This window comes from Pedobacter rhodius, from assembly GCF_027213645.1.
In the GTDB taxonomy this organism is placed as follows: domain Bacteria; phylum Bacteroidota; class Bacteroidia; order Sphingobacteriales; family Sphingobacteriaceae; genus Pedobacter; species Pedobacter rhodius.
In genome coordinates this window covers 807401-865071 of record NZ_JAPWGL010000003.1, presented here as the reverse complement: position 1 = coordinate 865071, position 57671 = coordinate 807401, and the positions used below count along the sequence as shown (strand labels likewise).

Sequence of the window (57671 nt, the reverse complement as noted above, 5' to 3'; positions counted from 1 at the left end):
AATAATGAAGAAATGAAAGCAATTACTAAAAAGGAATTGTTGTAAACCTGCTGTTTTTTATCTTCATGCTTATTCAGGTATCGAAAAAAAGTTGTCTCCATACCGAATGCTAAAACAGCATTAATTAATGAAGCATAGCTATACATTTTGGTAAAAATGCCATAAGCAGCTGCAGCATAGGTTCTGGTAAAGATTGGCGTTAAAATAAAGTTCAGCAAACGGGAAACTATGGTACTGATGCCATAAACCATTGTTTGCCCGAGAAACTTTTTATATACAGACATTTAGTATCGAGATAAAAGTATCAGGTATCAAGATGAGCACAGTGCTAGCTGTCTTGCTACTTTTTAAAGACTTCAAAATTACGATAGTTTTTCACTTCGCCCTCGCTTACTGAAACATTTTCCACACGGGAGCGGTCTGGCCCTTCATGGCACCAGTTTATAAATTCTTCCAGAAAAATGTCTTCACCTTCGGCTTCAATATAAACAGATCCATCTTTTTCATTTCTAACAAAGCCCTGAACCATCATCTGGTTAGCCACAATTTTAGTCGTTTCTCTAAAGCCAACGCCCTGAACTTTTCCGGTAATCTTAATATCGAGGTGCTTCATTCATGTTAAAATTTGAAATGTTGCAAAGTTAGTAAACCAAATGTTTATACAGATATTCAATGCTGCAATTCGTCATGTAAATCCTTGAATCTTTTTAAACCTGCGCTATATTCTGCCCAAATTTCTTCTAAAATCTGTTTAGCTGGTTTTGTTTCTTGTAGCATAGCTGATATTTGCCCGATTTCGAGTTCACCATTTTCCATGTCGCCCTCAAACATTCCGAGTTTTGCTCTTGCCCTGCCTAACAATTCCATGAGCTCATTCCGGCTAGCGCCCTCCGCCTCAGCTTGTGCAACCGCATCAGCAAATTTATTTTTCAGCAACCTTACTGGAACCAGTTTTTTCATGGCGAGTTTCGTATCGCCCTCGGCTGATGAAATAACTTTATTCTTAAATGCCGGGTGTGCAGATGATTCTTCCGCAACAGCAAAAGCAGAACCGATTTGAACGGCATCGGCTCCAAGTGCAAAAGCCGCCAGCATCGATTTTCCACTGCCTATTCCACCGGCAGCGATTACAGGGATTTTAACCGTTGCTTTAATCATTGGGATTAAACACATGGTTGTGGTTTCCTCGCGACCGTTATGTCCACCGGCCTCGAAACCCTCGGCAACAACGGCATCAACACCAGCCTCTTGTGCTTTTAATGCGAACTTGGTATTTGCAATAACGTGGACAACCGTAATCCCTTTTTCTTTTAAAATGCTTGTCCATGTTGCCGGATTACCAGCCGATGAAAAAACGATTTTTACATCTTCGTTAATTACGACATCGATAATATCTTGGATATTTGGATACAATAAAGGAATATTAACACCAAAGGGCTTATCAGTAGCAAGTTTACATTTTTGGATATGCTCACGTAATACGTCTGGGTACATCGAGCCGGCACCAATAATGCCTAACCCACCCGCGTTAGAAACCGCTGATGCCAGTTTCCAGCCACTGCACCAAACCATTCCGGCCTGTATAATCGGGTATTTTATGTTGAAGAGTTTGCAGATTGGGTTCATAAGCGATTGCTTACTAAATATAATGCCCCCGTAGTGAATGGACAGGTATGATACTATCTCGAACCTCGTAAACTAGACGATGTTCCTGATTAATTCTTCTAGACCAATTTCCTGATTGTTCGTACTTAAGTGCCTCAGGTTTGCCAATTCCGGTAAATGGAGTTGCCTGAATACTCTCTAAAAGACTTCTAATCTTTTTTAAAACAGATTGATTTCCTGATTTTTTAAAATAGTTTAAATCTTCTAATGCAACAAGCGTAAACTCTATTTCCATATATCGTCCAAGCTAACTTTGATGGTATTCCCTTCTTTAGCCTGTTGTTTACTCACTTTCATTTTTTCAACAAATTCAGCATTATATGGCTGTTTATTTTCTTCGAAAGAAATATTAAAAGCTTTCATAAATGCTTTAAGTGCCGATAACTGCGCTTTGTTTTCAGGATGTACTATTAATGTTTCCATATTCAAAATTACGTAAAACTTATCATTGAACAAATTAGATTGGTTCTTTGGCTTAACATATCAATTTAATCACTTTATCACTTTCAATTACAAAATCTTCTGATAACTGAATAAGATTCAAACCTGGTTTTTTACCAGGTTCGATACTTCCAAATCGGTTATTTACGCCCAAAAATTCAGCACCATTAAGCGTTCCCCAAAGCAAAAGCTTTTCAAAAGCCACATTTTTATGCTGCTGCAAGGTCTTCATTTCAGATAAGATATTCAATTGGTGATTGCTTGCCAAACTATCGGTTCCTAAAGTGAGTTTAACATTTTCTTCGATGAGTAAATCAACATCGGGCAAAGTATTTTCGATGTATAAATTGGCCTGTGGGCAAAGACACCAATATAAATCTGGATGGCTTTGCTTTGCAAATTCGATATCTGCTTTACTTGAAACCGTATTATGAACCAAAAGTGTTCTCTGTTTTTTAATATATGGCAACCAGCTTTGTAATGATGTTTTCCCCGTTGGTTTGAAAAACCGGATATCTAAACCAAGAAATTTATAGAGTTCTAAAAAACCTCCGGTTTTACTTTCAAAGAATGTATTTTCATTGGTAGTTTCCTGATTGTGAATGCTCATTACAGTATCATCGGTTTCTGCTTTATCATTTATTAACTTTAAAAGCTCCGGAGAAATAGAATATGGTGCATGTGGAACTACTGATGCAGGCAGCGGGGAAAATTCATTCTTTATTCCTGTCGCATTATCCATAATCACATTTGCCCTTTCTGGATTAAAGCCCATGGCCTCTACAAAAGTGTGGTAATAAATTTTACTTTGCTGCTTGATTTCTTTTGATATCATCTGATTTGAAATATCAGCGACCGCTACAATACCATTATCGAACATTTCTGCATCCGCGTTTTGCATAGCGGCAGTAATTTTTTCGGTATCTGCCCCTCGGCTTTTAATAATGCTTTGCACAAATTCTACCAGGCCCGTATGCATTGGAATTTGACCAGACATGTGCGATAATTCTAAATGGCAATGTGTATTGATGAAACCCGGAACGATTGCGCCTTTGTGTTTCTCAATTTGCAAATTGAGATTTTTGGCAACATCGTCGATTAGGACATCCTTGATTTCGCCATCGCTACTAACTCCAATTACGCCATTTTTTATCGGTGGAGTGTTTACCGGAAAAATCCAATCGGCTGAAAAGTATTTTAGCATGAAACAAAATTACGATTTTGGATTTACGAATTACGATTTCTAATGAAGCGGAGAAGTAAAATGCTTTGGAGAGATTTTAGATATTGAGCATAATCTAAAATCGTCAATCTACAATCGTAATTTAAAAAAGAGCCTCCTATCGGAATCGAACCAATGACCTACTGATTACAAGTCAGTTGCTCTACCAGCTGAGCTAAGGAGGCTTTTATTCGGGCTGCAAGTATAGAAAAAAATATTCTTCTGATAAAATATTTTTCGACTTATTGATTTCGGGAGGGGGGGGCTAAGAAATCTAGTTAGTAACCAAATTGGTTAATTGTACTATAGTTTAAATATTATTTTTTTAGGAACAAACTCAATCGATTTAAAAATGCGCTAAACATTAAAACCAGCGCGAAATATGCAGTCATTAACCCCAATGTGTGGAGCTTCTCTACACCTAGTTTTTTCTGGCACACAAACAAACAACTGTAAATAAGTCACTTAACTATTTATCGTGCTTTGGCATCATTATGAAACCTTAGCAAGTATTGTTACACATATTAAATTTAAAAATCATACTATGAAAAAGTTCATTTTATCAGCTACATTCTTAGCGTTCGCAGGGTTCTCAGCAGTACAAGCAAGTGAAGTAAATACATTAAAAAATACTGCAATTGTTGCAGTTCAAGATAGCGCAGTTAAAACGCCGGTTAAATTAGAAGAATTACCTGAGCCAGTTACAACTGCATTAAAATCTGATGCATATAAAGGCTGGACAGCAACAGAAGCCTGGTCGGTTAAGGAAGGTGCAAAAGAATATTATTTAATTAACGTTAAAAAAGAAGCTGAAACAGGTTCAGTGAAAATTGATAAAGACGGTAAACCAGTTCAATAATACCGGCCCGAAATAAGGCATAATCACATAGGCGCAGCTTTAGGGCTGCGCACAATTAAATTATAACCAAGAAACTGTTCATCAGTTTCATCACATTAAAATATTTGAAAAATGAAAAAGTTAATTTTATCAGCTGCGTTCCTGGCATTTGCAGGATTCTCAGCAGTACAGGCAAGTGAAGTAAATACATTGAAAAACGCTGCAATTGTAGCAGTTCAGGATAGCGCAGTTAAAACGCCGGTTAAATTAGAAGAACTACCTGAGCCGGTTACAACTGCATTAAAATCTGATGCTTATAAAGGCTGGACAGCTACGGAAGCCTGGTCGGTTAAAGAAGGAACAAAAGAATATTACCTAATCAATGTTAAAAAAGAAGCAGAAACAGGTTCTGTAAAAATCGACAAAAACGGTAAACCAGTTCAATAATCCTAAATATTACATCTACCTATTACAAGAAAGCCAGTTTTTTAACTGGCTTTTCTTATTTTTGTTGTATGGCGAGAATTCTGATTCTGGAAGATGATACAACATTTGCTCAATTACTTGAAGGTTTTTTAACAAAAAATAACCATGAGGTTACGCTGGTTACACATATTAAGCAATCTTTTAAATTAATCGAAAATCAGGAATTCGATTTGTTTTTAATCGATTATCGTTTGCCGGATGGAATTGGTTTTGAAGTCATCACACATTCCAGAAATCTTGGAATTTCTACGCCAATTGTTATCATGACCAGCTTTAATGATGTCAGAACAGCTGTAAAATCCATGCAAATGGGTGCTTTCGATTACATCACGAAACCTGTTAACCCGGATGAGCTTTTAATGGTGATTAAGAATTCTTTAACAAAAAAAGATTCGAAAGAAGCAAAAATTGAAGCAACTGATTCTGATTTTATAAAAGGTAAAAGTGCCATTGCTGATAGATTGTATGAACACATCGCGCTGGTAGCACCAACGGATATGTCGGTCATCATTCAGGGTGAAAGCGGAACAGGAAAGGAATTTGCAGCCAGAACTTTACATCAGCAAAGTAAACGTGCTGATAAACCTTTTGTGGCGATTGATTGTGGTGCCTTGTCAAAAGATTTAGCGGCGAGCGAATTGTTCGGGCATATTAAAGGTGCTTTCACAGGTGCGTTAAACGATAAAAAAGGTCAGTTTGAGGCGGCCAACGGCGGAACGTTATTTTTAGATGAAGTAGGAAACTTAAGTTATGAAGTTCAGGTAAAATTACTTCGTGCTTTGCAGGAGCGGACCATTCAACCGCTAGGCAGTACTAAACAAATTGCGGTTGATGTTCGGATTGTTACCGCCACAAATGATGATTTACTAAACAGCATTTCAAGTGGTGCATTCCGGGAAGATTTGTACCATCGTTTAAATGAATTTAAAATTCAATTGCCCGCTTTAAGAGATAGAGGTGGCGATTTAGAATTGTTCATTAATCATTTTATTGGTTTATCAAACCGTGATTTGGACAGGAATGTAAAAGGTATTTCTGCAGAAGCTAAATCATTACTGTTAAATTACGATTGGCCCGGAAATTTACGTGAATTAAGTAACGTAATTAAACGTATGGTTTTATTAACCCCCGGCGATGTTGCTCAGGCTACGGCCTTACCTGATGAAATGATGATTTCAGTTAACCAGCAAACCCTGCCTGGAAGTTCATCAGATTTAAAGGCCGTAAATGAACACAATGAAAAAACCTTAATTGCCGAAACTTTAATTAAAGCAAAATATAATAAATCTAAAGCAGCAAAGATGTTGAATATCGACCGGAAAACACTTTATGCAAAGATGGAGAAGTACGGGATTGAGTAACTTTCTTTATTTAACCGCAGAGGACATAAAGATCAGCCGTAAAATATGGCCAAGCGAATTGTGTTATAATCGTTTAGCATTGCAGTTAAATTTAAATTACGCTGAATAATCCATCTCTTCCATAACAGCAATCAATGCATCTAATTTCTTCAATTGATTTATAACCGATTTTTTGATACTGGTCTGCAATCCTTTTTCAGCGATTTCAATTTCTAAAATCCGGAAAGATTGTGCCAAAGTTCTGGAACCCATTTGTGCTGTTCTGCCTGCCAAACGATGAACAATTAACCTGCTTTTATCCTGGTTATTTTCCCCGAGATGCATTTTCAATTCTGCGGCATCATTAATGCAGTCTTGCTTAAACCGATTCAGGATTTTCTCCAGCATCTGCTGGTCGCCGAAAGTCATTTTTTCAACTGAAGAAAAATCAAATTCCGGTTTTTCCAATAAAATTTCAGTTTTATCAAAAATAGAAAGCAAATCAACAGTACGGAAAGGCTTCATAATTAAACCATCAAAACCTTCACTTAAAACCATTTCCCGTTCTTCGGGTAACACTTGTGCCGTAATGGCATAAAACTTAACGTCGGCAGGCAGTTTTTTCTTTAACAAATGACAAAGTTCCAAACCCGTCATTTCAGGCAAACGCATATCAACCAGAACGTATTTCAGGTCTGTATCCGGCTCTTGCTGCAAAATATCCGCAACCTGATTAAAACGCTTATGTGGTATTTTGTTTTTCTCGAAAATCAGTCCGCAGAGGTCGAGAATAAGCTTGTCGTCATCAATTATCCAAACCATACCCGGATTAACGATTGCATAATGTTCTAAATCTAAAGCATCGTTTATCTTTTCACAAGTTTGCTGATAAGTCAGGTATATATTGAATGTAGTACCGATGCCAACTTTACTCTTCACATGAATTCGTCCGCCCTGCGCTTCGATAAGTGATTTAACAATAGGCAGGCCCAAACCTGTACCGGTTTGATTCAGCACATATCTTTCCGGGGATTCAATTTGTTCAAATTCATTAAATATCCTCGACATGTCTTTCTCTTCGAAACCAATACCGGTATCCTTAATGGTGAAATGAAAATGCAGGTTATCAAGCTGTTTCTTACAGGAAATGCGAAGACTAATTTCCCCTTTTAGCGTAAACTTAACCGCATTCCCAAGCAGGTTGAAAAGGATTTGCTTCAATCGGAAAGCATCGCCTTTAACAAATTCAACATCGCCCAAATCTAAATCTGTAACTAAATGTAATGACTTTTGTTCCGCCAGCGGGCGAACAACTGAGGTAACCTCATCTAAAATTTTTCTGACATCAAAAACCTGATTGTTAAAACTGAATTCGCCTGAAATGATCCTGTTATAATCAAGTACCTCATTCACAATTTGAAGTAAGTGGATAGACGATTGGTAAATCGCATCAATAGCCTTTTTCTTCGGATTATCCTGTTGCGTAATCAATTCGGCATAACCCAGGATGGATTGCAGCGGAGTCCTGATTTCATGACTCATGTTTGAAAGAAACCGTTGTTTAGCTTTGCCATGGTACTCGGCTTCATCTTTGGCTTGCTCCAGTTCCCGGCGGTAGCGGTTACTTTTTGTGATGTCTGTTAAAATCAGATACAGCAAAATAACCGTCAGTAAAAAAAAAGCTATAATGATTGCTGTAATTTGGGTAATCCCATCATTCACCACCTTTTTTGCCTGAATGCCGTTAAGGTCGACCTGGGCAACTGCCTGCCCCTCAACTTCGCGTAGAATTTGTAAAATCTGGTTGGTTAAAGCATTACTGGCATTGGATAAATCAGCCTCACGTTTTAAAAATTTCTGACTTTTCTTTCGTTGTTCTACTTCAATATTTTTCAGCGAACCAGTCATGCTTTTCATAATGCTGTCTTCTGCCTTTGCATTTAAAGTATCGCGTTTAACTTTAAATTCTTCGTTGATGATTTTGTAAACATCGGCTTTCTTTTTTCCAAAAAGCTTACTTAAAAATCCTCTTGATTTTTCTTCTTCATCAGGTGCAACCGTAGTGGTAGACGTAGTGGTTTCGGTGGTTAAAATGGCACTGTCGGTTTGCAAGGCACGAGAGGCCACCAACTCATTCAGCTTTTGAACCTCGTTAGAAAAAGATTTTGTATTAACCAGCGTTTCGCGAACCTGGAGGTACGAAATAAACTGTTTATCGCGTTGGTTAAGTAAATTTTTGATGGATTTAATCCTGGCGAGTTGTAAAGAATCGCCCGCGTAAAGCTTACGAAGCGTATCTAAACTCATCCTTAACGTCCTCGATTCTTTTAAAAAACCCGAATTGCCTTGCTTTTTAAATGCTTCATCACGTTGCAGCTGGTCAAGTCTGGCGATTTTGTGTGATAAGTCGTTTACAATTCTTAACTTATCGTTTGGTGCTGAAATTTCTTCAACGGTATCCAGCATTCGCGTAAAAGCAAACTTGCTGATGCCCCAAGCCAAAAGCAAAGCAAAACAGGCAAACAAAAACCCGATGATTACCTTACTTTTTACTGCCCTGAAAAAACGTTTCTGAATTTCAACTGCCATTAATTGTAGATTTTGCCTTTTACATAAAACGAATTTTTTCGTAAAAACACATGTTTAACTAATTAATACAAATAACATGGCGCAGAAGTTTTAAATTATCTCGTCATCTGATAGCGGTCAGATGCGGGGCATAAGTCTGCCGACCGACGGCAGTCAATCTTGTTACCTTCTATTTACACTGTTTTATTTAGAGGTTACTCTATGCCAATGCTATCCGGAATTCATGGAAATTATTCTCTGTAAATCTATGTTTCCGTGGCAATTTTATTTATTTTTAACCAAGCCAACACCTATGAACCGTATCGATCGCCTTTTTGGAATTTTAACTTTACTTCAATCAAAGAAATACGTTTCTGCTGATAAAATTTCGGATCGGTTTAACATCAGCGTTCGTACGGTTTATCGTGATGTTAAGGCTTTGCAAGAACAGGGAATTCCGGTTGGATTTGAGCAGCCAAAAGGTTATTTTTTAGTCCAAGGCTATTTTTTACCACCTGTTTCATTCAATATGGATGAAGCAAACGCGTTGCTCTTAGTAGAAAGTTTGGTTAATGGTTTTGCTGATAATTCCATCCGATTGCACTATTCGGCTGCACTTACCAAAGTAAAAGCTGTTTTAAAAACCAGTCAGAAAGAAAAGCTGGAAACGATGAACCAGCATATTAAATTGCAGATACCCGAGCGTTTAACGTTTAATTACGAATACCTTTCGGTTATTCAGCAAGCGATTTCTGATAGGAAAATGATTGAGCTGGACTATAAGAACGCGAAAGAAGAATCGAGTATACGCGAAGTAGAACCTATCGGCTTAATCTTTTATGCGTTCAGCTGGCACTTAATTGCCTGGTGCCATTTCAGAAACCAATACCGGGATTTTAATTTAACCAGAATTATCTGCCTGAAAACTTTGGATAAGCCATTCTTAATAATAGACCACATTCCCTTAAGCGATTATATGAACATGTTACCGGTTAATTTTTAATTAAATGAGAACCACTATATAGCCGTCTATTTTAGAAGGGACAGGTGGTGGTAAATTATTAGAAATAAAAATCAATTTTATTTTTCACGCTGCCATAGGGTTGTCACTCACCCCTATTTCCTTTGTATAACAAACCCGAAAAACCATGAGCATAGCAGACTTATTATTGATGGAACTAAATACAATTGAAAAAATAAAACAAAAAAATATGGATATTATTAAAGCATTGTTGAAAGAATTCGAATCAGAATTTAACACGACTAAAAAATTTATGGAATTGGTACCTGTTGATAAATTTGACTGGGCACCGCATGAAAAAAGCATGAAAATGAAATCGCTGGCCAGCCACATTGCTGAGTTACCGGGTTGGGTGGCATTAGCATTCACAACTGATGAATTGGATTTTGCGACGGCGCCTTATGAGGAAAAAAAAGTCGAAAGCAATGAAGACCTGCTAAAACTGTTAACGGAAAGCTATGAAAGCGGCAAAGCTGAATTAGAAAAAGCAAGGGAAGAAGATTTTGACAAGCAGTGGATATTGCGTAATGGCGAACAAATTTTAGGTGATTTAACAAAATATGAAATGATGCGCATCGCTTTCAGTCAAACCACCCACCATCGGGCACAACTGGGCGTGTATTTAAGATTATTAAACATTCCAATCCCGGGAAGTTACGGTCCAAGCGCTGACGACCATAATTTTTAATTGTTTAACCACGGAGCACACAAAGAAAAAGCACAAAGGAACACAAAGTTAGATGAATAATATGCGCTGTCTCTCTGTTAAAACTTTGTGTGCGCTGTGGTTGATTTCCATGTACCTAATAGTGGCTGATTAACAATTTATTTCCGTAAAATTGCAGCATGAATAACACGTCTGCCACCCGGTTAAATAAATTTATCAGCGAAAGCGGATTGTGTTCTCGCCGCGAGGCAGACAGGTTTATCGAAAAAGGTACTGTTTTCATTAATGGTAAACGGGCTAAAATCGGCGATCAGGTTGTTGCCGGCGACCGGGTAATGGTAAATGGCCATAACATCGAGCCGAAAGAAGAATCTAATTTTATTCTATTGGCTTTCAATAAACCTGTCGGGATTACAAGCACAACAGAGTCAAATGTTAAGGATAACATTGTCGATTACGTTAATCACAGCGAACGTATTTTCCCAATCGGTCGTTTAGATAAAGACTCGTCAGGTTTAATTTTTCTTACCAATAATGGCGATATCGTTAACAAAATTCTGAGGGCCGGAAACAAGCATGAAAAAGAGTATGTGGTTACTGTAAACAAACCAATTACCGAAGATTTCATTTTTGAGATGAGTAACGGTGTTCCTATTTTAGGTGTAAATACCCGTAAATGCAAGGTCCGCCAAATTAGTCCATTTGTATTCAATATTATTTTAATTCAGGGCTTAAACAGGCAAATCCGTAGAATGTGCGAACATTTTGGCTATGAAGTAACCAAATTGGAACGAACCAGGATAATGAATATCAACCTGAAGGGCATTCCAACGGGAGAGTTCAGGGAGCTTACTGAAGAGGAGATGAATAGCCTAATGAAGAGTGTCGAAAAATCATCTTCAGAGGCCGCGTCAAAACCGAAAAATACCAGGAAAAAAACCAATTCCTGGGAAGAAATTCCGGAGTTGAAACCTGAACAAGCAAAAAAATCTTTTAAACCATCAAAGCCTTCACAAAAATCTACCGGCAAAAAACCAGCTGCACATTCATCGGCTAAATCTTCGAATAAAAGTGGTTCATCTGCCAGGAATGCACGACCCGCAAAAGGCAAACCGGCAGGGAAATCAAATACCAGACAAAGAGGGCGATAAGCCAACAAATTGTAAAATTCTGAAATCCAAAGCTTTGCTTTTTGTTTTGGTCTTTCTGTCTAAAAGCTTTTTGTTATCTTTGCATTAATTGTTTGCCACGAAATAAAGATTAAGCTATGGAAACGTTAATTATGCATCCCGAAACCAAAGAGCAGTTAGCAGCGTTAAAGGCGATAGCGAAGGTTTTGAAGGTTAATATTGAAACTAAAAAAAGTCCTTATAACACTGAGTTTGTAAAAATGATAAAAACTGCAGAGAAAAGAGGAAATTTTAAAATTATTGATCCAAATGACGTATGGGGAAGTTTAGGCTTGAAATATAAGAACTAGCACAAACTCATCTCAAAAAACATTACAAATCAGGCAATGGTGCAGTATCAAGAAAATAGAAAAAATTCTTGCTGAACTTACTGAAACACCTTATCACGGCGTAGGCAAACCTGAATTATTAAAACATGAGCTAACAGGCTTTTGGGCAAGAAAAATTAATCAGAAAGATAGAATGATTTATAAAGTAGATGAAAACATTGTTACCGTTTTCATTATAGCTGCTATGGGTCATTACGGCGATAAATAAAATGTTAGAAAAAACAGCAAAAAAACTCGATATCCGCTCATTGGATTTGCCTCAGTTGCAGCAGCACTTGACGGCTATGCTACAACCTGCATTCAGGGCCAAGCAAATTTACCAGTGGTTATGGGAAAAATCGGCAACTAGTTTTGATGACATGAGCAATCTTTCTAAAGATTTGCGTAAGGCATTAGATGAAAGTTTCGCCATTAACGCTGTTCAGGTTAACAACTCTCAATTCAGTAACGACCATACCATTAAAAATACTTTTCGTTTAGCCGACGGCAATATTGTGGAGGGTGTTTTAATTCCTTTGGAAGACCGGATGACGGCCTGTGTGAGCTCGCAGGTTGGCTGTAGCTTAACCTGTAAATTTTGCGCAACCGGTTACATGGATCGTAAACGTAACCTGAATGCCGATGAAATTTACGACCAGGTGGTGCTAATTGACAAGCAAGCAAAACAAAACTACAATAATCCATTAACCAATATCGTGTATATGGGCATGGGTGAGCCGCTTTTAAATTATGCCAACGTACTCAAATCTATCGAGCGCATTACCGCGCCCGACGGTTTAAACATGAGCTATAAACGCATCACAGTCTCAACTGCGGGCATTGCGAAAATGATTAAAAAGCTTGGTGATGACGGCGCAAAATTTAATCTCGCACTTTCGCTTCATGCGGCTGATGATAAAAAACGTAATGAAATTATGCCAATCAACGAGGCAAATTCTTTGAAAGCCTTAGCCGATGCCCTGAAGTATTATTTCGCTAAAACCAAAAACCCGGTTACTTACGAATACATTGTTTTTAATCATTTTAATGATGAGATTTCGGATGCCATGGATTTGGCAAAGTTCTGTAAGCACATTCCATGTAAAGTTAACCTTATCGAATATAACCCGATTTCATTTGCCGATTTCACCAATGCAGAGGGCGATAAAATTGATGCATTTTCCAACTATTTAAAAAGCCAGGGCATTAACACCAATATTCGCCGCAGCCGTGGTAAAGATATTGATGCCGCGTGCGGACAGTTAGCTGTAAAAGAAGAAGCTAAAGCCTAGTTTTTAATCTGCCTGGTAAATCGAAACCTTCATCCTCAAAACCTTTAATTTTGAAAATCCTGATAAAGACATTATATTTATTTAGCTAATTTTTAGCTGAATATTTACAGTCTTTATTATGGAAATCCATAAATCAAGTAAATCACGATTCAGACGATGGGGTTCTGATTTAGTCGGATTGTTATTTCCTAATCTTTGTAATGCCTGTGGGATAACTTTGTTTCAAAGCGAGTATTTAATTTGTACCAAATGCCTGTATGATTTACCATTTACAGATTACCATATTCATGCAGAAAACCGGATAGCTAAGCAGCTCTGGGGAAGATTACCATTAAACGCGGCAATGGCCATGTTATATTTCAGAAAAGGGGCTAAAGTTCAAAACCTGATTCACAATTTAAAGTACAATAACAAAACCGATGTTGGTGTAATGCTGGGCAATTTATTAGGAGAAAGATTAAAGGCCAGTCCGCTCTATGAAAATGTAGATTTAATTGTTCCTGTTCCCCTGCATCAGAAAAAGCTACGCTCAAGGGGCTATAATCAAAGTACCTTTATTGCGGCAGGCGCCTCTGAGAAAATGGACATTAATTTCAGTGAAGCAATTTTAATCCGGAATATCGCTACAGAAACCCAAACGAAAAAAAGCCGCTATAATCGTTATGAAAACATGAAGGCCGTTTTTAAAATACAAAACCCTGGTAAAATTAAAGATAAGCACATTTTACTTATTGATGATGTGGTCACTACGGGCGCTACACTGGAAGCCTGTGCCAGTGCCTTGCTAGATAGTGGCGCATCCAAAGTTAGTCTCGCAGCTTTGGCATTCGCAGAATAATTTTCTCATATTTGATTTATGCGTTACCTGTTATTTAGTTTCTTCGTTTTGACTACATTCCTATCGGCTTGCCGTAAAGATGAACGCATTACAACGGATGCCAATGCAAAACTTACGCTATCAAAAGACAGCATTTTATTTGATACCATCTTCACTTCTATTGGTTCTGCCGCGAGAAAAATTAAGCTTTTAAATAAGAACAGCAATGCATTAAACATTTCAGAAATTAAGCTTTCCGGCGGTAATACTTCATCTTTCAGTATAAATATAAATGGTCAGAACTCTTCAACCGTAAATAACCTTATTTTATATGGACAGGACTCTTTAAATATATTTGTTAAAGTAACTATTAATCCAAACGCAAACAATAGTACATTCTTAGTACAGGATTCTATAATAATTACTTCAAATGGAAACCGCAAAGCAATTCAGCTATTAGCCTATGGACAAAATGCGGTTTTCTTAAATAATGCGATGATTAGTGCAAATACAACCTGGACTAAAAGTCTACCTTATATTATAAATGGATCGGTTAATATCAAAAATAGCTCAACTTTATCTATTGAACCAGGTGCAAAAATTTATTTTCACAGAGATGCTGTTATGAATGTAGACGGCATTTTAAAAGCGGATGGATCAGTTAATGAGCCTATAGAATTTTGCAGTGATAGATTGGAAAATATATACAATGATGAACCCGGCCAGTGGAGAGGGATTTATATCAAACAAACCGGAAGCGGGATTCTTAAAAATGTGATTATTAAAAATGCATCAGTTGCAATAACTTCCGATTCATTATCGCCAGGTGCCGGCCCTAAACTCATTCTCAGTAATAGTATTATTAAAAACATGCAGGTTGCAGCATATATTGGTTATCATTCTGAATTACTGGCATTTAATAATTTGTTTTATAATTGCGGGAATTACTTGATCTATGCCATTGGGGGAGGAAATTATAATTTGAAGCAAAATACCTTTGCCGGGTATAATTCGAATTTTCCCCGTAAAACAGCTTCCTTAACTTTCTCTGATTATTTATCTGCAAAAGCTTATAATAAATTACAGCTTGATTTAACAAACAATATAATCTGGGGAAGTTTAGCAAATGAATTGGATATACAAAAGAAATCAGCGGTTTCTTCGCAGGTTAGCTTAAATGGTAATTTGATTAAAACAACCAGCACGAGTTACAATATCGGAAATATAATTAACGCAGACCCATTATTCGCTTCAGTAAGTTTTGAAAACTTTATGCCTGGCACCAGGAGTCCTGCAATAAAAAAAGGCTTGGATTTAAGCAGCGACATCTATTTCAACACCTACCTTAATAAAGATTTAAAAAATAAAAACAGAATTTTCCCCTCATCTTTAGGCTGTTATGAGAATTAATATTTTTTTTATCTTTTTATAAAACATTTTATAACCGACAGCGTTTATATATTCGAGAGCGTTAATTTAGATGGTAAGGGTCGATATTTCTTCAAAAGAATATCGGCCCTTTACTTTTAAACCAGGATTTTCTGGATTAAAGGATTTCAGGTTGATCAGATTTGACAAATTCTTTGTGTAATACTATTAAAAGTTATCAAGGCTACAGACGAAAAAGAGCCTTACAAATTCATGTAAAGCTCTTCTTAACCATACGGTTTAGTAATTATTTGTAAAGCGGAAAGGCACTTACCAATTTTATAACTTCAGCTTTGACTGCGCTTAAGTTTGCTTCATCTTCCGGGTTGGTTAACACCTGATCAATTAAATCTACAATTTTCTCCATTTCAGCTTCTTTCAAACCACGGGTTGTAATTGCTGCAGTTCCCACACGGATACCTGAAGTAACAAACGGCGATTTATCATCGAAAGGAACCATATTCTTATTCACGGTAATTTCTGCTTTCTCTAAAGCATTTTCAGCAACTTTACCGGTAATGTTTTTATTGCGAAGGTCGATTAACATTAAATGATTATCTGTTCCGCCGGAAATGATGCCATAGCCTTTAGCAACGAAAGCCTTTGCCATCGCCTGTGCATTCGCAGCAACTTGTTTAATGTAAGTACCATATTCATCGCTTAATGCTTCGCCGAAGGCAATTGCTTTAGCAGCGATAATATGTTCTAACGGCCCCCCTTGAGTACCAGGGAAAACAGCCATATCAAGCAGGTTACTCATCATACGAGGCTCGCCTTTTGGTGTTTTTAAACCCCATGGATTTTCAAAATCCTGTCCCATCATAATCATACCACCACGAGGGCCACGCAAAGTTTTGTGTGTAGTTGTGGTTACAATATGGCAATGCGGAAGAGGGTTTGCCAATAATCCTTTAGCAATTAAACCTGCCGGATGAGAAATATCAGCTAAAACTAAAGCACCAATTTTATCCGCTACAGAACGGATGAAAGCATAATCCCACTCACGTGAATAAGCCGAAGCACCGCAAATAATTAATTTAGGTTTTTCAGCTAATGCTACTTCTTCTAATTTTTTATAATCAATTAAACCGGTTTCTTTCTCTACACCGTAAAAATATGGCTGGTATAATTTACCTGAAAAGTTTACCGGAGAACCATGTGTTAGGTGTCCACCGTGTGACAAATCGAAACCTAAAATTTTATCGCCTGGCTGAATAACCGCAAGCATTACTGCCGCATTGGCCTGTGCACCAGAATGTGGCTGAACGTTAACCCATGCTGCGCCAAATAATTCCTTAGCCCTATCGATAGCGATTTGCTCTACCACATCTACAACCTGGCAGCCACCATAATAGCGTTTTCCAGGTAAGCCTTCTGCATATTTATTGGTTAGTACTGAGCCAGCGGCTTCCATAACCTGCTTGCTTACAAAGTTCTCTGATGCTATAAGCTCTAAACCGTGTTCCTGGCGGTTCAATTCCTTATTAATAAGTTCAAAAATTTGGCTGTCGCGTTTCATCCTATATCGGGTTTGTTATTTTTTTGGCAAAAGTAAGAAATTAGAAGTTAATTACGGCTGTATTAAGCAGTTGCTTTTACATTAAAGTTATTAAAGCCGCTGCCAATAGTTATCTCAACGATTTGTTGTTGCAACATTTCCAGGATAGCCAGAAAATTATAAACAAAATGAACTTTATTTTCTGAGTTTTTGAGTACCAGAGCAAAATCCAGCTGCTTATTTATATCCAAAAGATTAGCTATAAAATGTTTTTGTTGTTCTATTGTATAAGGATATTGAACAACGGTGTGTTTCACCTCCTGGCTGCGCAATTCATATTTCTGCATAGATTTGTGATAAACCATTAATAGCTTATATAAATCCAGCGAAAGCAGTTCATCCTGATGTGCGGAAGATTCAGCAGCTAAAGTTAAATCATAATCGATATTACCTCGCCGCTCTTGCTGCATCCTACCCGCTTCAAAAACTTTGAGTTCTTCAGCAACAGATTTGAATTGTTTGTAAGCAATAAGCCTGGCGATTAAATCCTGTTCGGGATTAATCTCATTGCCGGCTTCATCTAATTCAATTCTTGGTAACAGCATTTTAGACTTAATGCGCATCAGCGTTGCAGCAACGAGAATAAATTCACTGGCAACTTCTACGTTCAGCGCCAGAAGCTGATGAATATAAGAGAGGAAATCATTGGTAATCTTCGCAATTTCAATGTCCTGGATATTGAGTTCATCCCGTTCGATGAAAAACAATAACAAATCGAAAGGACCTTCGAAAACGGGAAGCTTGATTTCAAAATTTTCTTCTTGCATTGCTAAAGCAAACATAATAAAAAATGAATACCCGTTTTTGTAAACCTAATTAAAAATATAAAAGTTAAATATAATATGTCATTCAATTACCATTATTATTGACTTTTTTAATGCGAATTGGCGGTTGTTGTTATTGCATGTTTTTTTCTTAAATATTAGAACAAAAATACCTTTCTTTGTATCTTGTTTCTTTTCCAAAATACCGAATGCAAGTAAAAGCTGGTCCATTATTATCTAAAATTAACTATCCTGCTGATTTAAAGCAATATAGCGAAGCTGACTTAGAACAAATAAGCCAGGAATTACGTCAGTACATTATCGACGTGGTGAGCGTGAATGGCGGCCACTTTGGCGCCAGTTTAGGTGTTGTTGAATTAACAGTAGCATTACATTATGCATTAAATACGCCCTATGATAAGTTAGTCTGGGATGTTGGTCATCAGGCTTATGGTCATAAAATATTAACCGGCCGCCGCGAACTTTTCCATACAAACCGTATTTATAAAGGCATTAGCGGTTTCCCAAAAATCAGCGAAAGTGAATACGATACTTTTGGTGTTGGCCACTCTTCTACCTCTATTTCAGCAGCCTTGGGGATGGCCGTGGCTTCTCAGATTAAGGGCGAAACCGACAGACAGCATGTTGCCGTTATTGGTGATGGCGCTATGACTGCAGGCTTAGCATTCGAAGGTTTAAACCATGCCGGTATTGAAAATAGTAATGTTCTGGTTATCCTGAACGACAACTGTATGTCTATCGATCCGAACGTTGGGGCTTTAAAAGAATATTTAACAAATATTACTACTTCTAAATCGTACAATCGCTTCCGCGATGATATTTCGAATGTGTTAACCGGACTTTCTAAATTAGGGCCGAATGCACATAAATACGTTAAGAAGATTGAAAAAAGTATAAAAGGCACTTTACTTAAGCAAAGTAATTTATTTGAATCGCTAAACTTCAGGTATTTTGGCCCGGTTGACGGCCATGATGTTAAGCGTTTAGCAGCAATTATAAAAGATTTGGCCGCTATTCCTGGTCCGAAGTTATTGCATTGTGTTACCGTTAAGGGTAAAGGGTTTGCATTGGCCGAGAAAGACCAAACGAAATGGCATGCACCGGGTTTGTTTGATAAAATAACAGGAGAAATTAAGAAAAGCGTTCCTGACAAACCGCAGCCACCGAAATATCAGGATGTTTTTGGGCACACCATGGTTGAACTTGCGGAGGCCAATGATAAAATTGTAGGCATTACACCTGCTATGCCTTCAGGCTCATCATTAAACATTATGATGAAAGCCATGCCAACACGCGCATTTGATGTTGGTATTGCCGAGCAACATGCCGTAACTTTTTCTGCCGGATTAGCCGCGCAGGGATTAGTTCCTTTTTGTAACATCTACTCCAGCTTTATGCAGCGGGCATACGATCAGGTTATTCACGATGTTGCCATACAAAAGCTTAATGTTGTTTTTTGTTTAGACCGGGCAGGCTTAGCGGGTGCCGATGGGGCAACACACCACGGTGCTTACGATATCGCTTTCATGCGCTGCATTCCTAACTTGGTCGTTTCATCGCCAATGAATGAGGAAGAGTTAAGAAACTTAATGTTTACTGCACAACAGGAAAATGCCGGTCCGTTTGTAATCCGTTACCCACGGGGAAATGGCGTCATGCCCGATTGGAAAAGACCATTCAAGACTTTAGAAATTGGAAAAGGCCGCAAAATTTGTGATGGTGAAGAAGTTGCTTTATTAACGATCGGCCACGTAGGAAATTTTGCTGTAGAAGCACGTGCTGAATTGAACAGCGAAGGCATCTATCCCGCACATTACGATTTACGTTTTGTTAAACCTTTGGACGAGGAAATGCTTCATGAGGTTTTCGCTAAGTATAAACACATCATTACGGTGGAAGATGGAACCCTGCAAGGTGGCGTCGGTTCGGCAATATTAGAATTTATGGCTGATAATGGCTACCATGCAAATGTAATTCGTTTAGGCATTCCTGATCAATTTATCGATCATGGTGAGCAGCCCGAACTTTGGGCAGAGTGCGGTTATGATAAGGCCTCGATTATTGAAACCGTAAGAAAAGTTGGCGTAAAACGTACGACGAACACAATGGTGGGGTAATGCATTGTCTTTAATAGCATGATGCCCATCTGAGTCTATCGGATGAAATCTTCAAATCAAAGATATCTATCATCAATAGATTAGATAATGAAAGTTTAATTATTTTCCTTTTCCCGCAACCATAACTTTTACCGTATCAAAAATCACTGAAACATCAGTCCTAAGTTTTAATTTACCTAAATAAACTAAATCATGTGACATACGCTCAACCATTTGATCAACGTTTTCAGCATAACCATACTTAACCTGTCCAATTGAAGTTATCCCTGGTTTGATAGCAAGTAAATTAGTGTATTGAGGTGCACGCTCTATTATTTGTTCGATAAAATGTTGCCTTTCAGGTCTAGGCCCGACTACCGACATGTCACCTTTAAATACATTATAGAATTGGGGTAACTCGTCCAATCTTGTCTTACGCATAATTCTGCCCCATTTGGTAATTCGAGGGTCATTATCTTTAGAAAGCTGTGGACCCATTTTTTCGGCATCAATATACATGCTTCGGAATTTGTAGATGTAAAAAGGCTTCCCGTTTCTACCTATCCTTTGTTGTTTATAAAAAATCGGTCCTCTTGATGTGCATTTAGTAATTGCGATTATTAATACAAAGACTGGCATACCGCAAAACATTACCGAACTGGCAAATCCTAAATCGAAGCCCCTTTTTAATAATCTTATCTTTAAACTCTGTACTGCATGTGGTAAAAGTCTGAATACCGGCAGTTCGTTATAATCCAGGTACTCCGCTTTTTGAACGTCAAATTGCATATCAGAAACCACCTTGATAATCGTTTTATTTCGCAGAAAAAAATCCATTATACCATTTGTATCTGATGACAAATCTAAATTACAGATATAAAGCTCATCCACCCGTCTGTTTATTACCGCCGTATTTAATTGTTCTGCTGTAAAATTCTTTAAACTTTCGTCAGATATATAGCCAACAATGTCATACCCATATTCCGGATGGCGCTTAAATGACTGTTTTAACCGGATTGCGATATTTTTCTTGCCAATAATCAAAACACGGCGATGGTTGTATCCTTTTTTTCTGATATAGTCCAGAAAAAAGAACATTAATGAACGCTGTGTTAAAATGAGAACAAAGAATATAGCCAAATGAGATAAAAGGACAAATTTAGAAATATCAAAAATTTCAGATATGTATAAACCGCAAAATATAAATGCAATATGATAAACAAGTGTTATAGAGAAATTATTGATGTTATTTGATAAAACTAAAGGCCTGTGAACTATAAAGTTCTTACGAAAAAAAGATAGAAATGCCCAACTTATATTTGAAACTAATAAGAGTAAAATTGATTCTTTATTTGCTATAAATGATACACCCAGATGATAAAAACTCATCAATATAACTGAAAAATTTAGTATAATTAAATCATTCAGATAAACAACTAAAGGAAGATGTTTAGAGTAACGGTGTGACATAGGCATGTATTTTTCCTTCAATCACCATATGTTATAAATTTATTAATGATTAAGGGGATTCTAATTAAATTATAATAATATTACAATTCATGCAAAGTTATTACAAATTATCCGAATATACTAAGCAAATTTTGTGCCTATTTATTTGCAAATATTCTTTATACCTAAAAAAGATAAATTTAGTTATCTATAATTAATCTAACATTTTACAACTCATTTTTTCATTAATAAAGCTTAAAAAATTTTCTTTAAATTTAACCTTACTAAAGCTTTCGGCATGTTCCCGAATCTTACTTGGAGAAAAGGATTTAGTTTCAAATAAATTTACTGCATCGATAAGAGAACTCACAGTTTGCTCACGGAATAAAATGCCTGTTATCCCATCCCTAACGGTTTCCAAACTCCCCCCTTTTCCCAAAGCAATTACAGGCGTTCCACAAGCTTGAGCTTCTACGGGTAACATTCCAAAATCTTCTATTGCAGCAAATACAAATGCCCTTGCCTCTTGCAAGTATAAAATAAGTTGATGCATTGGCAAATAACCTTTAAATTCAATATTCTGTGTTGCTAAAAGCCTAATTTTATTAAAATCCGGTCCATCTCCAATCACAATTAATTTTTTATCGGGCATTTTTGAAAATGCTTCTACAATTAAGTCAATTTTCTTATACGGCACCATTCTCGATGATGTAACATAAAAATCTTTCTTTTGTGTTTGTAAAACAAATTGATCTATTTCAATGGGTGGGTAAATTGTTGTAGAATTCTGTTGATAAACTTTTTGAATTCGCTTTCCTATGAAATTTGAGTTACTAATAAAAAAATCAGGTCTCTTAGATGAAAGATAATCCCAAATCCTAATTCTATGTAAAAAGTACCTCGCCAACAGACCTTTGAAACCAAAACCCAGACCTTCTTCATTTAAATATTGATGATGTAAATCCCATGCATACCGGATAGGACTATGGCAATATGTAATATGGAGTTGGTCACCATTTGTTAATACGCCTTTAGAAACAGCATGGTTTGATGAAATAATTAAATTGTATTCACTCAGATCAAATTGCTCTATTGCAAAGGGAAATAATGGCAAATAGCTTTTATATCTCTTTAAACCAAACGGAAGCTTCTGAATAATTGAAGTAGTAAGTTTTCTATCTTGCAATGCAAGGTCTTTAACTAATTTAGGATCCGCAACTAAAGCAAAGATATCTGCTTGAGGAAATAATTCTGCGATTGACTGAACTACTTTTTCCGAGCCACCCATAGTGGTTAGCCATTCTTGTATTATTGCTACTTTCAAAATATATTTAATTAATTGTGTCGAAAATTTTTAAATGTTTCTCATATGAATTCTTCCAAGTGAAATTTTTGACGCATATCTTACCTCTTTCAACGAATTGCTGTTTTAGGTCCTCATCCATAATAAATGATTCAATCTTTTGCTTGATATCTTCAATATTGGACGGGTCAAAATACATCGCTGCATTACCACAAACTTCCTTAAGACTGGGTATTGATGAAGTCGTTACAGGACATTCATTTAACATAGCTTCCAAAGGGGGTAAACCAAAGCCCTCATAAAGGGATGGAAAAACAAATATGTTTGCATTGCTATAAATTGCATCCATATCCACATCCTCAATAAAACCCGTAAAGACAACATTTTCTTTTAAGCTAGGGTTTTCTCTTATATAACTGATTAACTTTGGATCCCCCGTTATAAATCCATCAACTTTACCAACTATAACAACTTTATTAGCTTCTTTTACTGTTGAATTTAATTGTTCGTAGGCTTCAAGCAGACGCTTTAAGTTCTTATGAGGCTTTACGCTACCCAAATAAAGAATATATTTACTAGGAAGATTATATTTCTTTTGAATAGCATCAAAACTTTTTAAATTCCTTATTTGTTTTACTCCATTTTCAATGACGTTTATTTTATTTTTATCAAATTTTAAATACTTAATGATTTCAGACTTTGAAAATTCTGAAACTGTAATAACTTTTTTACTAAGTTTTACTGCTGCGGCGAGTACAATTTTTGAATAAATTTTTTGTTTTAAAGTGAGTTCACTACGGTATGCCAAATGGTAGACATCATGAATTGTGACAATTCGGACTTTTGCTTTAATAGGCAAAAGAGGTATGTTATAATGAGGTGACCAAAATATATCTACTCTAGGAATTTTCCACGAAAACTCAAATTGTTCTCGAACAGAATAAACACCCGCCTTAAAAGGAATTAATTTTATATTTAAGGGTAGTATTTCGTTCTGCCCTTCTGCAACTAAAGCATATATTAACCAATCATCATTCCCCTTAAAATAAGCTAATATACTAGTTACGTAAGTTCCTATACCAGTTGTAAGTATCCTGCAATCTATGCATATCGTTTTTATATTGCTCATTTTAGTCAAAGATTAATTTCAGCCAGGAGTAGATATACACAAAAGCTGTTTGAGGTCAAAAAATAAATCGGCTAGTTCTTATCATAAAATATCGACCATAATAATCAGGCAATCACTATTTCCTCTTAGTTAATTTAAATTTATCTTTTACTTAGAATTTTCAGGCTTATAGATAAAATAGAAGCTAGAAGAAGCACAATAATAAAAACGTATAGAGAAAAGAAACCTGCAGTAATTGTAAGGTTAAAAATAAAAAAAGTTGAAACAATAGAGCTAAATCCTAATAGCTTGTTTAAGCTATTTGATGATACCTTTATATTAAAATCGATATAGCGTGTGCCATAACCCAAAATTACACCCAAAATTATCACTCCTAAATAGCCGAAATTAAAAAAAACTTCTCCAAATATACCTGGCCTTAGACCAGGATGTATTAATGGATCAAAGCCTACTGTTGTTGCAGTAAACTTACCTATGCTCCATTCGGTACGGAAATCAGAAAGAAAACTTGGAATAAAAGACATAAAACCAGCTAAATAAGTTTTTCCTAACAAAAGTGCGTGGTCCCAATAAGCAAAAACCCAAGCAAAATCACGGAGATCTGAATATGAATTTCCAAATAAAATCTGGTCGCCTAAACCAGCCAAAATTAAGGAAGTATCAAGTTCGCCCGCCCTAACTGAACTCATACCAATTCCAAGTACCAAAACAATACAGCCGGTAATTCCAACCTTTATTAAATTAATTTTTCCTTTAAGATTATAATAAACATGAAATCCAAAAAGATAGATTATTGGTTGAGCAAGAAATGCACGTGCACCAATAAATAATGTCAGAAGAAAAAAAATACCTAATAAGATTTTATCTATTAAACTGTTGAATTGAAAAATCCGTGCAATTAAAACTAACGAAACTACCGAACTCAGTATCAAAACGAAATTATAAAGCGCTCTAATTTCAGGATTCGCCTGAAAAACAGCTCGAATGTCATTTCCTCCAAATTGACGGCCAAAAGCTAAAATACCAAGTAAGCCTATAAAATAAAACAAAAATAAAATTCTTGAAGTAAAGTCATTCTTTACCGAGACTTCAAATAATTTGGTCAACGTTTTCTCAAACGGCCTAATCAAAACATAATTTATCGGCGTATTAAATTTGTATTTATTAAAAATGTACCTTCCTAGATATATGGAAAGATAGCCTGCAAGGAAAACTATATAACACTCATTAATAACTTCTTGAATACGAATTACATTTCCGCCAACCGATATTGCATTGTATAATGATGATGAAAATGGATAAATAATTAAAAATGGCAAAAAATAAATTAGGCTCATAGAAACGGTCCAATAATCTAGTGTCCAACCTGTTCTTTTATACATCCGATACCAGTCATAGATAAAATGTATAATTAGAGCAATGTCTATTATAATAAGATACTTATCAAATCTTAATAATCCACCAAAAAGTTCTATAGTATTCAATTTACCTTCAATATTAGATTTAATAATTATTGTGTGAGAAACATATTTTAATGAACTATTTCTTTACATTTTCATTTAAAAATTTCAACGTATTATACTCTTTTATCAAGAAAGTCTGATTTTCAGGCCTGAAATAACGCTGGCAAAACTTCAATAACAAAACATATCTGTCAAAGCCTAAAACCCATTTCAAACATTTCATAATAATGTTTAATTTACTAATTTTAGAATCCAGATCTTGAAAATTCCTTTCGTTCAACTTATCTACATTTGCGACAGAATTTGATAACAGTTTATTTTGTTTTAAAATGGTATAAAAATCATTATTTTCAATACCAAAAGGGCGTTCAAAATGATAACCTTCATTTACCAATCTTCTAAATAGACGGCGCTGGAATAAATTAATCGATACTCCGCCATCAAAACTTCCATAAGTATATTTTTTATGAAAATACATGTCAAAGTTATTTTCATTTAGAAATTCTGCATATTCGACAAAATAAGGAATGAAATCTGCATATTGCCTTAAATCCAGTATCGGACATTGTTTGTTATCATATATATTTTTTGGGTTAAATCCTGAAAAATGAATAAATATTAATGGAAATTCTTCCCGACCAGTCAGCCTGTTAGATATAATTATTTTGTTGTTTTTTTCGGAAATACTACGTTCATGTATATTCCAATATGCGATATTATAACCAAGTTCTCTTAATATCAATACTTTATCTCCGAATAAAGCCGGAACAAAATCCATCCATTTTTGGTCTACATGGAGGGCATCAAATTTATCAACAAAACAATATTTATGCAGCCGAGCTTCCCACCATTTTATCATTGCTGTACCAATTTCAGTTCTTTTAACAGCAATAAATCCTAAATTATAGATTCCGGCAAAAAGCGTTAATGTTTCTGGCGCATTTGCCGTACTGACCAATTCAGGAGAAACAAAATGGGGCGTAAGAATTATATCATGTTCAGCTAATTTATCATAAATGGAATCCAAATTATCATATATGTAGATGTCTGGATCAAAATAAATCACTTTTTCATATTCTTTTTCAAACAGATAAGAAAAGAAAAATGGTTTTATGGCTGTTGAAAATTCAGTTACATTATACTTAAAAGCTAATTCACTATACGAACCAATTCCAATATTTTTTGCTTCAAGAATCTCAAAATCCTGACTTTTGAAATCCTCAGGATTATCAATTTCATCTGAAAGCAAAACAAAGAAATCTATTTCTGGATTATGCTTCTTTACAGATACATAGAGGGCTTTCGCGAAACCAAAATAATTTTTAGCTACAATTGTAAAAACAGCTTTTTTCATTAATTTATTATACTTTTTATAAGTTTGGCAGGAACGCCTGCAACTATAGAATTCTCAGGAAATGATTTGGTAACAACACTATTCGCTCCTATAATACAATTATCCCCGATTTTTACATCAGGCATAATTGAAACATTTTCTCCTATCCAAACATTGTTTCCAATTATGACTGGCCCCTTACTGTGCAATTTCCTTTTGTTTGGTTCTAATTGCAAGTCTGTTAAAGAGTTATTTCCATGAAAATGATCAGTGATAAATACTCTACTTGCTATTAGCACACCATTACCTATAACAACTTTGTTTATCGCCGTTATATGACAATCGTAATTTAAAGCCACGTTATCGCCTATGATAATTTCTGGCATGAATGAGAATCCATTATGTTCTGTATAAGCTTCCAGTCTCAATCTTTTGAATGAGACAAAATTTTCGCCTATGGTAATGTTTCCAACACCTGCAAGATAACAGGGATATTGAACATAGAAATTGAGTCCACAATGTCCAAATGATCTATTCAGTGTGCCTGAATATATATAATTAAATAGTTTAGAACAACTGTGACAAAATTTTGCAATATATAATATGCTTAATATCTGTCCAATTAGGATTGCAAGTTTTTTCATTCAATTTAGTTATTTTTTAAACTGAATTTATTTACAATTATTTGTTTTATCCCTATTAATTGATCAAGTTTTTTGAAACAAAAGATCGTAAATAATAAAACTACACCAAAACTAAATAAATATGTGAGCCATCCGTTAAATAGTAAACATAGTGATAGAATTGAAATAACTGCTGTGCCGAAAATGATGATAAATTTAATATTAATTAAGGAAAACTTAAATCCACTAATTTTTTTCAAGCTAAAATATACAAATATAACGTTGACAACTCCAGCAAGTAAAAATCCGATTCCTAAACTATTAAAACCAAAATATTTCCAAGCAAAATACACAAAGGATATATAAAATAATTGGCGTAAAGATTCACTAATCACACAATACCATCCTTCATTTTTGGATAAATATAACACCCCTAATGGCCAACTTAATAGCGTAAAAAAAGAGCCCGCCATTTGCCACCTCAGAATTGGAACCGCTACATCAAAAGACGCAGAATATAATATATTTAAACCAATTGGCGCCATAACAATCATTCCAATTAACATAGGAGTACCAATTAAGAGAGTAACCTCCAATTGTTGATTAATGAGTTTATTAGATGCTTGGTTATCATTTTGTAACATAGTCAAACGAGGAAAATAATCAGCAAGCATTGCATGAAGCAATACATTAATGTAAACAGTTGAAATAGTCCAAACAGCTTGAAAAAATCCAACAGATGTTAAGCTTAGGTGTGAAATTATTATTTTTCTGATTATGTACATTGACAGAGTTGCAACGAAGCCATTTACAACAATAAAAAAGCCTAATTTTGCCATCCCCAAACCGTCTTTAAAAGACTGTGAAATCGTTAGATCGACATGTTGTATCTTAATTTTTCTGGAAAATATCCAAGAAACACACATAGCGCAAATAGATGTTAAAACCATTCCTGGTACTATGCCTTTATTTCCAAACCACCAATACAGGGGCAAACTCACAACTGTACCAGCAATTGTACCAAATAAGTTAGCCTTTGCCATTTCCGATATTTTCCTTAAACCTTGCAATAGGGCTATCTGACTTGCTGAAATTGTTGAGGTGAAAACGATTATGGAAAGGAAAATAATACTCCTAGTATAATCAGAGTTGCCGAAAGAGAAGATACTAAAATATTGACTAAAGCCAATAATTATGAATGTTCCAAATAAACCAGTTCCCAAGGCCCATCGACGAAGCACCTTAATATTTCGCGAAATCTTTTTAGGATCTCGACTTTCACTTACCTCTGCAATCTTCTTTACACCACTAAAATTAATTCCAAATCCAGTTGCATCCTTAACCAAATCCACAATAGTCTGAAAAATACCTGCAATACCAACTCCAGAAGGCCCAAGTAGAATTGCCAGAACCTTCATTCTTACTATTCCAATTAAAATATTCAATATTTGAGTTCCCCCAACTACGCCGGTCGATTTTGCAATCTGCTTATAAGAATCTTCTTTATCCATCATACTGATTTACTACCCAAAAACATCTTGATAAGTACTTTCTTTATGCTTCTTACATATGCTAAAAATAATAATAAATAATAATCTTTTAAGGAATAATGTATAAGAATAGACTCTCTAATATTTGACAGGATAAATGTATATGAATTTTTTAAAATCTTGGTTTCACTATACCATCTAATAAGGAAAGTAAAGAACATGTCACGTTTGATTTTGTTAAATGTTTTATCTACTATAATTGAATTTATCCTCAATTCGTTTGCCATATTTAAAAATTCAACAGCAAATACCCTAAACAAATTATAACCTCCTTTATTCCCAACTTCTTGATTAAAGAAGAGAAGATTGTTATTAATGCTGTAAGAATTTTTGTAGGAATTGGCGTACAAAATAGATGTATGAGGAAACATCGGATTTATGGAGCAATCTTTAACTAAATCAAAATCTTCTTTCCAAACTCCAAATAAAGTACTCCAGGTGCTATAATATGACAATATATATAAAAAATCATTAAATGTACTTGCAGTCAGCTTATTAGGCATTTTTTCAAGTGTATTATTAGAAAAAACAAGTAATGGTTTTTCAATTGCTGCCTTTCCAACTTCCTCAATCATTATATTCAAGGAATTAGGTAAAAAACTTGAATAATCATTATGCAATTTTAGATATTCGCCTTCGCCCAATTTTAAGGCTTCAATAAGGTTCAGATATCCATAGTTTACCCCATGAACAAATCGTAGATTTGCCATGCCAAAACTACCATAGAAGCTATTCAAATCCAAATTGCTATCTGAGCTATCATAGACCACAACTTCATAAAGTTGTGTAGATATGCCTGAACTAAAAATACTTAATAAAGTCGTCCTTAATATTTCCCTTCTACCCCTTGTAGGAATGCAAATAGACAAGCGTTTTTTGTCAACTTGACTACTCATAAAAACAATTTTATAAAAACAATTAGACGCCCTATTGATGTAATATATAATTTGTCTAAAAATCTAACCTTTTTTGTATTCTCATGAAAATGATCAGTAAACCTATTTGCGTTTGTTAGTATCTCCCCTATTGTGACTTTTCTGGAGATCACTCCATAATGCTGGCACACTTCATTATCCTTGAGTATTGATCTATATTCTATTGTTGCTGCCATAAGTCTTCTTAAGTAGTTTACTTTGATAAGCTTAGTTGATAGTTTTTTGGACAAATGCAATTCAAAAATATATTTCGAATAAATATCAAATTCAAAAATTCGTTGTCGTGGGGCAAAAAAAACATCATTCTCATCGTAAGTAAAAGAAGGCGTTTTAGCACATTCTGTTTTCGACTCCGTAAAAACTAGTGGGGATTTGAATAGCATTGATTTACCTCTAGTTGCCATTTCACCATTGAGTATATCTGGATAAAAACCAAACTTTAATCTCTCATCAAAAATCTTTGGTAAGATGGTTAAGTTTTTCAAAATACTTGTTCTGTAAAACATTCCTGAAGGATGTTGAGAACGATAAGCCATGTTTTTTATAGACATGTAACCTTTATCATAAAGTTTATCTACTGAACTTCTTACCAGATTAAGTTCACAATGGCCAAATACGATTTCTTTATCTGATAAAAGCTTTTCCAAAAATTGTTTTAAACTTTTAAAATTGATAAAATCTTTATCTAAGCATAGCAAGGAAAACAATCCATTACCTAGTGTAAGAACTTTAAGGTGATTTAATGGCCCTCCTATATTTTCGCTGTTTTTCACATAATGGAACCGCAAGTCATTTATTGTTGATAATCGCTGCTCTGTATCGTCATTAGAAATATTATCTAATACAACGATCTGTATCTCATTTCCTTCAAATTTCAATAAATCTAAAACTAACTCATAAACTTTATTAGCTCTATTATATGTTGGGATACATATTGTTAGAATAGGATTTTCTACTAAAGCCATATTACAAGTTAAATATTATAGTGTCTTTGGGGTCATATAAAAGATTCGAATACGCTAATAATAAAAATTCCTTATCTGAAGGATTTTCAAATTGATGGGCTACCAATGGGGGAACCACAATAGTTATCGGTTCTTCTATGCTCAATTTCAATGTTAACTCTTCTAAAGTAAGAATGTCTTTGAGCTTCAATGTTGCTTCCCCCCCAATGATTGTAAACCATTCTGTGGCCTCTTTATGATAGTGACCACCTCTAATTTGATTTGGCAAACCGCAAACTGTGTATATCTCTCCTGTATAATTGGGCAAACCTTTTTCTGTACCCGTAAGAGTTTTGAAAAGCCAACCTCTTTCATCTTTTAAAAATTTTCGAGGTATAATCTCTATTTTATCTTTTAAAATCATATTTTTTAAAAACATCTGCAATTTGTGTACGGGGTTGATAATCGATCGACTTTTGCAACTTATTGCCATCTAACTTCAGCATTTTCATTCCGACATCCTTACGGGCAAGCTTACCAAATGTATCTTGGGGGAGATCCACAGAGTTAAGTTCAAATAATTTTGAGACTAATTCTCTAACCGTCAATTCCTCTACGCCCTCGATATTATATATCCCACTAATTATATCACTTCTTAATGCACTAAAAATCACTTCCACAACATCTTCAATATATATATACTGACGTACCTGATCCCCCGAGGTGAATCCTAAATCATCATTATAGGCGATTGCCTTGAGCGTGTAAGGAATAAGCCTATTTGCTGATTCATTTTCACCATAAATTGTTGGTAAAATGAAGTGATAAAATTTAAATGGACTAATTGTGGAACTAAAAAACCTTGTTAATAGTCTTTTTGAAACTGTGTAGTCATTCGGAGCGACCAACTGAGATGTTAATAGGTCACCTTCAGAGAACCTTTTATCGTCCAAATTTTCACCGATTTCAAAGTAGGAGCCGAAACTTATAAATATGCCCTCGAATCCATTCAGTTTTAAAGCATTATATATTTTTATAGGAACATTGACATTTAATTCAAATATAACATCTGCACCCTGGTTTAGATTTGCTTGAATGCCTGCCCCTGCGGAATAAATAATTACATCAGATTTAACTAAAGCAGTGTAATCAATTACTTCATCTAACAGATTTATCTTAATATGTCTATTAAACGAATGGTGAATAGGAGCCGATCGACCATAAACATTTAGATCATGACCATTACTATTACAATAAAGGCCAATACTACTAGATAGTAATCCATTTGTGCCAATTAGCGAAACCTTCATATTAACATTAAAATTTTAATTTCTTAGAAAACAGATTATGATAAATACTTCTGCAACACATTTAAAATATAATCATAATGGCTGTCGTTTAGTCCCGGCCAAACACCCAACCAAAATGATTGATTCATAATTATGTCAGTATTTCTTAAATCCCCAACGACACGGTGATTTATGTTTGCATACGCAGGTTGTCTCAGCAAATTACCCCCAAACAAAAGTCGAGTGCCAATTTTTTTTTCTTCAAGATGCTGAACCAGCATGTGCCTATCATTGGAATCACCCTCCCTCAAGGTTAGTAGAAAACCGAACCAAGATGGATCAGAATTTGGTGTTGGCTCTGGAAGGATGAATATATCTTCTAATGTTTTCATCCTTTGATACAATTCAGCATAATTTTCCCTTCTACGTTGAACAAAATAATCTAACTTTTTCAATTGAGACACACCAAAAGCGGCCTGCATATCAGTTACCTTTAAATTAAAACCAATATGTGAATAAGTATATTTATGGTCATAACCATAGGGAAGTGAGCCAAGTTGCTGTCCAAAACGACACCCGCATGTGTCATCCTTGCCTGGCAAACAATAGCAATCACGACCCCAATCCCTAAAACTTTCTGCTAGTTTTGACAACTCAGGATTATTAATTAAAACCGCTCCGCCTTCCCCCATTGTAATGTGGTGAGCAGGATAAAATGAAAACGTAGAAATATCACCAAAAGTCCCTGTTTTTTTGCCTTTGTAAGTTGCGCCTAATGAATCACAATCATCTTCTACAACCCAAAGATTGTATTTTTTTGCCACACGCATCACCTCGTCCAAGTCAAACGGATTACCTAATGAGTGTGCTATCATAATGGCTTTAGTTTTGGATGATACAGCTTTTTCAATGTCTTCTGCTAGAACATTATGCGTAGCAATATCAACATCAACAAATACCGGAATGGCTCCAAATTGGATGATTGGGTTAACAGTAGTTGGAAAACCTGCAGCAACAGTAATTACTTCATCACCAGGTTTTATAGCCCGCTCTCCTAATTTTGGAGATGTTAATGCATAGAAAGCGACCAAATTTGCAGAAGATCCAGAATTTACTAGCAATGACTTAGTCGACCCAAAATATTGAGCAAAATCGTGCTCAAACTGACTTGCAAATCGTCCAGCTGTCAACCACCCATCCATCGTTGCATCGACGCTCAGAAGAATATCTTCTTCATCCAAAACTTTTCCAGTTACTGGTATATAGTTCGTACCTGCTATTATAGTTTGTTTAGTTTTACTTCTCGCTGAAGATCTTATATATTCTTCAAAAGCAGGATCAGTAATATTTTTTAACATATGAATGAATTTTTGTAATATTTGTTTGCAACAATAGTTCCTTACTATTGTTGATTTATCTCTAATTCAGTTAGATGGAAGTATTCGTTTATTTGACGTTCAGTAAACCCCTTTATTTCAGCAGGGTGAGCAGAGAAATGCTGATACCACTCAATTGTCTTCTTTACTGTTGAATCAGCATTCCATTTTGGCAACCATTTCAAATCGGCGGTAGCCTTACTAATATCCAACTTCAACAATCCCGCTTCATGTAGTTGATTGGCGTCTCTCTCAACTCTAAACGTACCTGATCCCCAACATTTAATAGCCAGTTTCAACATTTCCTCTACCGAAAGTGCATCGCTAGAATTAGGACCAAAGTTATATGCATCTCCAAATTTCACAGGTTCAACAGAAAGAGCTGCTCCTAACAACAGGTATCCTCCAATAGGCTCCAATACGTGTTGCCAAGGACGAACGGAACCAGGATTTCTCAAAATAATCTGATTATCCTCTAATAAAGCTTTTGCTATGTCCGGAATCAATCTATTTTTTGACCAATCTCCTCCACCAATAACATTACCTGCACGACCTACTGCTATCCCTTTTTGATGAACGTTATATTTAGAGATATTAAAAAAAGAGTTTCGATATGAATCGATTACCAATTCTGCACAGGCTTTACTTGCACTATAGGGATCATATCCTCCTAAACGATCATTCTCTCTATACGGATAATCCCATTCATTATTGTAATAAACCTTATCTGTAGTAATTAATACAACTGAGCATTTGTTTTCTAATATTCTAACTGCATCTAACAAGTTGGCAGTTCCAATCGCATTGACCTCAAATGTTTCTGAAGGAATTTCATATGATAGCCTTACTAATGGCTGAGCAGCCAAATGAAAGATAAAATCAGGTTGAAAATCAAATACTTCTTTCTTTAATTTCTCACGATTACGCAGATCACCTATTACAGAATGACAAATATCATTCCCATCAATAAGATGATATAGGTCGGATTTAGTTTCAGGCTCTAATGCGTAACCTTTAATTTCTGCACCCAACATATTAAGTGTTTTTAATAGCCAAGCGCCTTTAAATCCAGTATGACCTGTAATTAAAACTTTTTTCCCTTGATAGGTACTTCTTAATTTTTCCATCATATTACCAGATTTTCCATTTTGCTTCTCCACTACTCCATAGCTTTTCAAGCTCAATCCTATCTCTAAGTGCGTCCATTGGTTTCCAAAAGCCAGAATGTCTAAAAGCACTTAATTGACCATCTTGTGCAATTTCCTTTAGTGGTTTATTCTCCCATTGTATATCATCAACTTCCTCTTTTAAATAATCGAATATTCCCGGTTCTAACACGAAGAATCCTCCGTTAATCCACATCCCATCACCTTGAGGTTTTTCAACAAAGTGTTGAACATTGCCATTAGTATCCATTTCGATGTTTCCGAATCTGCCTGGGGTTTGAATAGTCGTTAGGGTAGCTAGTTTTCCATGTTGTTTGTGGAAATTTACTAATTCTTTAATATTTATATCAGCAACACCGTCACCATAGGTTAACATGAAGGTTTCTCCCTCTACATATTTCTGAATTTTCTTGATTCTTCCTGCCGTGTTTGTGGTTAATCCAGTGTCAACTAAGGTTACTTTAAATGATTCAGAATTTGAAAAATGGACATCAACTTTATTTTTTTCAATATCAATAGAAACGTCAGAATTATAAAGGTAATAATTCAGGAAATATTCTTTAATACTTTGGGCTTTATAGCCAAGACACAATACAAAATCATTATAGCCATAAGCCTCATATATTTTCATAATGTGCCATAAAATAGGCTTTCCTCCGATTTCAACCATTGGTTTTGGCCTTGCTTCGGTCTCCTCCATTAACCTCGTTCCGAGCCCGCCTGCTAATATTACTACTTTCATTTTTATAATTCTATGTAAACGTTTTCTGTTAGTGGATGTGAACAACAGAGTAGAAATTCTCCATCGCTTAAGTCACTTCGTTCTTTACTTAAACCAATCATTTTTACTTCGCCAGTCAACACCCTTGCTTTGCAAGTACTACAATTACCCGTTTGGCAAGAGTAAGGTAATTCTATATCGCTGTCGAGTGCTGCCTCCAAAATACTCTTACCTTTAACAACCTCCAAGCCAAAATGGGTGCCATTAAAATCAACAACGACATTTTGTGTTTTTATATCCTTGAAATCCTCAGGATTTTTAACTAATTCGAAATCTTCTGTGTAAATATTTTCAATATCTACCCCCTTACTAGCTAAGGCATCTTTTACAGACTCCTTTAATCCGGGTGGCCCACAAATATAATGTGCTGATAAACTTAAACTTTCATTTTCTTCCAATATTTGTATTGCTCGTTCAAAATCAATTCTTCCCTGGATAATGTGGGGATTATTTTCTTCAATAATAAACTTAGTATGAAAGTGCCTTACAATTAAACGATCCGGATACTTAGATTTCAGTTCTTCTATCTGATTTCTAAAGATAGTGGTATCATGGTTTCTATTACCATAATTCAAATGTACTTTTACATTTTCAATTGAAGATAGAATATATTTTATAATCGAAATTAGAGGAGTAATCCCACTACCTACGCCCCAAAAATAGACATCACGATAAGTAACATCTTCTTCAAATATAAAGTCACCCATAGGAGACATCACCTCTATTGTATCACCCACCTTAACTTCATCATTAATATGATTTGATACAATCCCATTCAAAACGCGTTTTACAGTAACTTCAAGATACTCGTCAACTATGGGACATGAAGAAAATGAATAGGGCCTAATGTAGCGCCTGCCGTTGATCCTGAATATCAATGTCAGATATTGACCGGCAAGATATTTAATCTTTTTTAGTCCGGGTTGTTTAAAACACAAGGTAACTGTATCATTAGTTTCTTGACGCTTATCTATAACCTTGAGCGAGTAATTCATAGCTAAGTTTAAACTTTAAATCTTCCTATAATTTTTTGAAACGTAGTCAAAGGCTTTTCTTCTCCATAAGTACCATAACCGTAGCCATAACCATATTCTTTATTTGAGATATCATTCACAACAATACCAATATTTTTCATTTTACCCGTTTTGTACAAATCATCAACTATTGATAACTGGTCTTTTTTGGTTACTTTTTGTCTAACCAAATAGAGTATTGCATTAGAATATGGAACCAATAACTGGGCATCAGTAATTACTCCAATAGGTGGAGCATCCATTATTATATAATCAAATTGTTTCTTCAATTCTGTAATTAAAGCATCTACTTTATCCGATAGTAATGTTTCAGCGGGGTTTGGTGGTAAAGGCCCTGAAGAAATGATAAACATATTAGTACTGATAGAGATTGGTTTAATAATATCGGAAATTTTGATTTCAGGATTTATTGTGTAATTACTGAATCCAATTCGATTGTCCAAACCCAATTTAGAGGATAAACCTGGCTTCCTCAAATCTAATTCCATTAAAAGTACTTTTTTACCTGATAAAGCAAAGATATTAGCAAGATTTATAGCCGTAAATGATTTACCTTCTCCAGACATACTAGATGTTAGCAAGATAACTTTTTCATCTTTACTCTTCAGATAAAAAGATAAATTCGTTCTAAGTGCTCTAAATTGTTCAGAAATTGCAGATCGACCCTGATTTGCGACTATCAAATTATCAGAAGATTCATTATGATTAATTTCCCCTATAACAGGCACGGAAGTAAGCGCTTCAATATCTACTTTAGTATTTATCGACGTGTTAAATAAATTAGCCAAAAGAATAATAACAATAGGGATTACGAATCCCATAATTAGACTAATGAAATATATAACGTTTTTTTTAGGAGAAATTGGTTCAACTTGTGATTTAGGTGGATCGATTGTCTTAGCAACAGAAATATTGGATGTCTTTGAGATGGCCGTCTCTTCTGCCTTTTGCATAAGAAAAATATAAAGCTCTTGTTTAATGTCTTTATTTCGAGCCAATTTCAAATAATTTTTTTCAACTTCCGGAACAGCTCGGATTTGTCCTTCTGCTTCACTCAATTGAGACCTTAGTTTATTTCGGGTTAAAAGATATGTATTTCTAGTACTTTGAATATTTGAAAGCACCCCCCTTCTGAGCCCACTAATTTGCAAGTCAAGGTTTTTAATGAAGGGGCTGTCTTCAGTATCGCTGATAAGTAATCTGTCTCTTTCAATTAAAAGACTATTATATTGGTTCATCAGGTTAGAGAATACCATGTCTTGAGGCAATAAAGAGGATGGAAAAACTCGCTTATTTTTTGACTCGTCTTTTAAATAAGATTCGAGATCATTCATAATCGAAATTTGGGTTTCGGCTCTTGCCAACTCATTTGTAAACTCACCGGTATTTTGAACCAATAATTTACCTTGTTCACTCATATCAGAAAGTTGATTTCTCTGCTTGTAGTCTTTGACCTGATTTTCTTGATCGCCTAATTCTGAAGCAATAACAGTCAACCGCTCTTTTATAAATTTACCAGTACTATCTGCAATTGCATTTTTATCATCTATATTTGCAGCAGTATACTGAGCAATCAATTCATTCAAAATATCTTCCCCCTTTTTCGGAATTGGATAACTTAAACCCAAATCAATTATTGTTGCCTGTTTACCTGCTTTGACAGATAGCTGCTGCATTAATGTAGCCACCCTTTCGTCAAGAGAGCTTACTTTAACTACATAATGGTGGTTATTGGAAAAATTTTGCCCGGGTTCTTTTGTAAGCATAATAGAGCCAACTCCTGCAACATTAAATACTTGATTCCAAAAAACCTGCTTTTCGAATTTTTTTGTTTTAACAAGAACTTTATTTGCATCTATTTTAGTAATGTTAAAAGCAGTAAAATTTATAGTATCTACACTTTTAATTATATTTAGCTTAAATGGTTTGCTATATAATTCTTCATTAATGAAATTCGATCTTTGATAATAAATAATATTAAGTTGCATCTTCCGCACAACTTTTTCCATCAAAAATCGTGTTTTCAAAATTTCAGTTTCATTATCTACTGAATTACTGGCACCAATTAGCCCTCCTAAGTCCATCAAACTTCCTTTTTTACTTGCTGCGCTTCCATTGTCATTGTCATTAACGAGCAGCTTTGAATTGATTTGATATTGAGGTACAGTGAATCGCAGATAGAAGAACGAAAAAACAAGAAAAAATATTACACTTACTAAAAACCATGACCACTTTTCAAAGAGTTTGTGAAGGATATTTTTAAAATCAATATCATCCTTTTGAATGTCAGCAGTTTGAGAGTCTACTTGAGTATGCATTTATAAAAATTAAAATTATCTAAATGTTGAAATGGCCAATACTAGGACTGACAATATTGATGTTACAATACCAATTGTTTGAATTTGAGCTGCATTATTAGCTGAAACCCTAGCTTTATTTGGCTCTACGTAAATAACATCATTTTGCTTTAAGTAATAAAAAGGGCTATTAAAAATATCTGAAGAATTTAAATTTAACCGGGCGAACTCCTTTTTGCCATTATTATCCCTCACAACCAAAACATTATCTCTTTTACCATAAATTGTCAAATCTCCCGCTAAGCTCAAGGCATCAAGAATTGATACTTTTTCATTGGGTAAGGTATAAGTACTAGGTGCATTAACTTCACCTAAAACACTAACTTTGAAATTAACAAATCTAAGTTGTACATTAGGTTCTTTATAAAAAGCACTTACTTTTTCTCGTACCAATTCACGTGCTTGGTAGGTAGTTAAACCCGAAACCTTTACTTTACCAATTAATGAAAGTTCTACGTCTCCATTTTTATCTACTAAGAAACCATTAACTTGCTGTGCGGCTACAGCAGAACTCGCGCCTCCTCCCAAAACGGTATTTGATGCTGCTTGATTTATAACCGCACCACTTTGTGGATTGAGCGTAAAGATATTTATGCTTAATATGTCATCAGACTGTATGATCGGTTCAACAAATGCAGCTGCATTCTCCAGTTTGGCTTGATTAACTGTCTGTATGTCCTGAAAATACGTGATTTTTTTATTGCTAACACAAGAAGATGTAAAAGCTATTATTAATATAAAAAGAACCCCACTAAGGCGGTAAAAAGAAAAAATGGATTTATTCATAGTTGTAAATGATATTAAAAAAGCATACCTAATTCTTATGATTTTGTATTTATTGCCAAATAAGTAGATAGAAATGCATAGTTTAATACTCCAGCAAACTTAATCATTAAATTGCAATTAATAAAAATGAAAATTATGACATATAGGTTTTAATGTGAAATAGATGCATTTTTATTACTTAAAATTATAGAGTATACCAACCTTAAGATGTAAATTATTAACATCTTGCTTATCCCAATTCCAATAGTCACCCGGAGGGGTGCTATCCTGCCATTGATATTGATAATTAAGTGATCGAATATAGGTTAGCTGGGTATTTAATGAAAACTGCTTGTAAGTCCATGAAAAATTTCCGCCAAATGCTAAATCTACCCAGTGCCTGTTAATGTATTGTCGTCGGTCTGCAGAAGCGTAGGCAAAACTATAAAATAAGTCATTATTGTTTACGGTGCGTTCAAATTGAAAACCTATCCTTTTTAAGCCTTTTACCCAGCTCACATTTAAAGATTGCATATTGCTTCCCGGCCCGATGCCAGCACCCAATACCTGGCCTTTATTGGTGTAGCCATCTAATGCAAATCCGTGTATATACCATGGAGGGGTGTCTCTGGTTTGACTAGTATTACTTTTTTCTAATTGTGTTAATTCAACCCCAATTTGTATAAATTCATCAGGTTTTCTTAAAGGTACTAACTTTCTAAAGCCTACAATATATGCTCTAGTATGCTCTGGTTCGACTAAAGCATCCCTTAAATCGTATGCATGATCATTTCTTCCGTATTCAAAATAAATTTCTGCTTTACTTTCTGGTAAAACATACCTAGTAAAAAATGAAATATACTGATCTCGCTCTGCAGCATCTTCACTATATATTCCCTCAGGGGTAACAAAGCCTACTTTTTCTACCTTTGAGAAAATAGGAAAATAATCACCGAAACTTCTACCCATCTTCGAACGGTTTACTATAAAAGTCCTGTCAAAACCTAAATACAAACCAGGTACCCATTTTGGCTGGTAGGTCAACACAATACCAGAAATATAACGCCACTCATAAGGCTTCTGAACAAGTTCATTTCTTATGGCTAAGGGTACTGTCAAATCATTCTTTAAATTTACGCCCGATTGCTCTAAACGTCCACCAATAATTTGCGTTTCGAACGAACCAATATAGGTTTTAATTGGTCGTATCGTATTTAAGGTTAAATGGCGAAAACCAGAAGCATTGTTACTCATCAATAAGGAATTTCGAACACCAGGACCCCACCATAAATTTTCATTGGAAAATCCGGCAGATAATGGGCCAAAATTTAATCGAACGCTACTTTGACCTAAACTTAATTTAGAATAAGAACCATCATTAAATCTATCTGGCAAATCAACTTGGTTATAATATGTGGTATATGGCGTATTCCAATAAACCCCATTTGGAGCATCTGCCAAGCGTTGAAAACCTTTATTTTCTGCATAAACATATTCTGGTCTGAATTGAATACTTAATGGGCCTATTTTCGCATAAATACCTGCCGAAATTTGTGTTTGATAGCCTTTCGCCTGCACCATCGAACCGTCATTCATGCCGTAAGGATGGTGGGAATTAAACTGTTGTTGCCAAACCACTGGTAAAGCATACACTTCTGTTTTAAGCTTAGGATTCGAATATAACAATTTTATAAAATTGTTCACCGAAAAAGCTGAATCCAACTGTAGGTTGTTCTTATTCGACATAAACATTGGTCGAATCATGTAAGAACTATTAGAACTATCTTTACCCAGCAGCTGTTGCCTTCTATAAGCATCTTCTACGTTTTCCAGCAAACCTACAGGCAGGGTTTGCGCAAAAGAACTTTTACTGAAAACCAAAAGGATTAAAAAAATATAAAGATTCCTCATAGAATAGATTAATGTTTGATAATTAACGTTAAAATGTGTGCAAAGGTATATAAAGTTTTTAAACGTGATGAAGCTTTTCCTCATTGCAGAAAACACATTTATAACGAATATACGTTAATCCATAGAAATCAAGGTTTTATAAGCGGGTTATTCAAACAAATTTTGTCTAATACACTAAGAAAAAAAAATCAAAAAACAATGCTATTATTTTTCCTTGAGAAAAAAACATCGAATTTTAAGGTTTTAAGCGATATATTACGTTTATTTGAGTTTGAATAGATAAGGTTAGATTGATTCCGAAGAAATTGAATATTCCGATTGTAATGTTACATCATGTAGCTGATCAGCCTCACCCGAGTTTGAAAAAATGGTGTATTAGCCGGAATAAATTTCTTGAATTTTTAGATTGCATCGAACAAAATGGCTTAACAACCACAACTTTTCAGGAGATTAGTGAATCAGATTTTAACGAAAAACACTTAAAAAACAAGGTTATTATCACTTTCGATGATTGCGCTGCAGCTTTGTTTGACTTCGCCATTCCCGAATTACTGCGGAGAAAAATGAAAGCCGTATTTTATATGCCTTCAGAGCATATTGACGGTTTAAACATTTGGGACATTGAGGAACATTCGATGATTAGCGTAAAACTGATGAATGCAATTCAGTTACAGCAATTGGTTTCAATGGGTATGGAGGTAGGAAGTCATGGTGAGAAACACATTAAGCTGAATTTAGTGAGCAAAGACCTGGCCTATAACGACATGCTAAATTCAAAGATAACTTTGGAAGGCTTGCTTAACAATAAAGTATATTCTTTCGCCTATCCGTATGGTAAAATTCCTGCACAGCACCAACAACTGTTAATAAAGGCAGGCTATAAATTTGGTTTATCCATTTATAGCCCTTATGAAACAAATTATACCTTACGCCGGTTTGCCATTAATGAACAGGACGATAAACAAACTATAAACATGAAGCTGAACAGTAGGTATAGGTTAATGCGTTTATTTTATGATCCAATCATTTTATTTAAGAATAAGCTTTTTAAGGCTTAAATATACATATTCTCCATTTCTGGCCATTTTCATTCGTCACTTCTTCCCAATCTAAAAAGTTATATTTTTCAGCAAATCTTTTCCAGAGTTGTGCATGTTCAGCATAATAAAACATGGAGATGATAACGTATCCACCCGGGTTTAAAGTTTTATCAAGATAGGACTGCAAATGTTCAACAGGCTTTTTAAAATAGTAAACACATTCATTGAAAATAACAAAATCAAATCTTTCACTCGGCGTAGACTTATTGAAATCCATCTGATCAAAACGATAAGGGGGGAAGGCTTTTCTTGCTTGTTCAACAGCATTTTCTGAAATATCAAAGCCCAGGTAATCGTCAGGGTTTTTAATATCCGATTTAAGGTAATGAAACAAAACACCTTGTCCACAACCCGCATCGAGCACACTGCCTCCACCGTATTGTTTATAAAATTTAACAATTGATTTGTAGTGAAGCGCTTCTGTATCTGAATAAAGATAATCCCAGGCCCCATTTTTAAACTGCTCTTCCCATACATTCTTACCAACCGGGCTTCCAATTCCAAAACGATATAAAAACTTCCTGATGAACTTTTGTCTGAAATAGTAATAAACTTTCTCTGCGGTAACCATATGTTTATAAATTAAACTGTAATAGGAATTTATATATCTAAAAATCCTGATATAGATTTCTGAAAGTACTACGGATACCAATGGTAACCAACGCTGTATTTTGGATGGCAGCAGCAGAAGATTCTCTTCTGTAAACACCACCCAACTCTGCTCGAAGATTATATTTGGGATTAATTAAATAAGAAACTTTTGCTTCGGTAAAAAATAAGTTTGTCTTTATGCCTTGACCAATAAAGTTCCCATAATCCTGAACCCTGGTTTCATAACTAAGAAAAATATTCTTACCATAATTTAATCCTGCGGGATCCTGTCCGTAATTTGCATAAATCATTTGTCCCTGTAAATCGAAGCGCTTGTAACTGTAATTTAGCAAGCCCACAAATTCTCTAAAATTAGCACCAAAAGGATGGGCCAGTGGTTGGTTCATCGCTCCATAATTGGAAACCCTATCGAAATGGGCATATGTATACGGTTTTGCCGTATTGAATTCGGCCAGGTAATTAAGGTTTTGAACCTTAAATAAATCCGAACCCCTGAATCCGATTTGCATGGCAAATTTATTTGCCCAGTAACCCCTGTTTGAAAAAACTTCCCTTGCCGTAAATTCATCAAACATGAACTCTCCATATAGCGTGGTTTTATCTAAAACTTCATATTTTAAGTTGACACCCAAACGCATTTTATCTGGAGAAGTGGTGTTTGCACCTTCAACAGATCGTAGAAAAATAAAAGGGTGCGCATAATTGAAATCAAAGCCTCTTTTTCCTTCAACCTCGGCATCAGCCCAGGTAACCGCCTGGAAAAAACCTGCTGAAAAACGTTTTGTAATGTTCCAGTCTAAATAGTGCGCAGCCATCCATTTACCCCTATCACCTAAACGCCTGTCGGTGGTCAACTTTTCGGCCCCCGGATCGAGCATATAAGCAAAAATGGTTTGATATTGTACATTCCCTAAAGTGGCCCGAAGTCGCAAAAAAGAATAATTGGCTGCTACATCTGATAGCAGCATCGACCGATAACCATCACCAATAAAGTTCTTATCATATCCCAATGCAAGGTTTAAATGCTTATTAGGCGTAAATGATAATAATGCAGTTGCGTAAGACCAATCCTTTGTAACATTACCAAGTTTACCAGTCATTTCACTGGGTACAACCTGGTTCGTATTGATAAAATTGGTTACATAATTTGCAAAAACACCCTGGTTCTCATAAGCATTTGCGTAAAAAGAAAACTTTTCGCCAACGTTGCCTCCTATCTGGAAACCTCTTGTGTTTTTCCAGGTTGTTTTATTTTCATCAAACTCGCGACCGATTTGAAAATCAGGTAAGAAATCTGCGTAAACAACGAAGTCGTCGCCGGTAAAGTTGATTAAATGCTCATCGGTAAGCTTCCTTCTAACCCAGCTCTTTTTATTCAAAGTATCAACACCTAATTGCATCAGGCTTTTAAATTGATTATTCAAGAGACTATCATCGCCATAATAGCCTTTTATAGAACTATGGAAACGCGAGTTTACATCATAAACGGAATTATTTAATTTTTGATAAAACTGAAAAGAATAAGGGATATTTTGATTTGGTGTTTGTGCCTGTGCAAACTGAAGGCGAAAAACAAGCAAAATGGCCAGGGAAAAAACAAATCTAAGCATGGTTTTAGTTTGTTTCATCGGCATGGTCGAGTTCTTCATAAATAGAATTGTTGCTTTTATATTCCTGTACCAGTTCTTTCATCATGACGACCACTTGTCGGTTTTCATTTAATTTGGCACAGTCAATTAATCTGTAAATTTGTTTTTCAACATCATTAAATACATATTCCCTTACCTTACCGATCATAATTTTGTGATGGTGGGTAGGCATGGTATTTTCATTATCATTGAGAAGTTCTTCAAATAATTTTTCTCCTGGTCTTAACCCTGTGTATTGAATTTTGATATCCTGATTTGGAATCAAACCGGCCAATCTGATCATTTTTTTGGCTAATTCTACAATCTTAACCGATTTACCCATGTCAAAGATAAATATCTCACCTCCTGAGCCCATGTTTCCCGCTTCCAGTACTAACCGGCAGGCTTCGGGAATGGTCATGAAGTATCGGGTTATTTCAGGATGCGTAACCGTTACAGGCCCTCCCTTTTCGATTTGTTGCTTAAACCTTGGAATAACCGAACCACTTGATCCCAAAACATTTCCAAAACGTGTCGTGATAAACTTAGTAATTGGTTTCACTTCAATTTCATTGATATAACTTAAACCATTGCTAAAAATATGGTTGTGATCACTAAGGGTATTATTTAAGGATTGCACATAAATTTCTGCAATACGCTTAGACGCCCCCATAACATTTGTTGGGTTTACGGCTTTATCTGTCGAAATCATTACAAATTTACGCACACCATATTTGATTGATAAATCGGCAACAATCTTGGTTCCAGACACGTTTGTTTTTATGGCCTCACTTGGATTGTCTTCCATTAAAGGCACGTGCTTATAAGCGGCGGCATGATAAACATATTGGGGCTTGTAGGTTTTAAAAAGGTGCTCCATTCTTTTATTATCTCTCACATCACCTACAAATGCGTGAAAATTATAGCTATGGTTATTTTCTTCAAGCTCCAGGTAAAGCTCATGTAAGGCTGTTTCAGACTGGTCGTTTAATATGATCAAGCTGGGTTCGAACTTCAGCAATTGCCGAACAATCTCGCTTCCGATAGAACCCGCAGCTCCGGTAATCAGAACCCTTTTATTTCTTAATTGGTTTCTTATTCCTTCAACATCAATTTCAATACTCTTACGATTTAACAGGTCTTCAATATTAATATTTTGTATTTGTGAAGTCTGCAATTTACCATCTATCCAAACATTAGAGGGCGGAATATTCAGAACGGTTACATCATGCTCTAAACAGGCATCGACAATTTCGTTTTTTCTATCAACGGGAATACTATAAGCTGCAAAAATAACTTCATCAACTTCATGTTCCGCAATAAGTTTTTCTAAATTCTTTGCTTCCAGAATCCGGATACCATCAATTGTTTTACCAACTTTACGTTCATCATCATCAACAAATGCAATAATATTTTTGTTAACACGATTATCATGGTCGAAAGTACGTTTCGTAGCCACCCCAGCCTCACCTGCGCCATAAATAATTACCCGGAGTTTGTCGAGGTGAAGATTTTTTATGTAAATGAAGAAATATTTGGCCAATATTCTATAGGTTATGAGCATTACAAAGCTGACAAGGCCATTCACAACAATGATAATGTTGGAAATGAGTGGCTCAGTTAAAAAAGTACCCATCACCAAATTAGCTCCAAAAAGAATAAAATTGCTGATTAAAACAGCAAATAAAATGCGAAAGGTATCCTGAGCACTGGTGTAACGTATAATACCAGAATAGGATTTCACATTTAGAAATACACCAATATTAATAATAGTTGTAATTAAAATATTCCGTCCGAAAGAAGAGAATACTACACCGGTAAGATCGAAATTATATTTAATGAAGTAAGCTATCCCTAAAGAAACAAGGCAGATTACCAAATCAATGATAAATATAAGCCAGCGGGGTACGATATTGATTTTGCTAAACAAAGTATTTCTTAATTGTTAGTCTATACCAGCATTCTTTGTTAATCGCCGATAACCTTCGAAAACAAAGCGCAATATAACAATAAACATGCCTAATATCGATAAAATGATAAGAAGATAAGCTAAAGAGCTGAATGGAAACCGAATTAAACAAAAGTTAATGCCCAATTGTACCATACTGTATAAGATGGCGACTGCCAAATGAGGCATTTTTTTCTCATTTACTAAAAATTGATAAAAATGTTTACGATGCGCTTCAAAAATATTTTCTTTCCGAATCAACCTAAACATTATGGTACTAACCACATCCAAACCATAGACTAAAAGCAGCATGATGTAGGTGATGTTCTGAGTGCTTATTATTAACTGCAACAGAAAAAAAACCAATATAAAGGCAAGGCTTATGCTACCCACATCGCCGGCAAAACATTTAGCTTTTTTACGGAAATTGAAAAAATTGAAGACAAGAACCGCCATAATTGCACAAAGAATTAAGTTCGAATCGGTAAATTCCACTGTCTGGTTAATATATAAAAGCGAAATGAGCGTTATCAAACCATATCCTCCTGTTATTCCATTGATGCCGTCCATAAAATTGACCGCGTTTATTGTACCAATCACAAAGAAGAAAGCCAGGAAGATAAAATACCATTGCAATTCAAAAACCTGTAATTGATAAAAGAGCAATGCAACGGCAGCTAAGTGAAAAAACAAACGGATTCGATTAGCAACCGGCTTGACATCATCGATAAAACTAATGAGGCTGATTAGAACCAGGCCTGCTACAAACCAAAAATTTTGAAAGCCAAAAATCGGAAATTGTGTTAAAATCGCTATTGGAAAGATGATGCCACCACCCCTTACGATATGATCGGTATGAGAACTTCTTCTGTTAGGTTTATCAATTATCTTAAATTTCTCTGCTGTTTTAATATAAAGCAGCATTAGAAAAAAGAGCACCACTAGAAGAATTAAAGAGATGGTAAAATTCATATTTTAAATCGTTCAAGTACAGGCTCAGGCTTCCATCCTAACGCTGTTCTCGCTTTATCATCTGCAAAGGTAAGATCTTTAGTAATTTTACCGAGTTTTTTGCTGTTAATTGGGGCTTTATTACCAATTAAATCACCTCCGAATGCCATCAGTTTCGCAAACCAAAGCGGGATGTTAAAGGGATTGGGCTTATTTAATTGCTTTGAAATAACTTCAGAAAGTTCCGCGAAAGAAGGGTGATGACCATCAGTAAGATTATAAATACCCCCTTTTTGTGAAGCCTTTAAAATTATTGAAACAACATCCTCCCGCATGACCATGCTTTTTTTTGCTTTTCCTCCAGCGATATTAACATAATAGCCCTTCTGAATTCCCTTTATCATTGCACGGAGATTTCCCGGAGGATTTGAGCCGGCCAGAAGCGGTAAACGCAAAATTGTACAGTTAATTTTATTTAACTCACACCAGTCGATGATAAGCTTTTCGGCTCCAATTTTACTTTTACCATAAGCATCGTTGGCAGACAATGGAAAACTTTCATCTATAAGAATACCTTCCTCAGCACCATAAACAGCAATTGAGCTGATAAAAACAAATGACTCTGGTAACGTGGCAGAACGTTCCAGGGTCTTGAGCAAATTCTCAGTACCTTTAACATTAACATCAAAAAACTCTTTTTCCTGTGCTTTGGTTTTAGGTACGGAATGTGCTTTCCCGGCCGCATGAATGACTAAATCGGCCTCAGGCAAAACAGGGATGACTTTTTCGAGATGTGCAATTACCTCACAATTACTCCTGCCAACAGTGACTACTTCATGACCTTCAAAATGACGTTGAATAGCTAATCCCAAAAATCCTGTAGCGCCGGTTAAAAGAATCCTCATTTTATAAATTGAATTAATCGTTTAAGTATCCTTTTAGGCATAAGCAAAAATGGCGCTTTCAAATGATTATTTTTCCAGGCCTTCAGAATTTCTTTATTACCATCGATAATATTTTTCACGCTGCCATTAGTCGCACCGCCTAATCGCATTTTTACAAATAACTTGTCAATATATTTACTCTTGAAATTATGTAATTTAAACAGGCGGAGCATAAATTCATAATCTGCCGCCAACCTCATCTTTTGATTAAAAGTGCCTACCCTGGCATACACTTCTTTCCTTATAAATAAAGATGGGTGTGGCGGGACGTGACCATCCTCAAAAAAATTGGGGTAGTAACTTTTGGATTGCCACTTCCGAACCACCTGGTTTAAATCGTTACTTTTCACATAAACCAGGTTTCCGTAAACCACATCAATTGTTGGCTCGTTGAACTCCTGCATGATGTTGCTCAATACGTTATTATCTGCATACACATCATCAGAATTTAATATACCGATTACATCTCCGGTTGCTAAAGCTATGCCTTTATTCATCGCATCGTATATTCCCCCATCAGGCTCTGATACAATTCTACTGATAGATGAGGCATATTTATTAATGATTTCGAGGGTATTATCAGTCGATTTTCCATCAATAATAATATATTCTACGTCCTTATAAGTTTGATTTAATACGGATTCAATTGCCGTCGAAATTGTCGACTCGTTATTAAAAACAACGGTTATAATGGATATCTTCATAACCCTAAACTTTGATAAACAGCTTTTGTTTCTGCATAACTTTTTTCCCACGAAAACTTCTGAGCCTGTAAAAATCCTTTATCAACAATTTGCTGTCGCTGGGCGTCAACAATATTAATGGCCTGAGCAAACTGTTGAAGATCTAAATCGTTAACCAGTATTCCGGCATCACCAGCTACTTCAGGGATTGATGAGCTATTCAACGCAATAAAAGGCACACCGGCTTTCATAGCTTCCAACAATGGAATGCCAAACCCCTCGTAGGCAGAGGGATAAATTACAGAAAAAGCATTGTTGTACAATTCATTAAGCAATTGATTATCAATACCCGAAAAGAGTTTCCACTTTCCTTTCAACTTATTGTTTAATTCATCCGTCTCTTTTTTATTCAGCGCGGAACCAACAATAAATAAATCAAAATCGCTATGCTGCTTAACCACATCAATTGTAAAGCTGAAGTTTTTATAATAAGCTCTTGAACCGATAAATAGTAAATAAGGTTTCTTAGCTATAGATTTATCTTTTAACGGATAAAAATCTTCTGAAACACCATTATAAATAACCGCTATGTTTTGTGAAGATAAATGTGGATGATACTCAAGTAAATCGCGTTTCGTGTTTTCTGAAACGGTTATAATTTTAGCTGCAGCATTTATAGATTTATTTTTCTGATGTAAGTGCAGGTAGCGCCTTATTCCTCCATAAAATTTTTCATGCACAAAATCATGAATGGTCACCACCTGCCTTGCTTTTGGGTTATTCGTTACCCTATTGTAGCTGGAATGAAAGATAAACTCAGTTTTAAATGGCAATGAGATGCGTTGAAAACGGCTGATAAGTGTTTGTTTATGCTTATTCTGGAAAATGCAATGTGGAGGAATAGACAAAGTTTTTCTTGCCACATTATGATTAAAGGATTCAGTAAAGGAAATATCTTCCTTGTCTTGCAACAACCTCGAAGTTAATTCCGACCAATAAGTGGAAATGCCACCTGCACGTTGCAGGCTGTATATCAGATTATCGTAATGTATCTTCATTTTTTCGAAGATTTATAAATGGCATCAATAACCTTTTTGCGGTAAAGAAACAATGTATAAATATAAACCAGGTTCTTTCCAAGGCCAATTTTAAATATCCCAAATTTAAAAAGCGTTTTTAGCAAGTTAAAGAAGCCTGATTGGTATGAAGACAAGAAACCGGATATTAATCGTTTATTTTCCGGAGATAACTTATCAGAATAATGCTCATAAAATGACTTAACGAGCGCATAATTTTGAGTTAGTGGTTTTATCATTACTGAAGTATTTCTAAAATAGCGATCGAAACGGCTGGAAAACCCCATGTTTTCTACGTTTCCGCTAACGTTATTTTGATGTTGTCGGTATAACACCAAATCTTTGTTTATTAAAGAAATACGACCAAAAGCACTAACAACCAAAGCAATATAATAATCGTGATTTACAGATTCTGGTGGAATGTGCTTTATCAAGTCAACAGCTGCCCGATTTAAAATCATGGTGCAGCCCCATGCATAGTTTTCGTTAAGTAAAACCCTCAAAGTCAATTCAGCTGGTAATTTTAATATCCTATCAATCGGATTATCCTCCTCATCAATAAATTCAAAACTACTGTATTTTGCCAACGGTGTAGTAAAACCATAAACTTTTTCATCTTCCTTAATCTCCTTTAAAGAAAGTTCAATCTTATCCGGCAACCATATATCATCCTGGTCGGCAAAGAGTATATATTGTTTGTTTTCCTGACAGGCCCAATCAAATAATTGCGAAAAATTACGACATGCTGTTCCGTGTAAATCACCAAATTTCAATTGCCGTAATCGTTTATCCTTACTTAAATATTCGGTAATAATTTTTTGAGTAGTATCTGTAGAATTATCATCTCTTATCACCAACTCCCAATTTTGGTAGGTTTGAGCCAATATACTTTCTAGTTGAGCAATCAGATATTTACCGCCATTATATGTCGCCATTAAAATTGTTAACAATGGTAGCTCACTCATGTTATTTTATTGCTATTCGATTTACGATAAAGAAAAAAGCCACAAAGAACATATGAAAGAAATTGGTGAAGGCGCACATGAAAATACAAAAGATAAATAACGACCATTCTACAATATAATATTCGCCATTTTTTGCCAGATAATTTTTAAAAGAGTTCATTGAGAATAAACCGTAAAGAAAGTTTAATCCAATAACACCAAACCATCTGAAATCTAAATACGGATCAATCATATAAGTTCCTATTTTTGTATAAGAACTATAAAGAAGAGGATAAAGTGCATTTTTATCTGCAGGTAAAAGTGTTATCACAGGCCTGGCAGTATAGGCGCCGTAGCTCACATAACCATCACGAATGGCATCATGAACGATAGCATCACCTGCCGAAAAGTTAACACCACCATATAGGGAAAGATAAGTTTCGAGAATATTAGTAGGCTTGGTGATGTCTCCGTAATCTCTAAGGAAATCGTTTACTGAAATTGAATTGGCATTTTCATCAGAACTACTTCTTAATTGCCCTAAAACGATAAATAAAACGACACAAACCGCACCTATTGAAAACAATTTTAAAAATGGAATTCGTTTATAATAGCTGTATGCCATTAATAATGAAAAGAAGAACAGAACAATGATTTGTCTACTGAAAAAATTCAGAATTATAAATCCACAAACACAGGTGAGCAACAAAAACTGCCAGAAACGTATCGTGCCCTTTTTATACGTTATGAAAAACATGGCTGGCAAAACAGAATTCAAAACTATAAAATTATGTAATGGAGTTACTTCATTTTCGTTAAGTTCTTCATAAACAGCGGCATTGGCAAGATTGAAAACCGGCAAATAACCTAACTGACCAACTTCCAACGCAAATACGCCAATTCCGGCAATGAATAGGAAAAGTAAAAAAAACAGGCTGATTCTTTGGCTCAGTGGCGGGATAATATTTTGAAAATTAAATGCAAAAGTTTTCATGGCTACCAGCCCACCTATGATAAATGAAGCAATGCTAAACGTAATTATTAAAATAAAATTTAAATCATAGCCTACTTGTCTGTCAGAGATGATGAGAAATGAAAACCCGGCTATATAAATGAAAAAACTATATATCGTAAATGGGTTAATAAACTGTTTGAATCTCACAACAGAAAAAACAGATACAGACTCAGCAAGGATTAAAAAAATACCATAAGGAATCAATTCCTCCGCTGTACAACCCCACGATGCATACCTGCTTATCAATAATGCGTCAACTATCAAAAGAGCGCAGATTATAAGTATTAATACATAAGGTTTACTTTCCATTAAGATATTGCACTTTTATAAATCCTAACACCTAATTTAAATAGTGCTCTTGTAAGTAAATTGAACTCACCAACGGGATTTTTAGCAAAACTACTTAAAATATATCTCATGCCGTTAGCGATATTAAGAGAACGGACCTCATGTAAGGCAAGTAGTTCTGAATTCAACTTCCTCAATTGTTCTAATTCCTTATCTGCTTCGGAGCCACTCAATGCAGACTCAATCTCCCTCCGAACAATAACCTCACCTTGAAACATTTTCGAGTGATTGTTCATCGCACTTGCATGATGAACCCTGATGCTGGTGTATGACTTAATATTGTCGTCGTAAACAAACTTTCTACAGATTACACCAACCTTAAACCAAAGCAACCAATCTTCATTATTTTTCAGTTCAGTATCAAATAGACCGGCTTCAAGAAGAATGTCCTTTTTTACCAGCGGACTGCCTATGGTAACAATATTATTTTTAACCATTCGCTTTAGAAGAGCAGAACCATGAAGCGTTTCTTCAGCTAAAAAACCGTTTGGGTACCTATCTATTAATTTCCTTCTTGAATTATCATCCGTAAAAAACACTGATTTTGAAAAGACTACACCGGCGATACCCGATTCAAGAAGTGAAACCTGAACCGCTAATTTATCTACGCTTATCAAATCATCGGCATCCAAAAATTGAACATACTTTCCAGCAGCAATGTTAACTCCTGTATTCTTGGCAACAGATGTGCCTTCATTAACTTTTTTGATGTAGGTAAATGAATATGTTGAATGGCAGTTAATAAAATCCTTAACTATGTCTTCCGTATTATCCGTCGAACCATCATCAACAATTATACACTCCCAGGCATCGTAACTTTGACCTAAAACACTTTCAAGGGTTTCTGTTATAAGCTTAGCATAGTTGTAGGTAGGAATAATGATGCTGACTAAAGGTTTGTTCATAAAACCTCCTCAATTTTCGCCTTCATAATTGTCCATCTGTTTTGCCATTGATGTTTAGCCAAAACTTCTTTATAATTTCTTTCAATTAAAGGCAGGTAGCTTTCGTAGTTGTCCAGAATCTCAATGATTTGAGATGACGCATTTTCCATATCGATTTCCACAACCGGATTGTATCCAAATATCTCTTCCATATCTGATGGTAAAGAACCCACTACTAGACATCTAGAGGCCATGGCTTGCAAATACCTTAGCGTCATTGAAGAAATAAATTCAGATCGTTCTGGATTGGTAATATTTGAGGGCACACAAATTACTATTTTAGAAGATGCTAAGGCGTCAGTAAATGCTGCTTTATCAGCAAAAAGAAAATACTTATCAGGCGTTCTGTACACATGATTCTTTTTATTCAAAGCCAATGTGCCCTTTATCAACTCATGGTATTCATCGTACATTCGGCCAAACTCAAGCACATCGATAGTACGTTCAATATAACTTTTATAACTATAATCGCCTGCAATCAATGCTTCCGGAACCCAGCTCGCTTTACATTTAATATGTCCGTATTTTTCATTAAAAATTTCCCAAACCTGTTTCGAAGAGAAAAAAACATATTTAACGCTAAAAAAATCAAGTAAAGGAAATATCCAGGAATGAAACCTTGGCCAAACATCATACATGTAAATAAAATTGTTTGATGATGAAAAAGAAGAAGGAATTAACAACCTAAAATCTCCACTAATCATGGATGCAAAGTTTACGACCTGCCGGTCATAAATCTTTGGCTGCAACTTAAAAAGTTTTGGAAAAAGAATCAGTTTGCGGACCAGAAATGTTTTAAAACGGGAAAATCTAACCAGAATGCGTTGAGGGCTAAACCCTGCTGAATCTTGTTCGATGGTGCGATACAATTCATCGATACAATCAAGAAAGTATTCATCATCGTTAGATTGCAGCAATCGCATTTTTATTCCCATAGATTACAAATGTGCAAATTTTTATAAAATTTAGTTAATCTTAATATTATAGCCGAATTTATTTATATGCGAAACCCAAAATTCAAGATTGTATTTCCACCATGCATGACATCCGAATGGTAGCTCATTCTGATTCATTTCAAACAGAATATCCGGATTGACCTCAAAACTGAATTTCATGGCTTCCGCCGGACCTGGGACTTTAAAATCCGGAAAATTATCGGGAATTACCTCAGCCCAGAACAAGTCTTCGTTAATAATTGGCTGAAAAGGGTAACCTGAATAAATATAGATTAGCTGATGTTTTATATACCGGTAAAAGTTAATGTAAAACGGACGATTATCATCTTCAAACGTTCGGGTAAACTTTAATTTCCTGAACTGTGTTACAATTTTATAGCAATTACGGATATTTCGCAAACAGAAGCCTCCGTTTCCTTGCCCAATTAAAGAACTATCAGGTTTTGCAGAGATAAGGCCTTCAAATAGCGGAGCGCCGATGGTATCGTTTCCCTGGCTACACCAATAATGAAGTTCATCTTTAAATACAAAAGCATCGAGTTGATAAATCAGCATGAATTCATATTCCAAAAAAGACTTATACAGCCCCGGGTATTTCAATAACCGGTTATAAGCCATAATATCATCAAAAAAAGCATCGTCGAAGGCTTTGTACCTGGCTTTCCCTTCTTTAATATATTCAATACTTTGAACAGATGCTTCAAGACGTTTCGGAATCACAAAATAGATTGGATGTTTGCCTAATATCCGGAAACATTGTTGAATCGATATCTGCTCATACTCGCTGATATCTAATCGATACATTGGTATTATAATACATGCTTTCCTGTCCATCATATCTTTTGCAAAAATTTTAACGGGCCGAAACCAGACAATATATCCAATACATTTCTGTTTTTCCAAATAAATAACTGTGCAACAAGATAAAAGATTCCCGACAGAATAACTGTATATAAAATGACCAAAATTGGAATTAACGTCAGCTTTAAAACGAAATATTTAAAAATAAAAAACGCCATGCAGGTGAGCATCGATTGAATGACCTGCAAAACCGGAAACTTAAAGTTTAAAAGTTTAAATGCGTAAAAGAATAAGGCGATGGTAACACAGAGCTCGGTTATGAGCGAACTTATAGCGGCACCATCCTGTTTCAAAAATGGAATTAAAATGAAATTCAAGCTAAGGCTAACAAATACACCGAAAAGAGATGCATACAGGATTTTTTTTTCCTGATGGAGGGGAAGCAAAATCTGGTGGCTAAAAATTTGTGCAATACCCACAAAGATTACAATGAAACACAATATCTGCAATGAACTAACGGCAGGCAGATAACTTTTTCCCGCAAACAGCAAAATAATCTCTTCAGATAAACAATAGGTCCCCAATGCAATTGGCACACTTAAAAAAATAACAAAGTTCATCGATTTTGCTAATAAAGATTTAGCCTCGGTTAAGTCTTCCTTTTGAAAAGCAATTGTTAAGCGCGGTAATAAAACTGCAGAAAGCACGCCAATAATCGCTAATGACAATTTACTGATCCTCATAGACGCGGAGTAATACCCAACGTTTACATCCCTGGTTAGAAAACCTAAAATAATCGAATCAAAAACCAAATAGATTGTGGTTACAACACTGTTTGAAAATATAATAAATAAAGGTTTCAAATGTTTTTTTAAGGAAAGCTGCTTAAATGAAATCTTTACGATTTTGTTCACGGCATACATATTTGTAACAGCAGCTAAAATCGTCGCGAGCAGATTTAAAGCATAATAGGTATTTCTATCTTCAATACTATGAACCAGTAAAAATAGCAAAGCAACGGTTAACATTCTGATAAACACCGTTCTTAGCGCTATGTATTTAAATTTCTCTATTCCCTGAAAAAACCATTCAGCGATAAACACATTGCCCATAAGAACAGCCATACCTATTTGATACAGCGCAAAGTTTGTTCTCAGCCTATGTGTAAAGTAACTAATTATAAATAAGACAATTACCGAAATAACTGAAGTTAAAAAATGAATGAAAATTAATTCTGAAAATACCTTCCCCAGCGCTTCCGGATTGTTCTTGGCCTTAGCTACTTCCCTTATGCCATACAAAGGAATTCCCAAGGCAGAAAAAATTAAAAAGTAAGTGGTAAAATTATCTGCAAAACTTACAGCCCCCATAGCTTGTGGACCTAAAACCCTCGAGGCATATGGAAAAGTAACCAGTGGAAAAAGGATTTGGGAAATCGACAATAAGGTATTAAATGCGATATTCCTTTTTAAAACCGACATAGGCTTTAGCTAACGATAGACTTGAAACCTCTTCGGGTAAGTAAAAAACCGGCCATTAAAAATCCGAAAACAAAACCACCAATTACCATTCCCTTAGTTTTAGTCGTAACAACTTTTTGCAAAGGTAATATCGGTGCGTCAATCATCTGGATTAATGGTGTTTCTTTCCGTTGTGAAACTTTAGAAAGCTCGAGGTTTTTAACCAGCTCAGTTAAGATAGCAGTGTTCGCCTGTGCGTCTACCTGTCTTCGCTGAGAAGGAACACGTAATATCTGCCTTGCAGGATTGGGATTTGGATTTGCATCAGTAAGTGCGGCAACGCCAGATAAAGCCCCATTTAACTCTCTTTTAACAGAATCTGTTTGATGTTGTAAAATAGAAACGTTTTGGGTCGATTTCTTTGTTTTGGTATTTACATAAAACTCATTCACATTTTTCACTATCTGATCGTTAAAGGCTTTAGAAAAAAGCTCGTCTTTTGAAGTAACCTGAACTTTAATGATGCTAAGTTTTTTATCTGGTTTGGTAACAACTAAACTAGTTTTCCCAATTTCTTTAACAACCTCGCCTAAAACACTATCCTGTGCTCTTAATAGTTTAAGGTTATTTGTTGGTTTAAAATTCAGATTTTTTAAAACCGGATTGTTAGCCCATTGCGCTTTTAGATTGTTAAATTCAACATATCTGTTAATTAAGGACTGTCTTTTCCCATTAAATATATTTTCAGCGAGTAAAGCTTCCTGAATCATCTTTCTGGATTTATATAATTCAATAAGATTATCCCCCTGAAAGATACCGCTATTACCGGAACCGCCTAAATCTACCCCGATCATAGAAGCTAAACCACCAAACTGACCGAGTGCACCCCCACTGTCCGAATCTTCCAAAGCAAAAGTACTCACAGCTACATATAAAGGCTTTTTATAGGTTGAATAAAAATAACCTAAAACCACCCCACAAATGCAGGCTAGTATCAAAATAGTCCATTTAGATTTTAAATAATTGAACCAATCATATAGTTTAAGTACTAATTCTCTTACGGTAATTTCCCGACTATTATTTTCAGACATAGTATTTATCGTAATAAAGAAACAATAATTGCAGCGATTG

General features: G+C 35.3%; 55 protein-coding genes and 1 tRNA gene (2 of these 56 running past the window's edge). 13 read left to right on the top strand and 43 right to left on the bottom strand.

Annotation, left to right across the window (positions count from 1 at the left end):
• The 7 genes from O0931_RS13870 to O0931_RS13840 all read right to left on the bottom strand — a co-directional run.
• On the bottom strand, positions 1-284 hold the start of the coding sequence (locus tag O0931_RS13870) for a lipopolysaccharide biosynthesis protein (protein WP_269416172.1). 1204 nt of this gene lie to the left of the window's left edge; 284 of the gene's 1488 nt are visible here — the first part of the coding sequence; the start codon lies at positions 282-284; its stop codon lies beyond the left edge, outside the window.
• 56 nt (positions 285-340) lie between these two features.
• Positions 341-613, bottom strand: coding sequence for an acylphosphatase (locus O0931_RS13865; RefSeq protein WP_269416171.1), 273 nt, complete (start codon positions 611-613; stop codon positions 341-343).
• Positions 614-669: 56 nt separating this feature from the next.
• On the bottom strand, positions 670-1626 hold the full coding sequence (locus O0931_RS13860) for an NAD(P)H-dependent flavin oxidoreductase (protein ID WP_269416170.1): 957 nt from the start codon (positions 1624-1626) through the stop codon (positions 670-672).
• Between the two features lie 13 nt (positions 1627-1639).
• On the bottom strand, positions 1640-1900 hold the full coding sequence (locus tag O0931_RS13855; RefSeq protein ID WP_269416169.1) for a Txe/YoeB family addiction module toxin: 261 nt from the start codon (positions 1898-1900) through the stop codon (positions 1640-1642).
• Positions 1891-2088, bottom strand: coding sequence for a DUF2683 family protein (locus O0931_RS13850; RefSeq protein WP_269416168.1), 198 nt, complete (start codon positions 2086-2088; stop codon positions 1891-1893). The genes O0931_RS13855 and O0931_RS13850 overlap by 10 nt, the downstream gene beginning before the upstream one ends.
• Before the next feature lie 52 nt (positions 2089-2140).
• The gene (locus O0931_RS13845) at positions 2141-3310 is read right to left on the bottom strand and encodes an amidohydrolase family protein (RefSeq protein WP_269416167.1); all 1170 of its coding nucleotides are present in this window, start codon (positions 3308-3310) and stop codon (positions 2141-2143) included.
• A 130-nt stretch (positions 3311-3440) separates the two neighbouring features.
• Positions 3441-3513: transfer RNA gene (locus O0931_RS13840), tRNA-Thr, on the bottom strand.
• A 359-nt stretch (positions 3514-3872) separates the two neighbouring features.
• Between O0931_RS13840 and O0931_RS13835 the strand changes: the two genes are divergently transcribed.
• The 3 genes from O0931_RS13835 (at position 3873) to O0931_RS13825 (ending at position 6013) form a co-directional block, all read left to right on the top strand.
• Positions 3873-4187, top strand: a complete 315-nt coding sequence (locus O0931_RS13835) for a hypothetical protein (RefSeq protein WP_269416166.1) — start codon at positions 3873-3875, stop codon at positions 4185-4187.
• 111 nt (positions 4188-4298) lie between these two features.
• Positions 4299-4613, top strand: a complete 315-nt coding sequence (locus tag O0931_RS13830) for a hypothetical protein (protein ID WP_269416165.1) — start codon at positions 4299-4301, stop codon at positions 4611-4613.
• 68 nt (positions 4614-4681) lie between these two features.
• The gene (locus O0931_RS13825; RefSeq protein ID WP_269416164.1) at positions 4682-6013 is read left to right on the top strand and encodes a sigma-54-dependent transcriptional regulator; all 1332 of its coding nucleotides are present in this window, start codon (positions 4682-4684) and stop codon (positions 6011-6013) included.
• A 96-nt stretch (positions 6014-6109) separates the two neighbouring features.
• On the opposite strand, the gene O0931_RS13820 is transcribed toward O0931_RS13825, so the two are convergent.
• Positions 6110-8581, bottom strand: coding sequence for a hybrid sensor histidine kinase/response regulator (locus tag O0931_RS13820; RefSeq protein WP_269416163.1), 2472 nt, complete (start codon positions 8579-8581; stop codon positions 6110-6112).
• A gap of 223 nt (positions 8582-8804) precedes the next feature.
• Here O0931_RS13820 and O0931_RS13815 point away from each other — a divergent pair, with 223 nt between their 5' ends.
• The 8 genes from O0931_RS13815 to O0931_RS13780 all read left to right on the top strand — a co-directional run bounded on the left by O0931_RS13815 (position 8805) and on the right by O0931_RS13780 (position 15265).
• Complete coding sequence (locus O0931_RS13815; RefSeq protein WP_269416162.1) at positions 8805-9563, top strand: helix-turn-helix transcriptional regulator; 759 nt, start codon at positions 8805-8807, stop codon at positions 9561-9563.
• A 145-nt stretch (positions 9564-9708) separates the two neighbouring features.
• Positions 9709-10269, top strand: a complete 561-nt coding sequence (locus O0931_RS13810) for a DinB family protein (protein WP_269416161.1) — start codon at positions 9709-9711, stop codon at positions 10267-10269.
• 158 nt (positions 10270-10427) lie between these two features.
• A complete protein-coding gene (gene rluF, locus O0931_RS13805; protein WP_269416160.1) occupies positions 10428-11399 on the top strand; it encodes a 23S rRNA pseudouridine(2604) synthase RluF in 972 nt (323 codons plus the stop codon).
• A gap of 116 nt (positions 11400-11515) precedes the next feature.
• A complete protein-coding gene (locus tag O0931_RS13800) occupies positions 11516-11728 on the top strand; it encodes a DUF2683 family protein (RefSeq protein WP_269416159.1) in 213 nt (70 codons plus the stop codon).
• Entirely contained in the window at positions 11718-11975 is a 258-nt protein-coding gene (locus tag O0931_RS13795; protein WP_331283630.1) for a Txe/YoeB family addiction module toxin, read from the top strand. The genes O0931_RS13800 and O0931_RS13795 overlap by 11 nt, the downstream gene beginning before the upstream one ends.
• A gap of 1 nt (position 11976) precedes the next feature.
• The gene (rlmN, locus tag O0931_RS13790; RefSeq protein WP_269416158.1) at positions 11977-13038 is read left to right on the top strand and encodes a dual-specificity RNA methyltransferase RlmN; all 1062 of its coding nucleotides are present in this window, start codon (positions 11977-11979) and stop codon (positions 13036-13038) included.
• Between the two features lie 118 nt (positions 13039-13156).
• Positions 13157-13876 carry a ComF family protein gene (locus tag O0931_RS13785; RefSeq protein WP_269416157.1) on the top strand — a complete coding sequence of 240 codons (720 nt, stop codon included), beginning with the start codon at positions 13157-13159 and terminating at the stop codon, positions 13874-13876.
• Between the two features lie 48 nt (positions 13877-13924).
• A complete protein-coding gene (locus O0931_RS13780; protein ID WP_269416156.1) occupies positions 13925-15265 on the top strand; it encodes a hypothetical protein in 1341 nt (446 codons plus the stop codon).
• Positions 15266-15530: 265 nt separating this feature from the next.
• Here O0931_RS13780 and glyA read toward each other — a convergent pair whose 3' ends face one another.
• Together glyA and O0931_RS13770 are read right to left on the bottom strand one after the other, a co-directional pair.
• Complete coding sequence (gene glyA, locus O0931_RS13775; protein ID WP_269416155.1) at positions 15531-16802, bottom strand: serine hydroxymethyltransferase; 1272 nt, start codon at positions 16800-16802, stop codon at positions 15531-15533.
• 62 nt (positions 16803-16864) lie between these two features.
• The gene (locus tag O0931_RS13770; protein ID WP_269416154.1) at positions 16865-17608 is read right to left on the bottom strand and encodes a segregation and condensation protein A; all 744 of its coding nucleotides are present in this window, start codon (positions 17606-17608) and stop codon (positions 16865-16867) included.
• A 206-nt stretch (positions 17609-17814) separates the two neighbouring features.
• Between O0931_RS13770 and dxs the strand changes: the two genes are divergently transcribed.
• Positions 17815-19743, top strand: a complete 1929-nt coding sequence (gene dxs, locus O0931_RS13765; protein WP_269416153.1) for a 1-deoxy-D-xylulose-5-phosphate synthase — start codon at positions 17815-17817, stop codon at positions 19741-19743.
• A 99-nt stretch (positions 19744-19842) separates the two neighbouring features.
• Here dxs and O0931_RS13760 read toward each other — a convergent pair whose 3' ends face one another.
• The 18 genes from O0931_RS13760 to O0931_RS13675 form a co-directional block, all read right to left on the bottom strand.
• On the bottom strand, positions 19843-21192 hold the full coding sequence (locus O0931_RS13760; protein WP_269416152.1) for a sugar transferase: 1350 nt from the start codon (positions 21190-21192) through the stop codon (positions 19843-19845).
• Positions 21193-21385: 193 nt separating this feature from the next.
• Positions 21386-22495, bottom strand: coding sequence for a glycosyltransferase family 4 protein (locus O0931_RS13755; protein WP_269416151.1), 1110 nt, complete (start codon positions 22493-22495; stop codon positions 21386-21388).
• A gap of 7 nt (positions 22496-22502) precedes the next feature.
• A complete protein-coding gene (locus tag O0931_RS13750; protein WP_269416150.1) occupies positions 22503-23603 on the bottom strand; it encodes a glycosyltransferase family 4 protein in 1101 nt (366 codons plus the stop codon).
• Between the two features lie 140 nt (positions 23604-23743).
• Positions 23744-25087, bottom strand: a complete 1344-nt coding sequence (locus O0931_RS13745) for an O-antigen polymerase (protein ID WP_269416149.1) — start codon at positions 25085-25087, stop codon at positions 23744-23746.
• Positions 25088-25142: 55 nt separating this feature from the next.
• Positions 25143-26420, bottom strand: coding sequence for a glycosyltransferase family protein (locus tag O0931_RS13740; RefSeq protein WP_269416148.1), 1278 nt, complete (start codon positions 26418-26420; stop codon positions 25143-25145).
• Positions 26420-27043 (bottom strand): DapH/DapD/GlmU-related protein, encoded by a 624-nt coding sequence (locus tag O0931_RS13735; protein ID WP_269416147.1) that lies wholly within the window; start codon positions 27041-27043, stop codon positions 26420-26422. The genes O0931_RS13740 and O0931_RS13735 overlap by 1 nt, the downstream gene beginning before the upstream one ends.
• Positions 27044-27048: 5 nt before the next feature.
• Entirely contained in the window at positions 27049-28536 is a 1488-nt protein-coding gene (locus O0931_RS13730; protein WP_269416146.1) for an O-antigen translocase, read from the bottom strand.
• On the bottom strand, positions 28533-29468 hold the full coding sequence (locus O0931_RS13725; RefSeq protein WP_269416145.1) for a glycosyltransferase family 2 protein: 936 nt from the start codon (positions 29466-29468) through the stop codon (positions 28533-28535). The genes O0931_RS13730 and O0931_RS13725 overlap by 4 nt, the downstream gene beginning before the upstream one ends.
• Positions 29465-30472 carry a glycosyltransferase gene (locus O0931_RS13720; RefSeq protein WP_269416144.1) on the bottom strand — a complete coding sequence of 336 codons (1008 nt, stop codon included), beginning with the start codon at positions 30470-30472 and terminating at the stop codon, positions 29465-29467. The genes O0931_RS13725 and O0931_RS13720 overlap by 4 nt, the downstream gene beginning before the upstream one ends.
• 1 nt (position 30473) lies before the next feature.
• On the bottom strand, positions 30474-30875 hold the full coding sequence (locus tag O0931_RS13715) for a polysaccharide biosynthesis C-terminal domain-containing protein (RefSeq protein ID WP_269416143.1): 402 nt from the start codon (positions 30873-30875) through the stop codon (positions 30474-30476).
• Positions 30859-31761, bottom strand: coding sequence for an NAD-dependent epimerase/dehydratase family protein (locus O0931_RS13710; protein ID WP_269416142.1), 903 nt, complete (start codon positions 31759-31761; stop codon positions 30859-30861). Before O0931_RS13710 ends, O0931_RS13715 begins: the two co-directional genes overlap by 17 nt.
• Positions 31762-31796: 35 nt before the next feature.
• The gene (gene rfbH / locus O0931_RS13705) at positions 31797-33098 is read right to left on the bottom strand and encodes a lipopolysaccharide biosynthesis protein RfbH (RefSeq protein WP_269416141.1); all 1302 of its coding nucleotides are present in this window, start codon (positions 33096-33098) and stop codon (positions 31797-31799) included.
• A 44-nt stretch (positions 33099-33142) separates the two neighbouring features.
• Positions 33143-34246, bottom strand: a complete 1104-nt coding sequence (gene rfbG / locus O0931_RS13700; protein ID WP_269416140.1) for a CDP-glucose 4,6-dehydratase — start codon at positions 34244-34246, stop codon at positions 33143-33145.
• A 1-nt stretch (position 34247) separates the two neighbouring features.
• A complete protein-coding gene (gene rfbF / locus O0931_RS13695; RefSeq protein WP_269416139.1) occupies positions 34248-35024 on the bottom strand; it encodes a glucose-1-phosphate cytidylyltransferase in 777 nt (258 codons plus the stop codon).
• Between the two features lie 2 nt (positions 35025-35026).
• Positions 35027-36058 (bottom strand): ferredoxin--NADP reductase, encoded by a 1032-nt coding sequence (locus O0931_RS13690; protein WP_269416138.1) that lies wholly within the window; start codon positions 36056-36058, stop codon positions 35027-35029.
• Between the two features lie 8 nt (positions 36059-36066).
• Positions 36067-38415: a GumC family protein gene (locus O0931_RS13685; RefSeq protein WP_269416137.1), complete on the bottom strand. Its 2349-nt coding sequence runs from the start codon at positions 38413-38415 to the stop codon at positions 36067-36069.
• A 15-nt stretch (positions 38416-38430) separates the two neighbouring features.
• Positions 38431-39240, bottom strand: coding sequence for a polysaccharide biosynthesis/export family protein (locus O0931_RS13680; protein ID WP_269416136.1), 810 nt, complete (start codon positions 39238-39240; stop codon positions 38431-38433).
• Between the two features lie 174 nt (positions 39241-39414).
• Complete coding sequence (locus O0931_RS13675; protein ID WP_269416135.1) at positions 39415-41130, bottom strand: capsule assembly Wzi family protein; 1716 nt, start codon at positions 41128-41130, stop codon at positions 39415-39417.
• Between the two features lie 323 nt (positions 41131-41453).
• Between O0931_RS13675 and O0931_RS13670 the strand changes: the two genes are divergently transcribed.
• The gene (locus O0931_RS13670; protein WP_269416134.1) at positions 41454-42188 is read left to right on the top strand and encodes a polysaccharide deacetylase family protein; all 735 of its coding nucleotides are present in this window, start codon (positions 41454-41456) and stop codon (positions 42186-42188) included.
• Here O0931_RS13670 and O0931_RS13665 read toward each other — a convergent pair.
• The 15 genes in view from O0931_RS13665 to O0931_RS13595 are tightly spaced (at most 44 nt apart) and all read right to left on the bottom strand, a layout consistent with a single transcriptional unit that may run on beyond the window.
• On the bottom strand, positions 42178-42801 hold the full coding sequence (locus tag O0931_RS13665; protein WP_269416133.1) for a class I SAM-dependent methyltransferase: 624 nt from the start codon (positions 42799-42801) through the stop codon (positions 42178-42180). The genes O0931_RS13670 and O0931_RS13665 overlap by 11 nt on opposite strands.
• Positions 42802-42838: 37 nt before the next feature.
• Positions 42839-44491 carry a gliding motility protein RemB gene (locus tag O0931_RS13660; RefSeq protein WP_269416132.1) on the bottom strand — a complete coding sequence of 551 codons (1653 nt, stop codon included), beginning with the start codon at positions 44489-44491 and terminating at the stop codon, positions 42839-42841.
• Complete coding sequence (locus O0931_RS13655; protein WP_269416131.1) at positions 44457-46400, bottom strand: polysaccharide biosynthesis protein; 1944 nt, start codon at positions 46398-46400, stop codon at positions 44457-44459. Before O0931_RS13655 ends, O0931_RS13660 begins: the two co-directional genes overlap by 35 nt.
• A gap of 15 nt (positions 46401-46415) precedes the next feature.
• A complete protein-coding gene (locus O0931_RS13650; RefSeq protein WP_269416130.1) occupies positions 46416-47390 on the bottom strand; it encodes an MraY family glycosyltransferase in 975 nt (324 codons plus the stop codon).
• Positions 47387-48274: an NAD-dependent epimerase/dehydratase family protein gene (locus tag O0931_RS13645; protein ID WP_269416129.1), complete on the bottom strand. Its 888-nt coding sequence runs from the start codon at positions 48272-48274 to the stop codon at positions 47387-47389. Before O0931_RS13645 ends, O0931_RS13650 begins: the two co-directional genes overlap by 4 nt.
• Positions 48271-49017 carry a glycosyltransferase family 2 protein gene (locus O0931_RS13640; RefSeq protein WP_269416128.1) on the bottom strand — a complete coding sequence of 249 codons (747 nt, stop codon included), beginning with the start codon at positions 49015-49017 and terminating at the stop codon, positions 48271-48273. Before O0931_RS13640 ends, O0931_RS13645 begins: the two co-directional genes overlap by 4 nt.
• Complete coding sequence (locus tag O0931_RS13635) at positions 49014-50054, bottom strand: glycosyltransferase family 4 protein (protein ID WP_269416127.1); 1041 nt, start codon at positions 50052-50054, stop codon at positions 49014-49016. The genes O0931_RS13640 and O0931_RS13635 overlap by 4 nt, the downstream gene beginning before the upstream one ends.
• A complete protein-coding gene (locus O0931_RS13630) occupies positions 50051-51037 on the bottom strand; it encodes a glycosyltransferase family 2 protein (RefSeq protein ID WP_269416126.1) in 987 nt (328 codons plus the stop codon). Before O0931_RS13630 ends, O0931_RS13635 begins: the two co-directional genes overlap by 4 nt.
• A 1-nt stretch (position 51038) precedes the next feature.
• Positions 51039-52295, bottom strand: coding sequence for an O-antigen polymerase (locus tag O0931_RS13625; RefSeq protein ID WP_269416125.1), 1257 nt, complete (start codon positions 52293-52295; stop codon positions 51039-51041).
• A 44-nt stretch (positions 52296-52339) separates the two neighbouring features.
• Positions 52340-53284: a glycosyltransferase family 2 protein gene (locus O0931_RS13620; protein ID WP_269416124.1), complete on the bottom strand. Its 945-nt coding sequence runs from the start codon at positions 53282-53284 to the stop codon at positions 52340-52342.
• The gene (locus O0931_RS13615; protein WP_269416123.1) at positions 53281-54258 is read right to left on the bottom strand and encodes a glycosyltransferase; all 978 of its coding nucleotides are present in this window, start codon (positions 54256-54258) and stop codon (positions 53281-53283) included. The genes O0931_RS13620 and O0931_RS13615 overlap by 4 nt, the downstream gene beginning before the upstream one ends.
• A 30-nt stretch (positions 54259-54288) precedes the next feature.
• A complete protein-coding gene (locus tag O0931_RS13610; protein ID WP_269416122.1) occupies positions 54289-55116 on the bottom strand; it encodes a DUF5672 family protein in 828 nt (275 codons plus the stop codon).
• Positions 55113-56561, bottom strand: coding sequence for a flippase (locus tag O0931_RS13605; RefSeq protein ID WP_269416121.1), 1449 nt, complete (start codon positions 56559-56561; stop codon positions 55113-55115). The genes O0931_RS13610 and O0931_RS13605 overlap by 4 nt, the downstream gene beginning before the upstream one ends.
• A 5-nt stretch (positions 56562-56566) precedes the next feature.
• On the bottom strand, positions 56567-57631 hold the full coding sequence (locus tag O0931_RS13600; protein WP_269416120.1) for a GumC domain-containing protein: 1065 nt from the start codon (positions 57629-57631) through the stop codon (positions 56567-56569).
• Positions 57632-57636: 5 nt separating this feature from the next.
• Positions 57637-57671: the 3' portion of an SLBB domain-containing protein gene (locus O0931_RS13595; RefSeq protein WP_269416119.1), read on the bottom strand. Its footprint extends 2500 nt past the window's final position; the window shows 35 of its 2535 coding nt (coding positions 2501-2535); its start codon lies off the right edge, out of view — the gene reads right to left on this strand; it ends in the stop codon at positions 57637-57639.

What these genes read in the sequence shown, in the direction of transcription:
- O0931_RS13865 (WP_269416171.1), bottom strand. Translation starts at nt 613, where the DNA reads ATGAAGCACCTCGATATTAAGATTACCGGAAAAGTTCAGGGCGTTGGC.
- O0931_RS13860 (WP_269416170.1), bottom strand. Translation starts at nt 1,626, where the DNA reads ATGAACCCAATCTGCAAACTCTTCAACATAAAATACCCGATTATACAG.
- O0931_RS13855 (WP_269416169.1), bottom strand. Translation starts at nt 1,900, where the DNA reads ATGGAAATAGAGTTTACGCTTGTTGCATTAGAAGATTTAAACTATTTT.
- O0931_RS13850 (WP_269416168.1), bottom strand. Translation starts at nt 2,088, where the DNA reads ATGGAAACATTAATAGTACATCCTGAAAACAAAGCGCAGTTATCGGCA.
- O0931_RS13845 (WP_269416167.1), bottom strand. Translation starts at nt 3,310, where the DNA reads ATGCTAAAATACTTTTCAGCCGATTGGATTTTTCCGGTAAACACTCCA.
- O0931_RS13835 (WP_269416166.1), top strand. Translation starts at nt 3,873, where the DNA reads ATGAAAAAGTTCATTTTATCAGCTACATTCTTAGCGTTCGCAGGGTTC.
- O0931_RS13830 (WP_269416165.1), top strand. Translation starts at nt 4,299, where the DNA reads ATGAAAAAGTTAATTTTATCAGCTGCGTTCCTGGCATTTGCAGGATTC.
- O0931_RS13825 (WP_269416164.1), top strand. Translation starts at nt 4,682, where the DNA reads ATGGCGAGAATTCTGATTCTGGAAGATGATACAACATTTGCTCAATTA.
- O0931_RS13820 (WP_269416163.1), bottom strand. Translation starts at nt 8,581, where the DNA reads ATGGCAGTTGAAATTCAGAAACGTTTTTTCAGGGCAGTAAAAAGTAAG.
- O0931_RS13815 (WP_269416162.1), top strand. Translation starts at nt 8,805, where the DNA reads ATGGAAATTATTCTCTGTAAATCTATGTTTCCGTGGCAATTTTATTTA.
- O0931_RS13810 (WP_269416161.1), top strand. Translation starts at nt 9,709, where the DNA reads ATGAGCATAGCAGACTTATTATTGATGGAACTAAATACAATTGAAAAA.
- rluF (WP_269416160.1), top strand. Translation starts at nt 10,428, where the DNA reads ATGAATAACACGTCTGCCACCCGGTTAAATAAATTTATCAGCGAAAGC.
- O0931_RS13800 (WP_269416159.1), top strand. Translation starts at nt 11,516, where the DNA reads ATGGAAACGTTAATTATGCATCCCGAAACCAAAGAGCAGTTAGCAGCG.
- rlmN (WP_269416158.1), top strand. Translation starts at nt 11,977, where the DNA reads ATGTTAGAAAAAACAGCAAAAAAACTCGATATCCGCTCATTGGATTTG.
- O0931_RS13785 (WP_269416157.1), top strand. Translation starts at nt 13,157, where the DNA reads ATGGAAATCCATAAATCAAGTAAATCACGATTCAGACGATGGGGTTCT.
- glyA (WP_269416155.1), bottom strand. Translation starts at nt 16,802, where the DNA reads ATGAAACGCGACAGCCAAATTTTTGAACTTATTAATAAGGAATTGAAC.
- O0931_RS13770 (WP_269416154.1), bottom strand. Translation starts at nt 17,608, where the DNA reads ATGCAAGAAGAAAATTTTGAAATCAAGCTTCCCGTTTTCGAAGGTCCT.
- dxs (WP_269416153.1), top strand. Translation starts at nt 17,815, where the DNA reads ATGCAAGTAAAAGCTGGTCCATTATTATCTAAAATTAACTATCCTGCT.
- O0931_RS13760 (WP_269416152.1), bottom strand. Translation starts at nt 21,192, where the DNA reads ATGTCACACCGTTACTCTAAACATCTTCCTTTAGTTGTTTATCTGAAT.
- O0931_RS13750 (WP_269416150.1), bottom strand. Translation starts at nt 23,603, where the DNA reads ATGAGCAATATAAAAACGATATGCATAGATTGCAGGATACTTACAACT.
- O0931_RS13740 (WP_269416148.1), bottom strand. Translation starts at nt 26,420, where the DNA reads ATGAAAAAAGCTGTTTTTACAATTGTAGCTAAAAATTATTTTGGTTTC.
- O0931_RS13735 (WP_269416147.1), bottom strand. Translation starts at nt 27,043, where the DNA reads ATGAAAAAACTTGCAATCCTAATTGGACAGATATTAAGCATATTATAT.
- O0931_RS13730 (WP_269416146.1), bottom strand. Translation starts at nt 28,536, where the DNA reads ATGATGGATAAAGAAGATTCTTATAAGCAGATTGCAAAATCGACCGGC.
- O0931_RS13725 (WP_269416145.1), bottom strand. Translation starts at nt 29,468, where the DNA reads ATGAGTAGTCAAGTTGACAAAAAACGCTTGTCTATTTGCATTCCTACA.
- O0931_RS13720 (WP_269416144.1), bottom strand. Translation starts at nt 30,472, where the DNA reads ATGGCTTTAGTAGAAAATCCTATTCTAACAATATGTATCCCAACATAT.
- O0931_RS13715 (WP_269416143.1), bottom strand. Translation starts at nt 30,875, where the DNA reads ATGATTTTAAAAGATAAAATAGAGATTATACCTCGAAAATTTTTAAAA.
- O0931_RS13710 (WP_269416142.1), bottom strand. Translation starts at nt 31,761, where the DNA reads ATGAAGGTTTCGCTAATTGGCACAAATGGATTACTATCTAGTAGTATT.
- rfbH (WP_269416141.1), bottom strand. Translation starts at nt 33,098, where the DNA reads ATGTTAAAAAATATTACTGATCCTGCTTTTGAAGAATATATAAGATCT.
- rfbG (WP_269416140.1), bottom strand. Translation starts at nt 34,246, where the DNA reads ATGATGGAAAAATTAAGAAGTACCTATCAAGGGAAAAAAGTTTTAATT.
- rfbF (WP_269416139.1), bottom strand. Translation starts at nt 35,024, where the DNA reads ATGAAAGTAGTAATATTAGCAGGCGGGCTCGGAACGAGGTTAATGGAG.
- O0931_RS13690 (WP_269416138.1), bottom strand. Translation starts at nt 36,058, where the DNA reads ATGAATTACTCGCTCAAGGTTATAGATAAGCGTCAAGAAACTAATGAT.
- O0931_RS13685 (WP_269416137.1), bottom strand. Translation starts at nt 38,415, where the DNA reads ATGCATACTCAAGTAGACTCTCAAACTGCTGACATTCAAAAGGATGAT.
- O0931_RS13680 (WP_269416136.1), bottom strand. Translation starts at nt 39,240, where the DNA reads ATGAATAAATCCATTTTTTCTTTTTACCGCCTTAGTGGGGTTCTTTTT.
- O0931_RS13675 (WP_269416135.1), bottom strand. Translation starts at nt 41,130, where the DNA reads ATGAGGAATCTTTATATTTTTTTAATCCTTTTGGTTTTCAGTAAAAGT.
- O0931_RS13670 (WP_269416134.1), top strand. Translation starts at nt 41,454, where the DNA reads ATGTTACATCATGTAGCTGATCAGCCTCACCCGAGTTTGAAAAAATGG.
- O0931_RS13665 (WP_269416133.1), bottom strand. Translation starts at nt 42,801, where the DNA reads ATGGTTACCGCAGAGAAAGTTTATTACTATTTCAGACAAAAGTTCATC.
- O0931_RS13660 (WP_269416132.1), bottom strand. Translation starts at nt 44,491, where the DNA reads ATGAAGAACTCGACCATGCCGATGAAACAAACTAAAACCATGCTTAGA.
- O0931_RS13650 (WP_269416130.1), bottom strand. Translation starts at nt 47,390, where the DNA reads ATGAATTTTACCATCTCTTTAATTCTTCTAGTGGTGCTCTTTTTTCTA.
- O0931_RS13645 (WP_269416129.1), bottom strand. Translation starts at nt 48,274, where the DNA reads ATGAGGATTCTTTTAACCGGCGCTACAGGATTTTTGGGATTAGCTATT.
- O0931_RS13640 (WP_269416128.1), bottom strand. Translation starts at nt 49,017, where the DNA reads ATGAAGATATCCATTATAACCGTTGTTTTTAATAACGAGTCGACAATT.
- O0931_RS13635 (WP_269416127.1), bottom strand. Translation starts at nt 50,054, where the DNA reads ATGAAGATACATTACGATAATCTGATATACAGCCTGCAACGTGCAGGT.
- O0931_RS13630 (WP_269416126.1), bottom strand. Translation starts at nt 51,037, where the DNA reads ATGAGTGAGCTACCATTGTTAACAATTTTAATGGCGACATATAATGGC.
- O0931_RS13620 (WP_269416124.1), bottom strand. Translation starts at nt 53,284, where the DNA reads ATGAACAAACCTTTAGTCAGCATCATTATTCCTACCTACAACTATGCT.
- O0931_RS13615 (WP_269416123.1), bottom strand. Translation starts at nt 54,258, where the DNA reads ATGGGAATAAAAATGCGATTGCTGCAATCTAACGATGATGAATACTTT.
- O0931_RS13610 (WP_269416122.1), bottom strand. Translation starts at nt 55,116, where the DNA reads ATGATGGACAGGAAAGCATGTATTATAATACCAATGTATCGATTAGAT.
- O0931_RS13605 (WP_269416121.1), bottom strand. Translation starts at nt 56,561, where the DNA reads ATGTCGGTTTTAAAAAGGAATATCGCATTTAATACCTTATTGTCGATT.
- O0931_RS13600 (WP_269416120.1), bottom strand. Translation starts at nt 57,631, where the DNA reads ATGTCTGAAAATAATAGTCGGGAAATTACCGTAAGAGAATTAGTACTT.